Origin of the sequence: Streptomyces sp. NPDC058279 (assembly GCF_042881255.1) — a bacterium.
Classification (GTDB): Bacteria; Actinomycetota; Actinomycetes; order Streptomycetales; family Streptomycetaceae; genus Streptomyces.
Genome location: NZ_JBHVYA010000001.1, coordinates 165,847 through 223,517, shown reverse-complemented (window position 1 = coordinate 223,517; position 57,671 = coordinate 165,847). Strand labels below are relative to the sequence as shown.

41 protein-coding genes (2 of these 41 only partly in view) are annotated in these 57,671 nt (G+C 71.7%); 19 read left to right on the top strand and 22 right to left on the bottom strand.

What is annotated here, in order from left to right; translation table 11 throughout:
• A protein-coding gene (locus ACFVXJ_RS01045) for a SpoIIE family protein phosphatase (protein WP_389656566.1) crosses the window boundary here: on the bottom strand, nucleotides 1–1,778 show its 5' portion. Its footprint begins 670 nt before the window's first position; only the first 1,778 of its 2,448 coding nucleotides appear in the window; its start codon is at nucleotides 1,776–1,778; its stop codon lies off the left edge, out of view.
• 307 nt (nucleotides 1,779–2,085) lie between these two features.
• Complete coding sequence (locus ACFVXJ_RS01040; RefSeq protein WP_389656564.1) at nucleotides 2,086–2,409, bottom strand: hypothetical protein; 324 nt, start codon at nucleotides 2,407–2,409, stop codon at nucleotides 2,086–2,088.
• Nucleotides 2,410–3,324: 915 nt separating this feature from the next.
• Here ACFVXJ_RS01040 and ACFVXJ_RS01035 point away from each other — a divergent pair.
• Complete coding sequence (locus ACFVXJ_RS01035; protein ID WP_389656561.1) at nucleotides 3,325–4,557, top strand: DUF6777 domain-containing protein; 1,233 nt, start codon at nucleotides 3,325–3,327, stop codon at nucleotides 4,555–4,557.
• Nucleotides 4,558–4,747: 190 nt separating this feature from the next.
• Complete coding sequence (locus ACFVXJ_RS01030) at nucleotides 4,748–4,993, top strand: DUF6158 family protein (protein ID WP_389656558.1); 246 nt, start codon at nucleotides 4,748–4,750, stop codon at nucleotides 4,991–4,993.
• A 73-nt stretch (nucleotides 4,994–5,066) separates the two neighbouring features.
• Here ACFVXJ_RS01030 and ACFVXJ_RS01025 read toward each other — a convergent pair whose 3' ends face one another.
• Nucleotides 5,067–6,017, bottom strand: coding sequence for a DMT family transporter (locus ACFVXJ_RS01025; RefSeq protein ID WP_389656554.1), 951 nt, complete (start codon nucleotides 6,015–6,017; stop codon nucleotides 5,067–5,069).
• A gap of 89 nt (nucleotides 6,018–6,106) precedes the next feature.
• Nucleotides 6,107–6,865: an ArsR/SmtB family transcription factor gene (locus ACFVXJ_RS01020; protein ID WP_389656551.1), complete on the bottom strand. Its 759-nt coding sequence runs from the start codon at nucleotides 6,863–6,865 to the stop codon at nucleotides 6,107–6,109.
• A gap of 379 nt (nucleotides 6,866–7,244) precedes the next feature.
• On the opposite strand from ACFVXJ_RS01020, the gene ACFVXJ_RS01015 reads away from it, so the two are divergent.
• Nucleotides 7,245–7,439: an antitoxin gene (locus ACFVXJ_RS01015; RefSeq protein ID WP_389656548.1), complete on the top strand. Its 195-nt coding sequence runs from the start codon at nucleotides 7,245–7,247 to the stop codon at nucleotides 7,437–7,439.
• A 91-nt stretch (nucleotides 7,440–7,530) separates the two neighbouring features.
• On the opposite strand, the gene ACFVXJ_RS01010 is transcribed toward ACFVXJ_RS01015, so the two are convergent.
• Nucleotides 7,531–8,841 carry an ROK family protein gene (locus ACFVXJ_RS01010; RefSeq protein WP_389656545.1) on the bottom strand — a complete coding sequence of 437 codons (1,311 nt, stop codon included), beginning with the start codon at nucleotides 8,839–8,841 and terminating at the stop codon, nucleotides 7,531–7,533.
• A gap of 159 nt (nucleotides 8,842–9,000) precedes the next feature.
• Here ACFVXJ_RS01010 and ACFVXJ_RS01005 point away from each other — a divergent pair, with 159 nt between their 5' ends.
• Genes ACFVXJ_RS01005 through ACFVXJ_RS00990 form a run of 4 tightly spaced genes read left to right on the top strand, consistent with a single transcriptional unit; the run spans nucleotide 9,001 to nucleotide 13,591 of the window.
• Entirely contained in the window at nucleotides 9,001–10,320 is a 1,320-nt protein-coding gene (locus ACFVXJ_RS01005) for an ABC transporter substrate-binding protein (protein WP_389656542.1), read from the top strand.
• 10 nt (nucleotides 10,321–10,330) lie between these two features.
• Complete coding sequence (locus tag ACFVXJ_RS01000; protein WP_389656539.1) at nucleotides 10,331–11,362, top strand: carbohydrate ABC transporter permease; 1,032 nt, start codon at nucleotides 10,331–10,333, stop codon at nucleotides 11,360–11,362.
• A complete protein-coding gene (locus ACFVXJ_RS00995; protein WP_389656536.1) occupies nucleotides 11,352–12,215 on the top strand; it encodes a carbohydrate ABC transporter permease in 864 nt (287 codons plus the stop codon). Before ACFVXJ_RS01000 ends, ACFVXJ_RS00995 begins: the two co-directional genes overlap by 11 nt.
• Nucleotides 12,212–13,591, top strand: coding sequence for a GH1 family beta-glucosidase (locus ACFVXJ_RS00990; protein WP_389656533.1), 1,380 nt, complete (start codon nucleotides 12,212–12,214; stop codon nucleotides 13,589–13,591). Before ACFVXJ_RS00995 ends, ACFVXJ_RS00990 begins: the two co-directional genes overlap by 4 nt.
• Nucleotides 13,592–13,743: 152 nt before the next feature.
• Here ACFVXJ_RS00990 and ACFVXJ_RS00985 read toward each other — a convergent pair whose 3' ends face one another.
• Nucleotides 13,744–15,900: a discoidin domain-containing protein gene (locus tag ACFVXJ_RS00985; RefSeq protein WP_389656530.1), complete on the bottom strand. Its 2,157-nt coding sequence runs from the start codon at nucleotides 15,898–15,900 to the stop codon at nucleotides 13,744–13,746.
• 483 nt (nucleotides 15,901–16,383) lie between these two features.
• Here ACFVXJ_RS00985 and ACFVXJ_RS00980 point away from each other — a divergent pair, with 483 nt between their 5' ends.
• The gene (locus tag ACFVXJ_RS00980; protein ID WP_389656527.1) at nucleotides 16,384–17,046 is read left to right on the top strand and encodes an HAD family acid phosphatase; all 663 of its coding nucleotides are present in this window, start codon (nucleotides 16,384–16,386) and stop codon (nucleotides 17,044–17,046) included.
• A gap of 59 nt (nucleotides 17,047–17,105) precedes the next feature.
• Here ACFVXJ_RS00980 and ACFVXJ_RS00975 read toward each other — a convergent pair whose 3' ends face one another.
• From ACFVXJ_RS00975 to ACFVXJ_RS00945, 7 genes are all read right to left on the bottom strand, one after another.
• The gene (locus ACFVXJ_RS00975; RefSeq protein WP_389656524.1) at nucleotides 17,106–19,460 is read right to left on the bottom strand and encodes a glycoside hydrolase family 65 protein; all 2,355 of its coding nucleotides are present in this window, start codon (nucleotides 19,458–19,460) and stop codon (nucleotides 17,106–17,108) included.
• Nucleotides 19,457–20,212, bottom strand: coding sequence for a beta-phosphoglucomutase family hydrolase (locus ACFVXJ_RS00970; protein ID WP_389656521.1), 756 nt, complete (start codon nucleotides 20,210–20,212; stop codon nucleotides 19,457–19,459). The genes ACFVXJ_RS00975 and ACFVXJ_RS00970 overlap by 4 nt, the downstream gene beginning before the upstream one ends.
• Before the next feature lie 402 nt (nucleotides 20,213–20,614).
• Complete coding sequence (locus ACFVXJ_RS00965; RefSeq protein WP_389656518.1) at nucleotides 20,615–22,525, bottom strand: hypothetical protein; 1,911 nt, start codon at nucleotides 22,523–22,525, stop codon at nucleotides 20,615–20,617.
• Nucleotides 22,522–26,319, bottom strand: a complete 3,798-nt coding sequence (locus tag ACFVXJ_RS00960) for a DUF5682 family protein (protein ID WP_389656515.1) — start codon at nucleotides 26,317–26,319, stop codon at nucleotides 22,522–22,524. The genes ACFVXJ_RS00965 and ACFVXJ_RS00960 overlap by 4 nt, the downstream gene beginning before the upstream one ends.
• Nucleotides 26,316–27,506 (bottom strand): AAA family ATPase, encoded by a 1,191-nt coding sequence (locus ACFVXJ_RS00955; RefSeq protein WP_389656512.1) that lies wholly within the window; start codon nucleotides 27,504–27,506, stop codon nucleotides 26,316–26,318. The genes ACFVXJ_RS00960 and ACFVXJ_RS00955 overlap by 4 nt, the downstream gene beginning before the upstream one ends.
• Before the next feature lie 173 nt (nucleotides 27,507–27,679).
• Nucleotides 27,680–32,680, bottom strand: coding sequence for a DNA-binding protein (locus ACFVXJ_RS00950; protein ID WP_389656509.1), 5,001 nt, complete (start codon nucleotides 32,678–32,680; stop codon nucleotides 27,680–27,682).
• Nucleotides 32,677–33,546, bottom strand: a complete 870-nt coding sequence (locus ACFVXJ_RS00945; RefSeq protein ID WP_389656506.1) for a DUF4132 domain-containing protein — start codon at nucleotides 33,544–33,546, stop codon at nucleotides 32,677–32,679. Before ACFVXJ_RS00945 ends, ACFVXJ_RS00950 begins: the two co-directional genes overlap by 4 nt.
• Before the next feature lie 223 nt (nucleotides 33,547–33,769).
• On the opposite strand from ACFVXJ_RS00945, the gene ACFVXJ_RS00940 reads away from it, so the two are divergent.
• From ACFVXJ_RS00940 to ACFVXJ_RS00930, 3 genes are all read left to right on the top strand, one after another.
• On the top strand, nucleotides 33,770–34,306 hold the full coding sequence (locus tag ACFVXJ_RS00940) for an SRPBCC domain-containing protein (protein ID WP_389656503.1): 537 nt from the start codon (nucleotides 33,770–33,772) through the stop codon (nucleotides 34,304–34,306).
• A gap of 95 nt (nucleotides 34,307–34,401) precedes the next feature.
• The gene (locus tag ACFVXJ_RS00935; RefSeq protein WP_389656500.1) at nucleotides 34,402–35,442 is read left to right on the top strand and encodes a MerR family transcriptional regulator; all 1,041 of its coding nucleotides are present in this window, start codon (nucleotides 34,402–34,404) and stop codon (nucleotides 35,440–35,442) included.
• A 282-nt stretch (nucleotides 35,443–35,724) separates the two neighbouring features.
• The gene (locus ACFVXJ_RS00930) at nucleotides 35,725–36,330 is read left to right on the top strand and encodes a GPP34 family phosphoprotein (protein ID WP_389656498.1); all 606 of its coding nucleotides are present in this window, start codon (nucleotides 35,725–35,727) and stop codon (nucleotides 36,328–36,330) included.
• A gap of 70 nt (nucleotides 36,331–36,400) precedes the next feature.
• Here ACFVXJ_RS00930 and ACFVXJ_RS00925 read toward each other — a convergent pair whose 3' ends face one another.
• Genes ACFVXJ_RS00925 through ACFVXJ_RS00915 form a run of 3 tightly spaced genes read right to left on the bottom strand, consistent with a single transcriptional unit; the run spans nucleotide 36,401 to nucleotide 38,460 of the window.
• Nucleotides 36,401–36,838, bottom strand: coding sequence for a hypothetical protein (locus ACFVXJ_RS00925; protein ID WP_389656495.1), 438 nt, complete (start codon nucleotides 36,836–36,838; stop codon nucleotides 36,401–36,403).
• Nucleotides 36,838–38,133, bottom strand: a complete 1,296-nt coding sequence (locus ACFVXJ_RS00920) for an amidase domain-containing protein (protein ID WP_389656492.1) — start codon at nucleotides 38,131–38,133, stop codon at nucleotides 36,838–36,840. Before ACFVXJ_RS00920 ends, ACFVXJ_RS00925 begins: the two co-directional genes overlap by 1 nt.
• A 3-nt stretch (nucleotides 38,134–38,136) precedes the next feature.
• Nucleotides 38,137–38,460: a type VII secretion target gene (locus tag ACFVXJ_RS00915; RefSeq protein WP_389656489.1), complete on the bottom strand. Its 324-nt coding sequence runs from the start codon at nucleotides 38,458–38,460 to the stop codon at nucleotides 38,137–38,139.
• Between the two features lie 271 nt (nucleotides 38,461–38,731).
• On the opposite strand from ACFVXJ_RS00915, the gene ACFVXJ_RS00910 reads away from it, so the two are divergent.
• Nucleotides 38,732–40,183 carry an amino acid permease gene (locus tag ACFVXJ_RS00910; protein WP_389656486.1) on the top strand — a complete coding sequence of 484 codons (1,452 nt, stop codon included), beginning with the start codon at nucleotides 38,732–38,734 and terminating at the stop codon, nucleotides 40,181–40,183.
• An 84-nt stretch (nucleotides 40,184–40,267) separates the two neighbouring features.
• Here the strand turns inward: ACFVXJ_RS00910 and ACFVXJ_RS00905 are convergent, their stop codons facing one another.
• A complete protein-coding gene (locus ACFVXJ_RS00905; protein ID WP_389656483.1) occupies nucleotides 40,268–41,653 on the bottom strand; it encodes a S8 family serine peptidase in 1,386 nt (461 codons plus the stop codon).
• 283 nt (nucleotides 41,654–41,936) lie between these two features.
• Here ACFVXJ_RS00905 and ACFVXJ_RS00900 point away from each other — a divergent pair, with 283 nt between their 5' ends.
• Both ACFVXJ_RS00900 and ACFVXJ_RS00895 read left to right on the top strand, forming a co-directional pair.
• Entirely contained in the window at nucleotides 41,937–43,349 is a 1,413-nt protein-coding gene (locus ACFVXJ_RS00900; RefSeq protein WP_389656480.1) for an oxygenase MpaB family protein, read from the top strand.
• 63 nt (nucleotides 43,350–43,412) lie between these two features.
• Complete coding sequence (locus ACFVXJ_RS00895; RefSeq protein ID WP_389656477.1) at nucleotides 43,413–43,781, top strand: VOC family protein; 369 nt, start codon at nucleotides 43,413–43,415, stop codon at nucleotides 43,779–43,781.
• 144 nt (nucleotides 43,782–43,925) lie between these two features.
• Here ACFVXJ_RS00895 and araA read toward each other — a convergent pair whose 3' ends face one another.
• Together araA and araB are read right to left on the bottom strand one after the other, a co-directional pair.
• Complete coding sequence (araA, locus tag ACFVXJ_RS00890) at nucleotides 43,926–45,437, bottom strand: L-arabinose isomerase (protein WP_389656474.1); 1,512 nt, start codon at nucleotides 45,435–45,437, stop codon at nucleotides 43,926–43,928.
• Nucleotides 45,438–45,518: 81 nt separating this feature from the next.
• Nucleotides 45,519–47,213, bottom strand: a complete 1,695-nt coding sequence (gene araB / locus ACFVXJ_RS00885; protein ID WP_389656471.1) for a ribulokinase — start codon at nucleotides 47,211–47,213, stop codon at nucleotides 45,519–45,521.
• 297 nt (nucleotides 47,214–47,510) lie between these two features.
• On the opposite strand from araB, the gene ACFVXJ_RS00880 reads away from it, so the two are divergent.
• The 4 genes from ACFVXJ_RS00880 (at nucleotide 47,511) to yjfF (ending at nucleotide 52,298) form a co-directional block, all read left to right on the top strand.
• Nucleotides 47,511–48,509, top strand: a complete 999-nt coding sequence (locus ACFVXJ_RS00880) for an ABC transporter substrate-binding protein (protein ID WP_389656468.1) — start codon at nucleotides 47,511–47,513, stop codon at nucleotides 48,507–48,509.
• Nucleotides 48,510–48,604: 95 nt separating this feature from the next.
• The gene (locus ACFVXJ_RS00875) at nucleotides 48,605–50,182 is read left to right on the top strand and encodes a sugar ABC transporter ATP-binding protein (RefSeq protein ID WP_389656465.1); all 1,578 of its coding nucleotides are present in this window, start codon (nucleotides 48,605–48,607) and stop codon (nucleotides 50,180–50,182) included.
• The gene (locus tag ACFVXJ_RS00870) at nucleotides 50,179–51,279 is read left to right on the top strand and encodes an ABC transporter permease (RefSeq protein WP_389656462.1); all 1,101 of its coding nucleotides are present in this window, start codon (nucleotides 50,179–50,181) and stop codon (nucleotides 51,277–51,279) included. The genes ACFVXJ_RS00875 and ACFVXJ_RS00870 overlap by 4 nt, the downstream gene beginning before the upstream one ends.
• Nucleotides 51,276–52,298: a galactofuranose ABC transporter, permease protein YjfF gene (gene yjfF / locus ACFVXJ_RS00865; RefSeq protein ID WP_389656459.1), complete on the top strand. Its 1,023-nt coding sequence runs from the start codon at nucleotides 51,276–51,278 to the stop codon at nucleotides 52,296–52,298. The genes ACFVXJ_RS00870 and yjfF overlap by 4 nt, the downstream gene beginning before the upstream one ends.
• 159 nt (nucleotides 52,299–52,457) lie before the next feature.
• Here yjfF and ACFVXJ_RS00860 read toward each other — a convergent pair whose 3' ends face one another.
• Nucleotides 52,458–53,480, bottom strand: a complete 1,023-nt coding sequence (locus ACFVXJ_RS00860) for a LacI family DNA-binding transcriptional regulator (RefSeq protein ID WP_389658541.1) — start codon at nucleotides 53,478–53,480, stop codon at nucleotides 52,458–52,460.
• A gap of 344 nt (nucleotides 53,481–53,824) precedes the next feature.
• On the opposite strand from ACFVXJ_RS00860, the gene araD reads away from it, so the two are divergent.
• The gene (gene araD, locus ACFVXJ_RS00855; protein WP_389656456.1) at nucleotides 53,825–54,595 is read left to right on the top strand and encodes an L-ribulose-5-phosphate 4-epimerase AraD; all 771 of its coding nucleotides are present in this window, start codon (nucleotides 53,825–53,827) and stop codon (nucleotides 54,593–54,595) included.
• Nucleotides 54,596–54,977: 382 nt separating this feature from the next.
• Here araD and ACFVXJ_RS00850 read toward each other — a convergent pair whose 3' ends face one another.
• Nucleotides 54,978–56,072 (bottom strand): hypothetical protein, encoded by a 1,095-nt coding sequence (locus ACFVXJ_RS00850; protein ID WP_389656453.1) that lies wholly within the window; start codon nucleotides 56,070–56,072, stop codon nucleotides 54,978–54,980.
• A gap of 56 nt (nucleotides 56,073–56,128) precedes the next feature.
• On the bottom strand, nucleotides 56,129–57,671 hold the 3' portion of the coding sequence (locus ACFVXJ_RS00845; RefSeq protein WP_389656450.1) for an FAD-dependent oxidoreductase. Its footprint extends 212 nt past the window's final position; 1,543 of the gene's 1,755 nt are visible here — the last part of the coding sequence; its start codon lies off the right edge, out of view; it ends in the stop codon at nucleotides 56,129–56,131.

Below are 57,671 nucleotides of genomic sequence, written 5' to 3'. Positions count from 1 at the left end.
TAGACGGAGCCCTCGGGGGAGACCACGACGGGCGGCGGATGGCCGGCCCGGGCGACCGTGCACCGGCGGGTGACCGGGTCGTAGACCACGTACAGACAGGTGGTGCCGATGCCCCCGGCGGCTTCCGCGTTGGCGTCCTGGTCGGCCTCGTCGGCGGAGAGGTGGATGATGAGGTCGTCGAGATACGTGAGCAGCTCGTCGGGCGGCAGGTCGACGTCGGCCAGGGTCCGTACCGCGGTGCGCAAGCGGCCCATCGTGGCGGTGGCCCGGATGCCGTGGCCGACGACATCACCGACGACCAGGGCCACCCGCGCGCCGGACAGCGGGATCACGTCGAACCAGTCGCCGCCCACCCCGGCCCCCGTACCGGCCGGCAGATAGCGCGAGGCGATCTCCAGCGCGGCCTGCGTCGGCATCGTGTGCGGGAGCAGGCTGCGCTGCAGGGTCATCGTGGTGGTGTGCTCCCGGGTGTGCCGGCGCGCCTTGTGGATGCCGACCGCCGCTCTGGTCGTCAGTTCCTCGGCCAGCCAGAGGTCTTCCGGCAGGAACGGCTCCCGGTGTTGGTGACGGCTGAAGAAGGCCAAGCCGAACGTGACGCCGTCGGCGCGCAACGGCAGGACCATCATCGAGTGGGTGCCGTCTCCGCTGATCCAGGCGGCTCCGGCGTCCTGGGCCACCCACCGGGCGATGCCCGGGTCGGCCCTGCCGTACACGGCGCCTCGGCCGGCGGCCAGACATTCCACGGGGGGTGACAGCGGCGGATAGACGGTCGTCTCGCCGACCCCGACCTGGGCTTCCGTGCTTCCCGGAAGGATCGAACGTGCGGCGGTACGGCGCGCGGCGACGGGCCCCGCGCCCGGGCGGGAAGACGGGTCGTCCCCGCGCGGGGGCGGCTCCAGCAGGTCGACGACCGCGAAGTCGGCGAGCCGGGGAACGGCGATGTCCGCCAGTTCCTGGGCCGTGCGGGCACTGTCGAGAGTGGTACCGATGATCGGGTGGTCGGCGTGATCCGGCAGGAGCATTTCCCGCCGGTCGGCCTCGACGGCGGTCCGGTCGTGCGCGGCCAGGTACACGGCGACGACCCGGCCGGCCGGATCCCGCAACGGGGCCAGCGAGGTGGCCCAGCCACGCTTCTCCGTGCCCACGCCCGGGGATCGGATGAAGGCATCCACGTACTGCGGTTCACCCGTTTCCAGGGTCAGCCGCATAGTGCGCTCGGTCTCGTCGCTCACCGGATCCGGCGCGATTTCGGGCAGACGCAGGCCGCGCATCTCTGTCTCCATGAGGGAGAGCGTGCGCTCCATGCCGGTGTTCGCCCGTACCAGTCGCAACTCCGCGTCGAAGATGGCCAGGAGGCAGGGTGACTGGGTGAACGCCCACTCGTTCAACGCGTCGTCCAGGGGTGTGCGGAAGCCGGCCGTCACGGCGGACACCACGGACCATTTGGTGGTCCCGCCGGTGGACGTCCAGCGGTGCGCGAGCACTCCCTGCTCCACCCGCAGGCCGTTACGATGCCGCAGCGCCACGGTGCCGCTCCACCGTTCCTGCCCGGGCGGTAGCCGCACGGCCGTGTCGGCGCCGTCGGCGTCGGCGAGCAGGCGGGCGGCGGGCAGGCCCACGACCTCGGAGGCGGCGTAGCCGAGCAGACGACGGGCACCCTCGCTCCACTCGGTGACGGTGCCCTGTTCGTTGATGCCGGCCGTGGCCGAGTATGTCGGCTCGGGGGAGGCGTCCGGCTTCTCCGGGTGCTCACCAGGAGAGGTGGGAAGTCGCTCCATCGTCGCTCATCTCGCCCTCGCTAGTTTCCTGCCCGCTGTCCCACGGGAACCTGCTCGGGGCTCCACTGACAAGCATCATCCGGCCGGGCGACGAGCACCAACGCAGCGCGGCGACGAGGGTCGCCCGAGGCGGTGCGACGGGTGACGTGCGCTGCCGGCCGGTGACGCGCCTGCGGGTCGGGCTCCTTGTCGAGAGCCCGACCCGCAGGACTGCGAAAAGACCTCGGATATTTTCCGAGGTCTTTTCCCAGGGCGCCGCTGTCGCGAGACAACTGCTCAGGCGTGGCCGTTCGCCCCGGCCGTGCTGTCAGTGGTGCCAGTCGTCGTGGTCGTGGTGCCAGTTGTAGTCGTCGTGGTCCTGGTGCCAGTTGTAGTCGTCGTGGTTGTAGTGGTGGTGGTTGTAGTAGAAGTGGTGGTGCCGGTTGTGGTGGTGGTCATGGTGGTCGTAATGCCAGTCGTGGTCCTGGACGACACTCGCCACCGGGGCGGCGGGCATCGCGGACAACGTCGCCGCGGATGCGGGGAGGACGGCGGCACCGGACAGCAGGGCGCCCGAGACCAAAATCATCGCGAGGCGGAATCCCCGACGGTTGGGGCGGGTGCTGTCACTGATGTGAGCATTGCTTGTCATGAGTTTCTCCTACCGGTGAGTGTGCCGAAATGTGGGTGGAACCGGCGGACCGTCTGAGGGGTGGCTATTCGATGAGAAAGAATTCTCGTAGAGGATTCCTTCTTACCGTTCTGCCGCCCGTTTCGCCTTCTCGGTGGGTCCGTGCTTCAAGTAAGCCCGCCCGGCTCGGCAGGGTCATGTTCCGAGGACTCGGGACTTGACGCGGGCAAGAAGCGGGCGTAAAAGCCGCGTGAGGTCCCGCGCACGGGCGACCGGGCCCTTCCGTTCCGGCCGCGCGCGACCGGTCGTCGTGGGGTAAGGCCGGTCGGGAGCGGATACGGGAGCGGATATACGGGGACGGCACGCGACGGCTGTAGCGAAGTGGGTCGGCGGCCCGGCCCGGTCTCCTCGCCCCTCACCCACGTCGGGAACGGACGCTTGTCAAGTCCCGAAAAGTCGCGCCATGACGCGACCCGAGGCCAAGGGCTTACTCAAGACATGGGCCACCCCAGCGAGTGACCCGTCCGAACCGGCTCATGAGGGAGACGGGGCCGTCCGGCTCCGTCTTCACCTTTTTTCGCCGTAGCGGAATTTTCATGATTCACGTCCCTGGGACGTGGAGCCATAATGGTCAGAGGAGTAGGCAATGAGGACAACCATCGTTTCCCCGATGTCCCACGACGAGGGGAGAGAGTCGTGACTTCCCTACCTCCTTCGTCCGAGCGCCCGACCGGCCCTCCGTCCGGTCCGTTGTCTGCTCGGCCGACGGACGAGCAGCCATCGCCGCCCGGCCTCCCGCCGCCGGCGGGACCACCCCCGTCAGGGCCGCCCGCCCCGCTGACGGGCGGCGGCGAGCCGGGAGAGCCGGGCCGGCGCCCCGGGGCACCGGCTCACGGGTGGCGGTCGCGCAGAACCGTGCTGGGTGCCGGCGCGGCTGTGGGCATCGCGACGGCGGTGGTCCTCGGTTTCACCGTCATGGGCGGTAACAAGGCAAGCGGCGGCGAGGTCTTCCTCCAGGCCACCTCGGCGGCCGGTCTCGATCCGTACACTCCCTCGACGGCCACTGCGTCCGAGGCGACCGAAGTCACGCCCGCCATGGCCAATACGTCGAAGTCGGGCGCGAGCGGTACGCAAACCCTTGAGGTCAATGGCGCGCAGCCGGGGCTGTACGGAGGAACGCGGAACGTCGCGAGCTGCAACGTCGAGAAGCAGATTCAGTTCCTCGGCCAGCACACGGACAAGCGGAAGGCGTTCGCCGAACCCCTGCACATCCAGGAGTCCGGCGTCCCCTCTTATCTGCGGTCACTGACGCCCGCTCGGCTGAGCTGGGACACCCGGGTCACCAATCACGGATACAAGAACGGCGCCACCACCAGTTACCAGGCCGTCCTCCAGGCAGGCACGCCCGTCCTGGTGGACAACCACGGCGTACCGCGCGTCCGCTGCGCCTGCGGGAACCCCTTGGCTCCGCCGATCGCGGTCAAAGGCAACCAGACGTTCAGCGGCAAACAGTGGTCGTCCTTCCGGCCCTCCCATCTCGTTGCGGTCAAGCCCGCCGAGAAGCCGGTGAAGACCGTCACGATGTTCGATCAAAGCCGCAAGGGTTGGTACGAGCGGCCGAGCGGCGACCTGCAGGGCAAGCACGACCGCGAGATTCCTGCCCCCAGCGGCCAAAAGCCCGAATCGCCGTACCCGGTCCTTCCGATGCCCGCTCAGGAACCGGTGGTGAAGCCGCCCGACACGAACAAGGTGCCTGACAAGGAGCAGCAGCCGGGCCAGCAGCAGGAGAACAAGCAGGACCAGAACAAGGTGCCCGACACGAAGCCGGACCAGAACAAGGTCCCTGACACCAAGCCGGACCAGAACAAGGTGCCTGACACGAAGCCGGATCAGAACAAGGTGCCTGACAAGAACCAGCAGCCGGGCCAGCAGCAGGAGAACAAGCAGGACCAGAACAAGGTGCCCGACACGAAGCCGGACCAGAACAAGGTGCCTGACACGAAGCCGGACCAGAACAAGGTGCCTGACAAGAACCAGCAGCCGGGCCAGCAGCAGGAGAACAAGCAGGACCAGAACAAGGTGCCCGACACCAAGCCGGACCAGAACAAGGTCCCCGACAAGAACCAGCAGCCCGGCCAGGACCAGGGGAACACGCCCGACCAGGGATGACGGTTCGGCCCCCTCCTGGGGCCAGGAGTTCATACAGACGCCCGACCGGGGATTCCCGGTCGGGCGTCTGATCGGCTTCGGACAAGCAGTCGTCCGCGAGCGGCAGCATGATGGAGTGAGCGGCGTGCTGCCGCCCGGGGCGAGCCCGCGTCCGCCCGCGGACGCGTGAGGAAAAGGAGGCGCACCCGCGATGACTGATCACCAGAGCGGCCCGTCGGCCCAAGACCTTGAAGAGCGCGTGCTGCTCCGGGAGCTGGAGGCCATCCACCGCACGCGCCACGAGACTCTGCTGCACGGGTCCGACGATGCGTTGGTCACCCACACGAAGCGGATGAACGAGCTGGAACAGGAATACCTGCGCCGTCACCCGCAGCGCGCCCAGACCCCGGCCCGCACCCGCTCGGGTGCTCGTGCCCGTACCGCCGAAGGGGACTGAGGCCGCGGGCCCGGTGCGCAGCCGGTTCACCGTAGCCGGTTCGCCGAACTGCCGGCGGGACCGGCCGGGGAGGTCAGGACTCGGAGCCGGTACGGACGGCGGGGTCGGCCGTCACCGACGGGGCGGCCGGGCGTGGCCGGTAGCGGGAGACCGCGACGCCGGCCAGACAGAGCACTCCGCCGAGCAGGGTCAACCACCCGGGCACCTCGCCCAGCAAGGTCCAGCTCAGCAGCACCACGATCGCGGGGACCGCGTAGGTCGTCGCACCGAGCTTGCCGGCGGGTGTGCGGGCCAACGCGTAGGTCCAGGTGATGAACGCGAGTGCGGTCGGTACCACGCCCAGGTAGACCATGTTCAGCGTCGCGGAAATCGGCGCCCTCGGCAGTTCCGTGACCAGTTGCCCGGCGAATGGCAGGCAGGCCACCGCTCCCGTCATGCAGCTGTAGGCGGTGATCTGCAGGGGCGTTCCGAAGGACAACGCGGGCTTCTGCGCGACGACGCCGCTCGCGTAGGCGACGGCTGCCAGCAGGCACAGGACGACGCCGAGCGCCGAGGTCGACGCGCTGCCGCCCGAGGACATGGACAGACCCACGACGACCGCTCCGACGAAGGAGACGGCCATGCCGGACAACAGGCGCGGCGGCAGCGCCTCGCCCAGCAGACGGGCGGCGAGCAGGGCCATGAGGATCGGCCCGGTGTTCACGAGCAGGGCGGCCGTACCCGCGTCGACCAGCCGTTCCCCCCAGTTCAAGGCGACCGTGTAGCCGCAGAACCACACCGCACCGGAGATCAGGATTCCGCGCCAGGCCTTCCGGGGCGGTAGACCTTGGCGGCGGATCAACAACAGCGCGGCGAGCACCACGGAACCGGCCAGCAGACGCCCGAGGGCCAAGGCCCCGGGGGAGTAGGCGGCGCCCGCGCTGCGGATGGAGACGAACGCGGACGCCCAGGCGAACACCGTGAAGGTCACGGCGCAGGCCGTGAGGACGCCGGGCGATATCCGACTCGAGCGGAGGGAGGTCATGTGTTCACCCTATCGCAGAACAGTTTGGTGTCCACCGAAGTATCAGTCCTACCTGCCCGTCCCATCTGCGCCCACCGCGACAGGCGCCCTCAGCTCCAGTCGGCAGGAGTGATCCCCAACAGGTCGCGGAAGGCGCGGTCCCCGACCCCGGTCATCTCCAACGCCCGCCCGCCGCCCGCCGGTCGCACCACCCACCCGCGGTCCAGGGCTCGCGCGCACAGTCGCGCCCCGACGATGCCCCCCAGGTGGCGGCGGCGCTCCGTCCAGTCCAGGCAGGAGCTCGCCGCCGGCCTTCGGCCCCCGGGCGCGAGGCTGATGCCGGCCTCTGCGCACCAGCGCCGGCCGGCCTCCGTCAGCTCGAATACGCCGTCCGTGCGGAGCAGCTCACGCCGCTCCATCGCGTCCGTCACGGCCATTCCCAGGCGCCCCGCGAAATGGTCGTAGCAGGTACGGGCGCGAGCCAGCGGGTCGGGGGCCGTGACCACGGGCACCGCGTGCGCCGCGTCCCGGTCGGGAATCGCGTATGAGGCGAGCTCGTCGAGGAGGCGGGCGGTCGCGGCGTCGGCGATCCGCACGTAGCTGTGCCGGCCCTGTCGCTCGGTCACGCAGAGACCCGCCTCCGTCAGCCGGGCCAGATGGCCGCTCACGGTGGACGGCGCGACCGCGGTGATGCGGGCCAGTTCGCCCGCGGTCCAGGCCCGCCCCTCCAGCAGGGTCATGCAGATGGCGGCCCGTGTCTCGTCGGCCAAGGCGGCGGCGAAAGCCGCGAGGCGTGCGGCCGGGGCAAGGCCTTCTGTCCCGCCGCCCGGTGCGCCGTCGCCCGGTGTTTCGGCATGCAATTCGTCCATGCCTCCAGGATGCCTCATCGTTTCGGCGAACAGCGAACCGTTGACTTCCAGGGCGATGTCGCAGCGTGGCGGTGTCGGGGTGGGGCCCTGGAGGTCGCCCCGACCCGCCCGCAGGTCCAACCGGCTCGCTCTTCCCGAGCGAGTTCCCCCGAACGGCCGAGCGTTCGGCCGCGCCCACCGGGCAAGCGCGCGCCGCACGGCCGGCAGGTGACCGAGCTCGGGGATGAGCACGCCGTGCCCCCTTGAAGGAGGGGACGTCACCGTCCCGACCACGGTGGTCGGGACGGTGACGGTCACTCGCTCGTCTCACTCGGCGTATGAGGGGACCGGGCGGGTACCTGCGGCTGCGTACGACGCAAGGACTACCGCGGAGGTACTCATGAGCAAGCTGGGAGACATGGCGAACAAGGCCAAGGAGTTGGCGAAGGGCCACCCGGACCAGGCCGACAAGGGTGTCGAGAGCGTCGAACGACTCGTCGATGAGCGCACGGCTGACAAGTACGACGCTCAGACCGACAAGGCCGCCGATGCGGTGCGCCGTTCGTACGGCAGCCGCGGAACGACGGAGCACTGACGCACTTCCCGACTGGGACGGCCCCGGCGCGCACGGCGCCGGGGCCGTCCGAAACGGCGTGGGGCCGCCGGGGCCGCGGCAGGGGTCGAGTTCAGGTTCGGCCGGGTGTCGTGCCGCCGCGGACACGGAGGGCGGTGCGCCAGGCCGGGGGTTCGGCGTCGGGCCGGGGTGTCGCCCGTCGACCGCCCGTGGCGAAGAAGGCGGACAGCGGCAGTGTCGCCGCGCCGACCGTCACCGCGTCCGGACCCAGCGAGCCCATGCCGACGGTGACCCGGCCGGCGGGGTGGCGCAGGGAGTACCGGGTCGCGTGCTCGCGTACCGCTGGAAGGATGTGGGGGCCGAGCAGCAGGCCCGCCCAGCCGCCTATGAGGATGCGCTCGGGCCGGAAGAGGTTGATGAGGTCGGACAGGCCCGCGCCCAGGTACTCCGCGGTCTCCGCCAGGACCTCCCTCGCGACCGGGTCTTCCTTCTCGGCCGCCGCCAGCAGGGCCGAAAGCGCCTCCTCCTCGTCCACGGAGTCGACCGGGCCGCCGCCCCGCTCCGCCCACCGCTCCAGCAGGGACTCCGCCCCCGTGTAAGCCTCCAGACAGCCCAGCGCCCCGCACCGGCAGCGCCGGCCGCGCACCGAGACCGTCAGGTGCCCCCACTCCAGCGCGGTCCCCTCCGTCGTCCCGCCGTCCGGCGAACCGTCGGTGATCAGGCTCGCACCGACGCCCGAGCCGAACAGCACGACCAGTGCCTCCCGCGCCCCGCGCCCCGCCCCGAACCACATCTCCGCCTGGCCGAGGGTCCGTGCGCCGTTGTCGATGAGGTACGGGACCTCCGGCGGCAGCGCTCCGGTGCCGCGCAACAGCTCCTCCAGCGGTACCGCGTCCCACCCGATGGTCTGGCCGTGCACCACGGTCCCGCCCGGCGCGGTCCGGTCGACGATGCCCGGCACCCCGACGCCGACGCCCAGCAGTCGTTCCGTGCCGATGCCGGCCTCGGCGAGAACCGCGACGATCCCGTCCTTGACGTGGTCGACGATGGGGCCGACGTCGTAACAGCCGCGGGGGAGCAACGGCATCTCCACGCGCGCCAGTTCGGTCAGCGTCAGGTCGAACAGCTCGACGCGGACGCGGGTCTCGCCGACGTCGACGCCGATCATGTGCGCACTGCCGGGCGCCACGCGCAGCAGGGTACGGGGCCGGCCGCCGTCGGAGTCGACGACGCCGGCCTCCTCCAGGAGTCCGTCCGCGACCAGTTCCCCGACGACGTTGCTCACCGACCCGGAGCTCAGCCCCGTGGCTGGCCCCAGCTCCTGGCGGCTCATCGGCCCGCCGAAGTAGAGCTGTTGGAGGACGGCGCTCCGATTTCCCCGCCGCAGGTCCCGCACCGTTCGCCCGCTACGCCCCGTGGTCATCCGGCCCCTTCCGCAGTGACATCGTTCGCAACATACCCCTGCGCGATCCCTTGACGCGACCCTTTCACGAGGCTTAACTCACGTCCTGAATTAAGGCCATGGGGGATGTGCGCCGCGTCTGCCTTTCCCCCCAGCCCCGCCGAAAGGGACCGAGCCGCCATGCGCAGAACCCGAGCCGCTGCCGCCGCCGTCACAGTCTCCCTCCTCGCCACCGCCGCCACCGCTTGCGGCGGCGGATCGGCGGACGACGGGGGCGGTTCCGACACCGCCCCCAAGGAACTCACCTACTGGGCCTCCAACCAGGGCCCCGACGTCACGGCGGACCGGGCCACGCTCGCTCCCGAACTCAAGAAGTTCGAGGAGCGGACCGGAATCAAGGTCAAGCTCGAAGTCATCCCCTGGCCGGACCTGCTCAACCGCATCCTCGCCGCCACCGCCTCCGGTCAGGGGCCCGACGTCCTCAACATCGGGAACACCTGGTCCTCGTCCCTCCAGGCAACCGGAGCACTGCTTCCGTGGACCGCCGACAACTTCCGGGCGATCGGCGGCCGGGACCGCTTCGTCGAATCCGCCATCGGCTCGGCAGGTGCGACGGGCAAGGACCCGGCCGCCGTCCCGCTCTACTCGATGTCCTACGCGCTCTACTACAACAAAGAGATGTTCCGGGAGGCGGGCATCGACAAGCCCCCGGCCACCTGGGACGAACTCGTCGCCGTCGGCCGGAAGCTGTCCAAGGACGGCAAGTGGGCGCTCGGCGCCGAGGGTTCGAACCTCTCCAACAACATCCACCAGGTCTTCGTGCTCTCCAAGCAGCACGGCGCCGAGTTCTTCGACACGGCCGGCAAGCCCACGTTCGACACCCCCGCCAACGTCGAGGCCGTCAAGCAGTACGTCGACCTGATGGCCAAGGACGAGATCATCGCGCCGGGCAACGCCGAATACGACAAGAACCAGTCCCTCCAGGACTTCGCCAACGGCAAGACCGCCATGGTCCTGTGGCAGAACGCGGCGAGCAGCTTCAAGGCACACGGCATGAAGGAAGGAGACTGGGGCGTGGCCCCCGTGCCGGTCCCCGCCGGGGGCGCCCCCGGCGCCGGCAAGAACACCAACTCCATGGTCGCCGGCATCAACATGGCCGTCTTCAAGAACAGCGACAACATCGACGGCGCCCTCGAGTTCGTGAAGTTCATGACCGGCGACGAGGAGCAGACCCTCCTCAACAAGGCCTACGGTTCCGTCCCGCCGGTCAAGGCCGCCCAGAGCGACCCCGCCTTCGCCACCCAGGACCTCACCGTGCTCCGCGACACCCTCGCCACCAGCGCCGCACCGCTCCCGCAGGTCCCCGAGGAGTCACAGTTCGAGACAGCCGTCGGCACCGCCGTCAAGGAGCTCTTCGTCGACGCCGCGGCCGGCCGCCCGGTGACCGCCGAGTGGGTCAAGGCGAAGCTCGCCAAGGCGCAGCAGCAGATGTCGAACTGATCCTCGACCGATGACCGCCGCGCCCACCACCCACGCCCCCGACGCCAAGGCGCGCGGGGACCACCCCACACCGCCGCGCGGGCGCCGACCGGGACGCCGCGCGTCCCGGCCCGGACGGCTGCGCCGCGCCGCCCTGCCCTACCTCCTGCTCCTGCCCGCGCTCCTGCTCGAACTGCTCATCCACTTGGTGCCGATGGTGATGGGCGTCGTGGCCGGCTTCCGCGCGCTCACCCAGTTCCACATCCGGGACTGGACCGGCGCCCCGTGGACGGGCCTCGACAACTACCGCCTCGTCGTCGACATCAACCGGCCCGTCGGCGCGGCCCTGCTCGGGTCCTTCCTCACCACCTGCCTCTTCACCCTGCTCTCCGTCGCCCTGTGCTGGCTGATCGGGACCGCCGCCGCCGTGTTCACCCAGGAGACCTTCCGCGGCCGGGGACTCCTGAGGGCGCTCTTCCTCGTCCCCTACGCCCTGCCCGTCTACGCGGCCGTCATCACGTGGTCGTTCATGTTCCAACGGGACAACGGCCTGGTGAACCACGTCGTCCACGACCAACTGGGCATCGGCGGCGCCGAACACACTTTCTGGCTGCTGGGCGACAACAGCTTCTGGGCCCTGCTCACCGTCTCCGTCTGGAAGGGTTGGCCGTTCGCGTTCCTGGTCGTGATGGCGGCGCTGCAAAACGTTCCCAAGGAGCTCTACGAGGCCGCCGCGCTGGACGGCGCCGGCAGTTGGCAGCAGATCCGCCGCATCACCCTGCCGTCGGTCGGCCGCGTCAACCAGGTGCTCGTCCTGGTGCTGTTCCTGTGGACCTTCAACGACTTCAACACGCCGTTCGTGCTCTTCGGCAGATCGGCGCCCGAAGCGGCCGACCTCATCTCCGTCCACATCTACCAGTCCAGCTTCGTCACATGGAACTTCGGCACCGGATCGGCCATGTCCGTCCTCCTGCTGCTGTTCCTGCTGCTGTTCCTGCTGCTGGTCACCGCCGGATACCTGCTCGTCACCACCCGAGGACGGAGGAACGACGATGCCCGCTAGACCCCGCGGTCCCCTCGACCCGCCGCTCTCCTTCCGGGGGGTCCGGGCCGCGTTCCTGACCGCGCTCGCCGCCTTCGTCCTCCTGCCCGTCTACGTGATGGTCACCAGCTCGCTCAAACCGCTGAAGGACGTCGCCGGCCGGTTCCGCTGGATTCCCACCGGCCTCACCCTCCGCCCCTACATCGACATCTGGCACACCATCCCGCTCGGCAAGTACTTCCTCAACTCGCTGATCGTGGCGGGCACCGCCACCGCCTGCTCCGTGGTCATCGCCGTCTTCGCGGCCTACGCCGTCAGCCGCTACCGCTTCCGCGGCAAGCGGTTGTTCACGGTGACCGTGCTGTCCACCCAGATGTTCCCGGGCATCCTCTTCCTCCTGCCGCTGTTCCTGATCTTCGTCGACATCGGCAACAGCACCGGCGTCGCCCTCTACGGCTCCCGCGGCGGGCTCATCCTCACCTACCTCACCTTCTCCCTCCCCTTCTCCATCTGGATGCTCATCGGGTACTTCGACTCGGTGCCCCGCGACCTGGACGAAGCGGCCACGGTCGACGGCTGCGGCCCCCTCGGCGCACTGCTGCGCATCGTGATCCCGGCGGCCGTGCCCGGCATCGTCGCCGTCACCGTCTACGCCTTCATGACCGCCTGGGGCGAGGTCCTCTTCGCCTCCGTCATGACGAACGACACCACCCGCACCCTCGCCGTCGGACTGCAGGGCTACTCCACGCAGAACGACGTCTACTGGAACCAGATCATGGCCGCCTCGCTCGTCGTCAGCGTCCCCGTCGTCGCCGGATTCCTGCTGTTGCAGAAGTACCTGGTGGCCGGACTCACGGCAGGAGCCGTCAAATGACCCTCTCCGAAAGTCTCCCCCTGACCGCCGCGCACGCCATCGACCTCGCCGCACTCCCCGCCGACTTCGCCTGGGGCACCGCCACCTCCGCCTACCAGATCGAGGGCGCCGTGGCCGAGGACGGCCGCGCCCCCTCCATCTGGGACACCTTCAGCCGCGTCCCCGGCGCCATCGAGGGCGGTGACAACGGCGACACCGCCTGCGACCACTACCACCGTTGGCGCGAGGACATCGCCCTCATGCGGGAACTGGGCACCAACGCCTACCGGCTCTCCGTCGCCTGGCCGCGGATCCTCCCCGGCGGTGACGGCCCCGTCAACACCAAGGGTCTCGACCACTACGACCGGCTGATCGACGCCCTGCTCGCCGCCGGCGTCGAACCCAACGTCACCCTCTACCACTGGGACCTGCCCCAAGCCCTCCAGGACCGCGGCGGCTGGCCCGAACGCGCCACCGCCGAGCACTTCGCCGTGTTCGCCGGCCTCGTCGCCGACCGCCTCGGCGACCGCGTCACCGAGTGGGCCACCCTCAACGAGCCGCTGTGCGCCGCCTGGATCGGCCATCTGGAGGGCAGGATGGCACCCGGCGGGAGGCACCTCACCGCCGCCGTCCGCGCCTCCTACCACCTGCTGCTCGGCCACGGCCTCGCCGGCCAGGCCGTTCGCACCGCGGCCCCCCGCGCGCGGATCGGCATCGTCAACAACCTCTCCACCATCGAACCCGCCACCGCCGACGAAGCCGACCGGGCCGCCGCCCGCCGCATGGACGGCCACGTCAACCGCTGGTGGCTCGACCCGGTGCACGGCCGCGGCTTCCCCGCCGACATGCGCGAGGTATACGGCGTCGACCTCCCCGAACGACCCGGTGACCTCACCGTCATCGCCACACCCCTCGACTGGATCGGCCTCAACTACTACTTCCCCCAAGTCGTCACCGCCGACCCGACCGGCCCCGCGCCGTTCGCCCGCCAGGTCGACCGGCCCGGCGTCCCGCGCACCGGCATGGACTGGGAGGTCGACGCCGACGGCCTGGAAACGCTCATCATGCGCCTGCACCAGGAGTACGGGGCCCGGCGCATCCACATCACCGAGAACGGCTCCGCCTACCCCGACACCGTCGCCCCCGACGGCAGCGTCCACGACCCCGAGCGCACCGCCTACCTGACCTCCCACCTGGCCGCCTGCGCCCGCGCGGCCGGCCGCGGCGCACCGGTGGCCGGCTACTACGCCTGGTCGCTGCTGGACAACTTCGAATGGGCCTACGGCTACGACAAGCGCTTCGGCCTGGTCCATGTCGACTACGAGACCCAGATCCGCACGGTCAAGTCCAGCGGCCGCGCCTACGCCGGCATCATCGCCGCCCACCGCTCCCGCTGAGCCCGCCACTCGCCCGCCCACACCGCCGCCCCGCCGCGCGCCGCCCGGCGGGGTGGGTCGGGCGACGCGCGGTATCCGGAACGGCCCGGCAGCCGGTCGAGTGCCACCTCCGAGCCCGGCCCCGTCGGTGCCCGGTCACGCCGACGGACGGATCAGGGGAAGGAGACGACGGTCGAGGGGGTGGTCGAGGTGCCCGACGTCGGGGCTCCCGTGGTGTTGACGACGTGCTCGTACTGGCCTTTTCCACCGAGCGAGACGACGAGCAGGTCGTGGAACGTGACACCCGGCTTCACCGGTACCTCGAAGCCGTGGTCCTGCCGGATGGTCGGGTCCACGTTGTAGTAGCAGTAACTGCCCAGGCCCCAGCCCTCGTGCGTGTTGACCGAGTCGGCCACCTTGTAGGCGGCGAAGCCCTTGGTGGAGCCGTTCTGGACGGCCGCCTGATCGGGGGCGTCGTACGCCTTCTCGTTCTGGAAGAAGATCGTGCGGCCCCGCTCGCCGTTCCACTGCACGTCGTACTTGTTGAAGTGCTCGACGAACAGACCGGTGGTTAGGACGTCGTCGCCGTTCACCCGGAACCCGTAGTCGGAGCGGTTGGTCTCCCAGCCCACCCCGTCACCGTGGTCGGCGCGCCAGATCCAGGTGTGGTCGACGATCGTGTCGTGGTTGTTGATCACCATGCCGACCGTGGCCTTGCCGGCGCTGGCGCCACCGACCCGTACGAAGACGTCCTGCACGGTGGTCGGGTTCGCCGCGTGGTCCGTGGTGGTTCCGGTGGGACCGACCTCCAGGAGGCTGGGCGAGTTGACCGGACCCGCGTCGATCAGGAGGCCGGCGAGCTTGACGCCGTCGACGTCGGCGACCCTCATCGCGGTCACTCCGTTGTCCGGGACGATCGTGGCCAGGCCGAGGCCCAGTACGACCGTGTCCGGGCGGTCGACCCGGATGGTGCGGTCCACGTGGTAGACGCCGGGGGTGAAGAGCAGGTGCAGGCCCTGGGCCAGCGCCGCGTTGATCGTCGCCGCGCTCGCGCCCGGCTTGACCACGTAGAACCGGCTCAGCGGGATCGAGGACCCCTGCGGTGCGCCGTTGCCCCAGGAGGTGCCGCGGGCGCCGGTGCGCTTGGCCGGTACGAAGACCTTGTACTGGGCGCCGTCGAGGTAGAGGAAGGGCTTCTCCCGTGAGACGGGCGTGCTGTCGAGCGTGGTGTACGGTGCGTTCGGGAAGCTCTGCGCCGGTGCGCCCTGGACCCCCGAGAACACCTGGTTCCAGACTGCGTTGGACCAGCCGCCGATCGAACTGTCACGGGTGTACCACTGTTGTTGGGAGTAGTTGCCGACCTGCCCGTCGATCTCGGAGTCGGCGATGTAGCCGCCCGACGCCCAGCCGTAACCGTCGGGCGCCAGGTTCAGGCCGCCCTTGACGTGCATCCGGCGGAACGGCGCGGCCTGCGAGACCGCCCAGCGGTCCGTGCCGCTGACCGGGTTGAGGGCGAGGTTCTCGGCCGAACGCCAGAAGTTCTGGGTGGCGTTGCCGCCGAACCAGCCGGCGTCGACGGTCACGTCACCGTTGATGGTGGTGTCGTCGGGGTTCAGGCCGAGGCCGGAGATCGCGGTGTAGAAGCCGATCTGGGCGTTGAGGCCGTGGTAGGTGCCGGGCTTGAAGAGGAACTGGTAGCGGCCGGAGCCGAACTGGGCCGACTCCTGCCGGGCGAAGACCTGGTCCAGCTTGGCCTGGATGTCCGGCATCGAGGGGTCGAAGACGATCACGTTCGGTCCGAGGTCGCCGCCGCCGGGGATCACCGGGCCGCTGCCCGTGGTGCCGTAGACCTGGAACTCCCAGAGCGAGTAGCCGTAGGCGGTGGCCCGTTGGGTTCCGTGGACGCGGACGTAGCGCGCGGTGCCCGTGACGTCGAGGGTCTGGACCCCGCCGGTGCCCGCGGTCGTCGAGTAGGCGGTGGACCAGGTGGTGCCGTCGGTGGACAGCTCGACCCGGTAGGACTTCGCGTACGCCGCTTCCCAGCGCAGGACCACCTGGTTCAGCTGGGCGGGGGCGCCGAGGTCGACCTGTATCCACTGGGGGTCGGCGAACCCGCTCGACCAACGGGTGCCGTTGTCGCCGTCCACGGCCGCACCGGCCGGAGTCCCGGCGCCCTCCGCGCTGGAGGCGGTGGCGGGCTTGCCCTGGGAGAGCAGGACGGGGGCGGCTTGGGCCGGGGTACCGGGCAGCAACACGAGGAGGGCCGCGATCAGGACGGCGGTGAGCGCCGCGACGGTGAGCCGGGGCGGGTGATCGGAGAGGAGGGGCATGTGGGGGTGCTCCTGACGTGATGGACCGTGGGGATCGAAGCGTGAGTGAACTGCCCCGCAGGTGGGCCGTCAAGGGTTTCGGCGTTCAGGAACCGAAGGCCGAGCGGGGGCTCAACTGGGCGTCCGGCCCGTGAACTCGGAGTTTCTTCAACTCTTGTGAAAAGCATTGACGAAAAAAATTCGCAGGGCTCTACTGGGTCCCTGACCGCTCGGGCCGATGTGCCCGCCCGCTGGACCGGGGTCGTGGCCGAATTCGGGAAGTGGCGGATATCCGGGCCTGGTTGATGCCGTGTGTTCGTTACTCGTCGGGTGCCCGTCCTCGCCGGACCCGTCGCCGGTCGGGACCGGGTGTTCGCCCGCCGCCCTCGCGGCGGGCGTTCACCCGGCGGTTGCCAGAAATTACCTACCGGCCAGTAGAAAACGGGCGGGATCTGACCGACTCTTCTCGCGTACACGCCATCCGCGACCAGGAGTGAGTGACCTGTGACCCCCATACGCAGAGCCCGCACCGCCACGGCCATCACCGCGACCGCGGCCGTACTGGCCTTCGCCCCCGCCACCGACGCCAACGCGGTGACGGGGGCACCCGCGCAGGCCCCTGCCGCCGTCGCCACCTGGGCGCCCGGCGGAAACGCCGCGATCCTCGGCATCGACTACGCCACCTGGCAACGCGACGTCGGCGCCGTCATGGGCGCCGCCCGGCCCTACGTCGAGCAGCGCCTCGCTTCCTCCCCGGCCGGCGAGAAGCCCGCCATCGTCCTCGACATCGACAACTCCTCGCTGGAGACGGACTTCCACTGGTTCTGGACCACCCCCACCCCCGCGATCGCCCCCGTTCTCGACCTGACCCGGTACGCGAACGCGCGCGGCGTGGCCGTCTTCTTCGTCACCGCCCGCCCCGGCATCCTCTACTCCCTCACCGAACGCAACCTGACCTCGGTCGGCTACCCGGTGTCCGGACTCTACGTACGCGACCTGCCCAACCTGTTCAGTGAGGTCAGCGCGTACAAGACGGCCGAGCGCACCGAGATCGAGAACCGCGGCTACACGATCATCGCCAACATCGGGAACAACGAGAGCGACCTCGTCGGAGGACACGCGGAACGCACCTTCAAACTCCCCGACTACGGCGGCAAGCTCTCCTGACCCGCGCGGCAGGGCGCAAGAGCGCCCGGGTACCGGACGTAACACCACAGCCTCCGCCCTCAGCCGCGTCCCTGGTGGGCGTTCGGGCGGCGGTGCGGGGGCTGGTCGGGAGCCGGACCCGGCTTGAGCGGCGGGACGGGGCGGGACATCGGGGTGTCGGGCCGCAGGACGACCGGATCGCGATGGTGGTGGATCGTCAGGGCCGGGCCCTCCAGCAACGTGTAGGTGGCACTCTGCCGGTCGATCTCCGCCCGAATCCGACGACCGCGGAACTGCAGCGTGAAGGCGAGGCGGCTGAACTTCTCCGGCAGCCGCGGCGCGAACCGCAGGTCACCGCCCACTCGGCGGGTACCGCCGAACCCCGTGACGAGCGCCATCCACGTGCCGGCCAGAGAGGCGATGTGCAGCCCGTCGCGCGTGTTGTGCTCCAAGTCCTCCAAGTCCATCAACGCCGCCTCGGCCGCGTAGTCGTAGGCGAGGCGCATATGCCCCGTCTGCGCGGCGATCACGGCCTGGACGCAAGCCGACAGCGAGGAGTCCCGTACGGTCAGGGGTTCGTAATAGGCGAAGTTGCGGGCGACGTGCTCCTCGTCGAACCAGTCACCGCAGGTGTACATGGCGAGCACGAGGTCGGCCTGCTTGACCACCTGCTTGCGGTACAGGTCGAAGTAGGGGAAGTGCAGCAGCAGCGGATACTGGTCGGGTCGGGTGCCGGCGAAGTCCCACCGCTGGTTGCGGGTGAAGCCCGAGTGCTGTTCGTGGACACCGATCTCGTCGTTGTACGGGACGTTCATGGCGTGCGCGGCGTCGCGCCACGCGGCGCTCTCCTCCTCACCGGCGCCCAGCCGCTGCGCCTCCTTCGGATGCCGTTCCACGAGTTCGGCGGCGGCCAGCAGGTTCGCCCGGGCCATCAGGTTGGTGTAGGTGTTGTCGTCGGCGACGGCGCTGTACTCGTCGGGCCCGGTGACCCCGTCGATGTGGAAGGCGCCGTGGTGGTCGTGGTGGCCCAGCGAATGCCACAGGCGGGCGGTCTCCACCAGCAGCTCCACCCCGGTCTCCCGCTCGAAGTCCTCGTCTCCGCTCGCCGCCACGTACCGCGTCACGGCGTGTGCGATGTCGGCGTTCACGTGGAACGCGGCCGTGCCCGCGGGCCAGTACGCCGAGCCTTCCTGCCCCGCGATGGTCCGCCACGGGAAGGCCGCGCCGCTCAGCCCGAGTTGGGCGGCGCGCTCGCGCGCCGCGGGCAAGGTCGACTGCCGCCAGCGCAGGGCCTCGGCGACCGCTCGCGGCGCGGTGTAGGTGAGCACGGGCAGCACGAACATCTCCGTGTCCCAGAAAGCGTGCCCGTCGTAACCAGAGCCGGTCAGTCCCTTGGCCGGGATGCCCCGTTGTTCGGCGCGGGCGCCCGCCTGCAGGACGTGGAAGAGGGCGAACCGTACGGCCTGCTGGATCTCCTCGTCGCCTTCGACCTCGACGTCCGCGCGCGCCCAGAAGTCGTCCAGGTACTGCCGCTGTTCGGCCACCAGCGCCGACCAGCCGCCGCGTGCGGCGGCCGCGAGCGCCGCGTCGACCTGGTCGCTCATCGCGGGCAGTGAGCGGACGCCGGACCAGCCGTGGGCGGCCACCTTCTCCACCCGCAGCCGCTGCCCGGGCTCCAGCACCGAGGTGACGGTCAGGCGGGCCAGATCGGGATGGCTCTCACTCGCGCTCGTCGTCGACTCGGGACCGTCCACGACGTGATCGGCGGCCACCGCCACGCGCAGTGCGCTGTGTCGGGTGCGGTGGACGAGGCGCAGCCGGCTGCCGGAGGCGAAGTTCTCCTCCGGTTCCAGCGGCGCCTGCAACGCCATCGCCGCACGCGGGTCGCCGCCGGACTCCGGCAGTTGCTCGTTGGAGACCAGCTCGGACTGGATCACCACGCGCGCCCGGCGGTCGACGGCCTCGACCTCGTAGGCCACGGCGGCGATCGCCCGCTGCGTGAGGGAGACCAACCGGGTGGCGCGCACCCGGATGCGGGAGCCGGCCGGGGAGACCCATTCGCAGGTCCGGGTGAGCGTTCCGGCCCGCAGGTCGAGAACCCGTTCGTGCGAGACGAGGCGGCCGTAGCGCAGGTCGAACGGCTCGTCGTCGACGAGCAGCCGCACGATCTTGCCGTTGGTGACGTTGATGACCGTCTGACCGGACTCTGGGTAGCCGTAGCCGGCCTCGGCGTACGGCAGCGGATGCACCTCGTACACGCCGTTGAGGTAGGAGCCGGGCAGGCCGTGCGGCTCGCCCTCGTCCAGGTTGCCGCGCCAGCCGACATGTCCGTTGGACAGCGCGAACACGGATTCGCTCTGCGCCAGGACCTCGAAATCGAGCTCGGTCTCGCGCACGGCCCAGGGTTCGACGGTGTAAGAGCGATGGGTGATCACGCGGCGCCTCCCCGCTCCCGGAGCAGCTCCGCGAGGTCCTTGACGACCACGTCGGCGCCGTGCGCGTAGAGCGCGTCGCGCTGGCCGACGCGGTCGACGCCGACGACGAAGCCGAAGCCGCCGGAGCGGCCCGCGTCCATGCCGGCCAGCGCGTCCTCGTAGACGGCGGCGTGCCGGGCGTCGACACCGAGGTCGTGGGCGGCCGACAGGAAGGTGTCGGGGTGCGGCTTGCCCGGCAGTTCGCGTTCGGCGGCGACCACCCCGTCGACACGTGTGTCGAAGAGGTGCTCCGCGCCGATCGAGTGCAGCACGTCCAGGGTGTTCGCGCTGGAGGAGACGATCGCCGTCTTCAAACCCTTGCCCCGCGCCGCCTCGATGTAGCGCAACGTGCCGGCGTACGCTTCCACGCCCTGGTCGTGGATCTTCTTCAGCACCAGCCGGTTCTTGCGGTTGCCGACGCCGTGCACCGTCTGGGCGTCCGGCGGGTCGTCCGGCGCGCCCTCGGGCAGTCGGATGCCGCGGGAGTCGAGGAAGGTACGCACCCCGTCGGCCCGAGGCCGACCGTCGACGTACTCGTCGTAGTCGGCGACCGGGTCGAAGGGCCGGAAACCCGCTCCCTCGCGCTCACGCAGGAACGCGTCGAACGTCTCCTTCCAGGCGGCCGCGTGCACGACGGCCGTCTTGGTGACGACCCCGTCGAGGTCGAAGAGGCACGCCTGGATCTCTTCGGGCAAACCGAGCTCTGTTGTCATACCGCCAACCCTTCCCCGTGTCGCGGCGCTGAGACGGTGGTGATCGCCGGGGCGGGGTTCCGGTGCGCCGGCCCGACCGTCCCGCACCGGCTGCCCGAGGCTCACGTACGGCCATGGGCCGGGACAGGCAGGACAACACGCCCTCCCCGCCGACCCCGGTTCCTGACGGCGGGTGAACGGGCGACACCACCCGGACGGCGCTGCGTGCCACCCGACACGCGGGGACACCGCACCCGACTCCCGCCCCGCGAGACCCGGCCGACCCGAGCCTCCGTGACGGCTCGCAGGGGGTCGGGTGCGGCGGCCGGGTGCCGAAGAGCCGGCCTCGCCGCGAGCCGACGGCCACCCGAATCCGCCCGCCGGTGGTGAGGCCGGCGCCGGGCGAGGCGCTGCGAAGCCGGCCTAACGCCAAGAGGCGGCGACGAGGGATCGGCGGGCCGCGGTCAGGTGGGTGGCCGCGGCCAGCCAGGCCCACGCGTAGTGCTCCGGCGAGGGGTCGATCAGGCGACCGAAGCCGTCCCGGTCGCGGCGGTCCGCCTCGGTGGCGACGATGGCGGTCAGTTCCGCCGCCGTGGTGAATCCGGCGCGGCGGAGCGGGCCGTCCGCGGCGAGCGGCCCGGCACCGCGGGCCGCTTCGGCGACGGCCCGCCGCCCGCCCGCGACCCCGGTTTCCAGCAGCCGGCGCACCCGCCACAGCGGGGAATCCGCCAGCGGGTCGGGGTCGCCGGCCTCAGCGGACGCCGGGCCGGGGGCGGCCGGGCCGGTGGCGGCCGGGGCGGGAGGGAAGTTGTCGCCCTGGAGCCGGTCGTAGCCGAGGTCGGCGCGGCCGAGCCATTCGTCGGGCAGCCGCAGGGTGTACTCCGCGTCCGGCACGGGGCCGACCGCCAGCGGGCGCAGGGTCGCCGCCCGGTCCAGGTCGGGACGGCCCAGGACACGGACCTTCAGACCGGGCCGGGCGGCCAGCCGGCGCAGGTTCTCCGTGTACGGCAGCTCCGGGTGGGGGTGCGCGGCGCGCAACCGGAGCAGCGGCGCCTCCGGCCGCGTCTCGCGCACCAGGAGGTCTTCGCCGTACGGACCGACGACCTCCACGTCGCAGCCGAGCAGCGCGGCGCCGGCCACCGGGTCCCGGTCGGGGTCCGCCTCCGGGTCGGCGAGTTGCGCGGCCACCGCCTCCGCGGCCGGCCGGGCGAACAGGGCTGCGGCCGGTTCCTCGGTCCACGCGACCCCGCGCAGCGGCGACGCCCGCACCCCGCGACCGGCGCCGAGCCGGCCTTCGGGGGACACGGTGGCCCCGGCGATCCTCAGGCCCCCGCGGGCGAGGCCCGCGTGGTCGAGGACGGCGCCGCCGAGGGCGACCGGGGCGGAGCCCGCGCCGCGGGCGCGGGCGAGGCCGCCGGGACGTACGTCGGAGACCGAGTACGCGGCGCCGTCCGGGGCCACGAGGTGGGTGACCACTCCGCCGTACCCGGTCGCGGAGAGCACGGGCTCGCGACACAGGCCGTACACGCGCAGGGCGCCGCCGGGGCGGTAGGCGCGGCGGGCGACGCCGGTGAGTTGCGGACCGGCCGCGCCGGAGGCCGACATCCCCGCGACGTAGAGGAGCTCGCGGAAGGCGTCGGTGAGGTCGGCGAGCCGGTGGCTGCCGCTGCGTTCGCGCGCCGCGCGCAGCCCCCGTACCACCCGCAGCGCGGCGGCCTCGGCGCGCGGCAGGCCGGCCAAGCGGGCGGTGTGGCCGGCCCGCAGCAACTCCGTCTGCACCACCGCGCCCCCGGCGGTGACCCCCGCCGCGAGCGCCTCGGCAGCCGCCCGCCACAGCCCGTGCGCGGCCCGGACCTGGGCCCCGCTGAGCGCGGGCTCCGGTTCCGGGTCTCCGTGCCCCTGCATCGCGCCGTCGGGGCCGGCCTGCGCTTCGTGACGGGACCCCACCCCGGGGCCACCCACCGGATCGCCGCCCGACCCTGGCAACGGTTCCGGGCCCGGATCGGGGCCCGGGTCCGGCGTCGGCCCTGGGTGCTCCGGGTCGGCCAGGGGGGAGGCGCCGAGGGCTGCCGCGCGGTGGAGGCAGCGAGGGGCCAGCAGGCAACCGCACACCACCTGGTCGGCGGCGGCGATCACGCCGTGCGGGCCGGGTCGCAGGGTGACGAGGGCGTCCTCACCGAAGCGCACGCTGACGCTGCCGTCGGGCTCCGCGACGGCACCGTCGGCGCAGCCCGCGATGGCCGCGTCCAGCTTCTTGCGCAGCCGTGCCGTGAGACCCTCCACGGCTTCGGCGAGCACCTCGGGGGCTACGGGCGGCAGACGGTCGGGGCTCAACGGGCTTCTCCACGGAGGCGTTCGCCCACCCAGCGGGCGAGGGCAAGGGGGCTGAGGGCGGCCACCGGCATCCCGGCGGCGACGAGTCGGCGCGAGATCGGGACCGAGTAGCGCGGGCTGCCGGAATCGTCGAGGGCGGCGCAGCCCAGCAGGTGGACTCCGGAGGCGGCGAGGGCGCGTACCTCCCCGAGGAGCCCGCCGACCGGCCCGCCCTCCTCGAAGTCGCTGACCACGACGACGAGCGTGCGGCTGGGGACGGTGATCAGCGAGCGCGCGTGGGACAGGCCCGCCGCGATGTGCGTACCGCCGCCGACCCGCACCTCCAGCAGCAGCGAGAGCGGGTCCTCGACCCGGTCGGTCAGGTCCACCACCTGGGTGGAGAAGGCGAGGAAGTGGGTGGACAGCGTCGGCACGCCACCCAGTACGGCCGCCGTGAGGGCCGACCAGATGACGGATGCCTCCATCGACCCGGACACGTCGACGACGAGGATCAGCCGCCAGTCGGCCTCACGGCTCACGCGGGTGCTGAAGACGGGCCGTTCGGGGACCACGACCGTCCTGCCGTCGGCGAGGCGACGGGTGTGGGCGAGGTTGGCCCGTAGCGTCCTGGCCAGGTCCAGCGTGCCGCCGGGACGGCGGGTGGGGCGCGCGGTGGTGAGGCCGGAGAGCGCCGGACGCAGTCGAGTGGCCAACTCCTTCGCCAGTTCGTCCACGAGTCGGCGCACCAGGGGCCGCAGCCGGGCGAGCCGCGCCTCGGGCAGGCCCCCGGCGAGGGACAGCACCGAGCTGAGCAGCTCCACGGAGGGCCGTACGGACTGGGGGTCGAGCTGGGTCAGTACGTCGGAGCGGCCGGCGTCGGCCGCCTCGGCGAGCACCTCCTCACGTACGTCGGCGCCGAAGAGGGCCTCCAGTTCGTGCGCCCACTCGCGTGCCGTGGGGAACGCCGCCTCCCGGCCGCCTCCGGGTCCCGCGCCGGTGCCGGCGCCGGTGTCGAGGTCGGCGGAGCCTTCGCCCCGGCCGGTCCCGTACAGCTCGTCCAGGGCGTGGGCGTAGCGCCTTCCGCCCGGTGGCAGTCGGTCACTGTGGCGGCCGAGCAGCAGCCGCCAACGGTCGGCGGGGGCGAGGGTGCGGTGTTGGGGTGCGGGACCGGGTGCGGGACCGGGCGGGGCGGTGGCCGCCGGTTCAGCGCCCCGTGGGGTCGACGGCGTACGGCGCCGCGGCAGCGGAAGGGCCTTGAGGGCGGCGGCGCCCGCGGCGTCCGCGGCGGCCCAGAGGGCGAGCAAGCTCGGGGAGGCGTCGAGGGAGACGTCGACGCGGTCGCCGAGCCGTTCGGTGATGGTGTGGAGCAGTCGGTCGCGGGCGGCGGGGGCGAGGGCGTCGAAGCCGCCGCGCAGAGCCGGCAGCCGGTTCAGGAATTCCTCGTCGGTGAGGCTGTCGACCCGGTCGAGGACCGGGGTGAGGGCGGCATCGGAGGACGCCAGCAGCGGTCCCGCCGCGGCCAGTACGCCGCCGAGCCGGCGGGTGAGGGCGCGGCGGGAGTCCGCGGTGTGGGCACTGTCGATCCATCCGGCGGCGCGGGCACCGAGCCCGGCGGCCGGGTCGAGGTCGAGCAGGACCCGTACGGCCGAGGCGGCGCCCTGCATCAAGGGCGAGGCAGTGGTGGCCAGTTCCGCGAGGGTCGCGTCCATGAGCAGGCCGAGCCGGCGGGTCGCGGCGCGGTCGGCCAAGGCCACCAGGGCGCGGGCGTCGGCGGGGTCCGCACTGCCGGCGAGGCCGGGCAGGGACCGTACGGCGGCTTCGATCAACTCACCGGCGAGCGAGGCCGCCGCGGTACGGCTCGCATCCTCCGTGCCGGGCAGGTGGCCGCGTACCAGTTCCTCCAACAGCTCCAGTGCCGCCAGCAGTTCGGGCAGGCCGGCCGCCTGGGGGAGGACGGCCGCGGCCTCCTCAAGGCGGGCGCCGACCAGCTCGGGCAGGTCGCACCGCGCGGCGGCGGCCAGGCCGGTGAGGATCTGGTCCGGGGTCGGACCGCCGTCGGCGGCGGCCCGGCGCGCGGTGTCCCGGAGGGTCCCGGCGGCGGCCTGGGCGGCGGTGACGCCCCGGACCCCGGCGAGGTCGAGCCGGGCGGGGACCGAAGGCGTCCAGGCGAGCCGCCACTTGGTGCCGAGGGCGGTGCCGTCGCCGGTGGCGGCAACGGCGACGGGCTCACCGTACGAGGAACCGCAGACGAGCAGGCGCCGGAGCAGGACCTCGCGGCGGCCGTCGAGCGCGGAGCGCAGCGGGTCGAGGCGGACTTCGCGGGGCGCGGGGTCCTGGGGGCCGGGCAGCCGCAGCTCCGCGAGCTCGGCCTCGACGGAGGGGCCGAGGCCGGAGCGGGGCGCGCGGGGGGTGACCCGGCCGCGGCCGGTGCCGATGAGCACGGCCTCCAGTGCGCGGGCCAACGCCCGGCCCCGACCCAGCGGTTCGCCCTGGCCGAGCACGGTGGACACGGCTTCGAGGAGCTCCCCGCGGCCCGGTGCGGGCAGCCCGCGCAAAACGGCCAGGTCGCACGCGAGCCGCAGCGTCTCGGCGGCTTCCCCGGTCCCGGCGGTGTGACCGGCGCGCCGCAGCTCCCGGCAGATCCCGACCACGGCCGCGGACGCGGCGTCGCGGAGCCGCCGGGGGTCGCCGGCGGCTTCGAGGACGGCTTGCTGCCAGAGGGGGTCCCGGATGCCGGCCGGGTAACCGGAACGGGAGTCGAGCAGGTCGAAGGAGTAGGGCACGAACGAGGTCATCGCCCCCGGGGGGTTCCCTTCCGCCGTACGGGACCGGGGTCCCGCGGCCTCCTTCGCAGCGGGGGCGGCCGTGTCGGCACCAGGTGCGACGGCCGGGGCCGGAACGGCGCTCGGGCCCCGGAGCCCGAGCGCGTCGACGGCCGTCCCTGCGCCGCTGCCGCCGTCGCCGGCCCCGCCGTCGCCATCGGCTGCCCCGGCAACGGCGGTCGTCGCGGCGGTCATTCCCGCGCCGGGTGCCGCCTCCCCGGGACCGGTCGGGGCCGGCGCGGGTGCGCAGTCGGCCAAGGCCGGGGCGTGGAAGGCGCCGATCACCGCCGCGACCCGGCGTCCGCCCGACGCGGCGGCGGCGATGACCTCACGCATGCGGACCTCGCGCGCCAGGTCGGCGGCGGATACGGCGGCGTCCTCGCGCAGGGCCCAGCCGACGCCGAGAGCCGCGCGGCGGACCGCTTCCGGGGTGCACCCGGGAGCGAGGACCTCGACCGCCCGGTCCCACAGGTCGTCGCCGTCGCGCCCCGTACCGGACGCGGTAAGTGCGTCGGCGAAGGGCCGCCGTCCCCGGGCCGGACGCGCTGCGGACTCCGCCGGCTCCGCCGAACCCTGCGGATGGCCGGGCGGGCAGGGCGGGGCCGTCCAGGCCGGTGCGGACAGGGGGAGGTCGCAGCAGTGGACCTCGACGCCGCGCGTCCTCGCCCAGCGGATCGCCGCCAGCTCGGGGGAGAAGTCCGCGAACGGATAGAACGCCAGGCGGCCGTCGCCACCGGTTCCGGCCAGGGCGACGGGCGCCACCGTCTCCGGGTCGCCCAGGTGCTCCAGCCAGGGCCGGAAATCGGCCGGCAGCTCGACGCACACCACCTCCGCCTCCGAGGCGTCCAGCAGCGCGGGGACCACCGCGGCCAGGGCGGGGCTGTGGTGGCGCACGCCCAGCAGGTACGGTGCGCGCGACGCGGCGAGTGCGTCGACGGCGTCGCGTGGGTCGGCGGCCCCGGCGGCGGCCGGGACCGGGCGCACAGCGGTCATCGCAGGCTCCCGCGCAGGTCCCACAGCCGGCGCCACATCGCCGAGCCGTCCTCGGCGCGGCGGCGGACGGGCCCGTCCCAGTAGCCCAGCAGGCGGCCGTGGTCGGCGGGGTCGTCCTTGCGGACCACGCCCAGCAGGTGCCCCGGCAGCAGGTCCAGGACGTCACCGCCCGGCAGGTACGCCGCGGCGACCCCCAACGAGGCCGCCACCTGGACGGCTTCGGCGGTGGACATGACCGTACCGGGGCGTTCCACGTCCCAGCCCTCCGCCGAGCGCCCCGACCGCAGGTCCCGGAAGACCGTGACGAGGGCGTCGAGCACGGCGTCGTCGACTCCGAACGCGGCGCCGGCGCGTTGTACGGCGGCCACGGCCTGGCGGCGGATCAGCGTCGCCTCCGCGTCCGCGTCGGCGATCGGCGCGACCGTCTCGAAGTTGAAACGCCGCTTGAGGGCGGCGGACATCTCGGAGACACCGCGGTCGCGCAGGTTGGCGGTGGCGATGACCGTGAAGCCGGGGGCCGCGCCGATCACCGCGTCCTCGGTGGCGGTCAGTTCGGGCACGGTGATCCGGCGGTCGGACAGGATAGACACGAGGGCGTCCTGCACCTCCGGCAGGCAGCGGGTGATCTCCTCGACGCGCACGATCCGCCCGGTCCGCATCGCCGACAGCACCGGGGAGTCGACGAGCGCCTGCCGGCTGGGACCCTGCGCGAGCAGCAGGGCGTAGTTCCAGCCGTACCGGAAGGCGTCTTCCGTGGTACCGGCGGTGCCCTGCACGGTGAGGGAACTGGTACCGCTGACCGCGGCGGCCAGCAGTTCGGACAGCATCGACTTGGCGGTGCCCGGCTCGCCGGTGAGCAGGAGGCCGCGTTCCCCGGCGAGGGTGACGACGCAGCGTTCGACGAGGGCGCGTTCCCCGACGAACTTGGGGGCGATGACCAGCTTCGCGGGGAGCCCGGCGCGGCGCTTCGGCAGGGTGAGCTCCGTGCCGTCGCTGCCGCAGACGAAGGTGACCACGGCGCGCGGGGTGAGTGCCCAGCCGGGCGGGCGGGGGCCGGCGTCCTGGGCGGCGAGGAAGGCGAGTTCGGCGGCGTGCCGCTCCTCGGCGGGCAGCACCTGCCGGGTCGGCGCGGCCGCGGCCCGTGCCGTGGCGGTCGCCGGCTCGGCGTCCTGGTCGATGAGGGTCATGACGGGGTCCTCTCGGGCTTTCGGAAAGAAAAGGGAAAGGGGGCCGCTGGGCATCCGCGACGAACGGATGCCCCGCGGCGCGGCCGGAGCGGCGGGCCGACACGGCGCCCGGCGCCGGCACGCGCCGACGCCGGCGAGTGGCCTGGGTCAGCGCCGGCGGGCGCAGGGCCGGATCAGCGGCGACCCGCTCGGGACCGGGTGCGCTTGACCTTGAGTTCCTCGAAGCGCGGCACGTCACCCTCGCGGACCCGCTGCCAGGCCCGCCGGTAGAGCTCCGCGGCCGGTTCGCCGGGCACCAGGACGCCCACCACCGGGGAGCCGCCCGGGGCGAGAGCGTCGAACATCGGCAGCTTCCATGACTCCACCGGCACGATCGGGGAGGCGGTCTCGGTCCAGCCGCCGGGCAGGAACAGCGAGCGTCCCGCCCGGGCCCGGCTCGCCGACACCACCAGCTCGGTCGCGGCCAGCTCCGTCCGGGCGGCCTTCAGCCGGGCGGGCTTCCAGCCGGTCCAGCGCGCCACGTTGCGGTCCGTGGGGTCGGGCATGGCGAGCAGCATCAGATAGACGGTGGCGGCGTCCCGGCCGAGCCCGTGGGCCCGGGACACCTCGGCGACCAGGTCCGGCACGGAGCGGCCCGGATCCTGCGGCCACCAGGTGCCGTCCTCGGCCGCCTCGCCCGCCGCCGGGGCGCCGGGGTCGGCGAGCAGTGCGGCGAAGCGCGGGTCGTGGGCGACCCGCAGGGCGGTTTCCACCGCGGAGGGCCGCTGGTCGGGTCCGCGCAGGGCCGCCAGGTACGGATCGGAGCCGGTGGAGTCCAGCAGGGCCGGACACAGCGCGGGCTTCGGCCGGTCGTCGTGGGTGGCCATGACCACCGCGCCGTAGCGTTCGTAGCCCTCACCCGTCGCGGTCGGCGTGCCCGCGGCGGCGCGGAAGTCGGGCAGGCTGGTGTAGTGCCCGAGGCTGAGCATCAGGCCCGGTGCGGAGAGCCGCTGGCGTACGGCGGTCAACGCGGGCGGCAGCGCCGAACGTACGGGGTCGCCCGCCGGCAACCGATGGGCCAGCCACGCCGCGAGGGTGAGGGCGCCGGTCAGGACGGACGAGGTGAAGGGGTCGGCGACCGGTTCGCACGGCTCGACGTGATCACCCGTCACCCCCCAGGTCACGTCGACGCCGAGGGACGTCGACTCCGCCGGGTCGAGGATCGCGGCCAAGGCCCGGTGGGTGGGCCACTCCGTGCGCGCGGCGCGCGCGACCTCGGTGAGCAGCCACTCGGGCACGGGCTTGCGACGGCCCACACGCCGGTTCCACACGGCCGCGGCGGCGGACACGTCCGGTCCTTCCGTCCACAGAAGCGCGGGGTCGGCGGGCAGGAGCGCCGCCACGAGCTCGCGCCGTACGCCCGGGTCGAGGGCCTTGAGTTCGGTACGGGCGTTGTTCGCGTCGGCCACCTTGAGACCCAGAGCGGTGCGCAGTTTGGTCGACAGGAAGTCGTGCCGGTAGTGGTCGATGTTCGGCAGGCCCGCGAGCAGCAGCCGCGCCACCGCGCCGGAGGCGCCGGTGAGGCGGCTGAACTCCTCGGCTGCCGCCGGGAAGAACGGCGCCGGACCGCGGTCCGTCGCCTCGTTCAGGAAGGCCGTCAGCCGGCCTGCGTCGCGCTCCTGGTCGCCGAGCGGGAACTCGCCCCGCACGGTGTAGGGGCCCGGCACCGCGAAGCGGCCGACGGGGTCGTAGAGCAGCGCCCCGAACTCGTGGCCGTCAGGGACGGACGCGGAGTGCTCGGTGAAGCCGAGGACGGCCCCGCCGCCCAGCGGGAGCAGGGTGCGGTGCGAGGTGTTCCGCTCGCCGCCGCCGGGGGTGGCCAGATGGCGCTGGTCGAGGTGGAGGACCACGCGCCGCCAGCGATCGGCGGTGCCCCCGGCCGAAGCCGGCCCGAGCGCGTCCACCTGGCCGAGCACCGAGCACAGGGCGGCCCGCTGCTCATCGGTGGTTCCCACGGCGACGGCCCGGTAGGCGACGGCGGCAGGCTGGTCCAGCAACGGCGTGAAGGGCAGTCCGGACGGGGGCAGGGCGGGCATGTCGAAGTGGAGTCGACCGGGGACCGCTTCGGCGTCGCTGTCGGCGACCGCGTCGGCCAGCCCGCGCAGGAAGCGGTGGGCCGTGTCGTGTTCGGCGCCCCAGCGGTAGTACCCGGAGTCCAAGAGCCCGAGCAGCGCGTCGCACAGCAGGCCGTCGGTCGGGCCCGACGGCTGCTCGTCGGCCGCGGCGCCGGCGGCCGGGTCCAGACGGGCGGCCACGTCGTGCAGCGCCTCCTGCTGGGTGAGGGCGAAGCGGAGGACCTCGGTGATGCCTCCGATCAACTGCGGGGCGGTGACCTGCGGCAGCACGGCGCGTACCACGTCGGGCAGATCGGTGACCGTCCCGGCCGCCGCGGCCGCTTTCAGCAGGGTGGCTATCGTGCCACCGTCGGCGGCGCGCAGGGCGGCCGAGCCTTCGGGATCGCGGGGGCGCAGCGCGTACCAGAAGGGCAGCGGCGGGAGGTCCACGCTCGCGGTGGCGAAGGCCGCGGTGCGGTGGTGGCGGTCGTCGCGCGACTGGGTGGTGACCACGCCGTCGGGGTCGATGATCTGCAGTGTGCGCCAGCTCTGCGTCAGAGCGCGGGGGCGCTCGTCGCCGGGGAAGGCGACCACCGCGACGGGCGCGGCGGTGCCCTCGGGCACGCTGACGGTGCGCCCGGCCAGGTCGGTGACGTGCCACCCCTCGCCCGGCCTGCCCGCGATGTGCTGGCCGAGGAGACCGTCCACGGGCGCGCCGAGGACCGATCCCTCCACGGTGGGCGCCGGCCGGAGCCAGCAGGACCGGGTGGGCGCGGCGGCGCTCCCCGGCCCCGTGCCCAGTGCGTCGATCAGGACGCCGGGCCGGGAGAGCCGTCCCAGGGAGCCGTCCGAGGGGTCGTACTCGCGCCAGCCGCCGTCGTTGCCCTCCTCGCGGTGCTGCCACACCCAGTACGACGTCCCGTCGTGCAGCAGGGGCCGTTCGCCCGGAAGCCGGGTGTCACCGGCGTGCAGGACGCCGCCGCCGGTGGTGCGACCGCCTCCGGGCAGGGGCAGGCTGATCTCCTCGGAGCGCGGGTTCCACCGGTTCCCCGTGAAGTCCAGGGAGATCACGGTGTCGGGCGCGGTGTGCCAGTAGCCCTCGACGCCCTCGCTGCCCCAGGGGCGGGACCAGAAGACGAGCAGGGCGCCGTCGACGTAGTGGAATCCGTACCGGCACGACGGGTCGCCCGGCGTCCGCAGGTCGTGGGTGAGGACGGTGGAATCGGCGTCGATGACGCGGACCTGGGTGGAGTTGGCGACGATCAGGTGGGGCCAGGCCTCGACGACCGTCAATCCCTGGTTGCCCTGCGCGGGCCTCAGCTCGGTGACCGCGGTTTCCCAGGCGGGCCAGGCGAGTTCCTCGAAGAGGCCGGAGCGCAGGGTACGGGCGAGGGTTTCGCCGAGGTCGGCGGCGACCGCGGCGGTCACCTCCTCGCGGGCGAGTTCGAGGGCTTCGGCGGGCAGCCAGGTCAGTCGCTCGATGGCGTCGGGCAGCCCGGGCAGGCCGGCCGCGGTGGACGCGTCGGCCACCTCGCGCATCCATTCGGTGAGCATCGGGCGGCCACCGGGCGACGCGGCGAGCGCGCGCACGACCCGCACCCCGGAGCTGTCACCGCGCAGGCCGTACGCGGCACGCCGGAAGGCGGGCCGGAAGCGCGGGTCGGCGGCGATGGCGAGGAGGTCGCGGCGCTGGTCGGCTGCCGCCCAGTCGGTGATGTCGAGCTGGTCGTGGCGCTTGTGGGAGGTGGGGTCGGGATCGGCGACCGGGACGGCCAAAGAGAGGAGCAGGTCCAGTAGGTTCGCGTCCTCGACGCCGACGTTCAGCCCCGCCTCGCGGCCCGGTTCCGCGAGTTCGGCCCGCAGCCGGTCCGCCGCTCGGGTGACGAGGTCGAGCAGGGCGGGCGGGGTGGGGCGAGGGCCCCAGCCTCTGTGTCGGGCGGCGTGGAAGCGTTCCAACCAGCCGACCGCCCCGTCAGAGCACCGCTGTTCGGCGGGCAGCGTGTCCGAGACCAGCCCGGCGGTGGCACCGGATTCCGTCAGGATGTCCAGCCAGAGCGCCGTGAATGCGCCGTCGCCGTCGGGCAGCGTCAGACCGAGCAGGGCGCCCCGTACGGCAGGGACCCGGCGGCCCAGTGCGATCAGGGCCGTGCGGTGTGCCTTCCACCAGCCGACCCCGGCCCGCAGGGTGGCGGGCAGCGGGAGGAGTTCGGCGAGGTATTCCTGCTCGCCTTCGGTGCCGGGCAGCCCGGCGTTGCGGGCGAGTCGGCGCAGTTCGGCGGCGGCCTGCGCGGAGGGCGGCAGGCCGCCGGCCGTTCGGCGCACGCACAGGCGCCGGAAGCGCTCGTAGGCTTCGGCGGGGCCGACCCGGGTGGACAGGTCCTTGCCGTAGCCGGTGAGCACCTTGACGGGCAGCGCCCCGGCCAGGGCGAATTCGAGGAAGACGGCGTCGAGGCGGTCGTCGTCGACGCTGAGGCCGTGCCGGCTCTCGCTGGCGCGGGCGCGGCCGAAGAGCTGGGCGGCGTACGTGGTGTTCTCGACGGCGAGGAAGACGCGGGCCGCCTGCTCGTAGAAGACGGGCAGGAAGTGCGGGACGGCGGCGGCGAGCCGCTCGGCCAGTTCCTGGCAGGCGTCCAGGGCCGCCTTCGGCTTCGTCTTGGCCTGCTGGGCCGCCCGGTCTAGCTCGGGGACGACGGCGAGCGCGTGGTGGCCGTCCTCGGGGTGGTGGACGAGCAGCCATTCGGGGAAGCCCAGGGCCTGGCGCCGGCCGAGGCCGACGACGGGCGGCTCGCCCTCGTCGAGGACGAGGCCGAGGAACCCGGCGGCGAGGTCCTCGGCCGGCCCCAGTTCGGCGGGGGCCAGCCGGACGACGACGCGGTCCTCACCGAGGGCGGGGTGGCGGTAGCTGCGGGCGGTGAGGTCCACGGCGGCGGGTCCGGCGCCGGGGGTGCCCACGGGCAGTACGGCGCCCGCCTTGAGGAGCAGTTCGGCTTCGCCCGCCCCCTCGATCGCGACCGCGCCGGGGGTCGCGCCCGAGCTCGCGGCCGTCGTACCGGTGGTGTCGGTGGTCCCGGTGGTGCTCATCGTGCGTCCCCGCCCTCTTCGATCGTGCGCCCGGCGTACAACGCCGCGGCCATGCGCATGCCCTCGGACCAGGCCACTGGTCCCACCTCCGCCAGGCGCAGCGCCCGGCCGTCCTCGTCGTGCCAGCTCAGGGGGCCGGTGGTCGATTCGTCGTCGTAGTAGGGTTCGCCGATCCACACCGCGGCCTCCGCGCCGCGACCGGTGTCGCGGACCTTGCAGGTGGCGTAGGCCCCCGACACCCGATAGCCCAGGCCGGTGGCCCGGGCGGCCAGACCGAAGCGATTCGGGAACTTCCCGCCCGCGTAGTCGCGGACCTCGGTGGCGGCCACCGCGAGCCCCTCAGGCTTGTGCCAGGTGGACCGGTGGATCTGCTCGACCCGCTGCTCGATGCCGAGTTCGGCCGCGAAGTCCCGTACGTCCTCCAGGTCGGGCAGCAGCACCGGGTGCGGCAAGGTCACCGTGCGCGGGGAGAGCCGTACGGTCTCCCCGTCGAGGTTCACCACCTTCAACTCGCCGCGATCGGTGGCGTCGCGAAGAAATCCCACCTCGTCGGGATCGTCACCGACCACGGCGATGTCGCGCAGCGCCCGCTGCCACGCCTCGTCGGGCCACACCCGGGCCAGCAGCGCGGTCGGCACTGGCAACGACGACACCATCCACGTGTCCACCTGGGCCACGCACGCCTGTTCATGACGGTCCAGCCAGGCGGCGAGCTTGCGCAGCCGGTCCACCTCCGGGTGGTCGCGCAACGCCTTGGGCAGGGCCTTCAGCTGCCGTCCCGCCGACCGGCCGGTGGCCGACCGCGCCGCCACCTTCCCCTCCACCAGGGCAATCTCGTACCCTTCGCCCGCCGCCAGCCATGCCATCAGTACGTGCCCCTCCGCCTGCCCGATCCGGTTCCGCGCAGCGTCGACCGGGGGAAAGCCCCCTGAGCTGCGGTATGCCGGGAGACTAGCGAGGGCCACTGACAACGCCCGCCCAGGGGTGGCCGCCGACCGACCGGCGGGGTCCACGGCGCGTCGGGCAGCGCGGCACGGAGATACGGTGGCGGCTTGCCCTGACGTCGACGTCAACTCCTACCCTGCCGCCATGACACACCCAGCAGCTACGGAAGAGGCGTCGATGACGGTCGTTCACGGCTCGTTCGCGGTTACCGCCGACTTCACGGTGGCGCCGGCGCAGGTGTTCCGTGCCTTCGCGGAACCCCCGCTGCGCCGCCGCTGGTTCCGGCTCCCGGGGCCGTCCGCGACCGCCCACCACGAACTGGACTTCCGCGTTGCCGGGGGAGAGGTGGCCCGGAACGTGTTCACCACGTCAGGGGTGGAGGAGTCCCTGGAGTACCGGTCCGGATTCATCGACATCGTGGCGGGCGAACGCATCGTCCTCGGTTACGAGACGTACGTGAACGACCGCCGCCGCTGGATCTCACAGGTGACCGTCGAACTCGTCGAACGGACCGGGGACGATGTGCCGGGGTGCCGGTTGACCTGGACCGAGCAGTTCGTGTTCCTGGTGGTCACCGGCGACGGCAGCCAGGACATCGCCCACCTGCGGGGGAGCACCCGACTGCTGCTCAACGGCCTGTCGACGGTGGTCGAGCCACACCGCTACCCCCACCTCGCCTGACACCGTCCCGGTAGCCGAACACACTCGCCGCGCTCCACCGCCCCAGAGCGAAACCCGTTGACTCTCCAGTCACCGGAGACCGGAGAGTAGGGGCCATGAACGGCACGACGCCCCTGTACTCGATCGGCAGCCTGTCCACGCGTTCCGGCGTACCGGTGCGCACGATCCGGTTCTATTCCGACATCGGACTGCTTCCCCCGGCGGACCGCACCCCGGCCGGCTACCGCAGCTACGACGACGCGGCCCTGACACGGCTGCGGACCATCCGCGTCCTGCGCGAGCTGGACATCGATCTCGCCACCGTCGGCCGGGTCCTCGACGGCGACCTGTCCGTCGCCGAAGTCGCCGCCGTACACGCCGAAGCCACCGAACTCCGGATCCGCGTCCTGCGCCAACGGCAGAGCGTCCTGCGCTACCTGGCCCGACGCGAGCCCAGCCCCGAGGAGACCACTCTCGTGCACGACTTGACCCGCCTCACCTCCGACGAACGACGACGGCTCGTGACGGACTTCATCGCCGGCCTCACCGCCACCACACCCTCCGCCCGCACCGCGGTCGCCGCTCTGCGCACGGCTCTCCCCGACCTCCCCGAGCTCCCCGACGCCCCATCCGACGCACAGCTCGCCGCCTGGGTGGAGCTCGCCGAACTCATCGGCGACGCCGACTTCCGGGCGCGCGTGGCGTACGCGGCGCTGCCGCCCGCCGACCAGGACGCCCTGCCGGGCGTAGCCCCCGAAACGGCCGAGGACCTCGTCCCCTTCGTCCGCCAGGCGGTCGCTCCCGCCGTGGAGGCGGAGATCGATCCGTGCGGTGAGGAGGCGGCAGCGGTGGTCGCAGCCGTGGTGACGCGCTTCGCCGCCGTTCTGGGGCGTCCCGCCGGTCCCGAACTCCGGGAATGGATGGCCGGGCAGTTCGAGCACGGACACGATCCGCTCGTCGAGCGCTACTGGCGGCTGGTCTGGACCGTCAACGACTGGCAGGTGCTCCCCGCCCTCCTCCCGTTCCGGCCCTGGCTGATCGAAGCCCTTCGCGATCAACGAGCCCATGCGCGGCCCACCGGCGAGGGCGTCGGCCGCCAGGACGCCCAGGGTCCGGTCGACGGCGAACGCCGGCGCGGCCCGGTAGCCGTCCAGTAGCCGGCGCGGGGTGGGGCCGACCGGGACCGTGGTGTGGGCGAACCGGCCGGGCGACACGGCCCCGCCGCCCGGCGTACGCGCGGGAACCCGCCCAGGTCGTTGCCGGCCACGCCCCCACCCAGGGGACAGCGCGGGCGGGAACTCGACCTTGCGAGAGCGCCCAGGCCGCCCGGGCGGGGGCGATACTGGTGGCGACAGTCGTACAGCCGTCGGGCCGGCTCCCTGATCCGGGCCGGGCCGGTGGCCAGGGACTTTCGTCGATGTCTCCGAGGGGAGCTGTGCATGTCTACGGCAAGAGACCTGTTCCTCATCGTCATGGACGCGAAGCCGGAGCACGGCGTGGGACAGGGTGACCTGTCGCTCGCGCTGGCCGGGGCAGAGCTGATCGATCTCATCGGTGGGGGAGCGGTCACCGTGGACGGCGACCGCATCGTGCCGGGCTGGCCGCCGACGCCGGACGATCGGCTCCTCGGCGAGGCCGCGGCACGGCTGACTCGGGAACCGCCTTACGAGCTGATCGAGGACTGGTTGTGGCGCCGGGGCCGAGACCTCTCCGCCGCGTACCAGGCCGCGCTGGAAGAGGAGGGCGAGCTGACGCGGAAGCGAAGCGGCCGGTTGTCCTTCGGCTCGGAGCGCGTCGAACCGGTCGACACGCCCAGCCACCGCCGGGCAGCCGACCGGTGGCAGGACAAGGAACCCGCCCTGACCGGCCTCGCCTCGGCCGTCGGCATCGACGGAGGGGGGCCCGAGGGCGAGCCCGGTGGCAATGACGAGGCGGTGACGACCGTGTTGGCCGCCGTCCACGACGCGGTGATGGAGCTGGAGGCAGTACGCCAGAGGCGGACCATCGAGAACGCGGCCTTCGCCAACATCTGGCGCGCACCGTGAGTCGGACAAGCGGTGGCGTCGGCCGCCCTCCGTCGGCCGACGCGGCCCGCCCGGCGACTCGCCGTAGTGCTCAACCGCAGTCGCCCAGGATCGGCCCCGATCCGTCGGAGCTGTAGGAGGCCCACAGCATGAACAGCTCCAGCGGGATCGCCAGCACACAAGGCCACGCGCCGATGTAGGACACCAGCCCCCGCTTCGTTGCCGAGGGCGGGACGCCGTGGCGTCGCCGGATGTGTTTGGCGAGGAGTACGCAGACGACCACGGCTGATAGGCCGAGGATCGGACCCGCCCATGCGGCGACATGCTCCGCCTTCGGGAAGGGCATGTGCCGACACGCTTCCTGTTGCCTGTCGACCCAATCACCGTGGATGACCTGGACGTAATAGGAACTGGCCACACCCATGGCGGTCGCGAGCGGTACCCACACCGTCGCGATCACCGTGCCGGGAGTGACCGGGCGCTTGCGCGCGGCGCCGTGAGACGCGGCGGAGGAACGGGGCGTTTCCATCAGTACCAATTCGGGTGCGGGCGGACGATGTGGACGCGCTGCTCGCCGTGGTTCTTGGTGGCGACGTGTTCCCGACTGTCCAGGCTCACGTTCTGGAACGAGCTGGTGTGCTGGCTCAACTTGATGTCGCCGTCGGGCGTTATCGAGGTGACCACGGCGGCGTGATAGATCTCGCCCTGGGGCTCGTCCGGGTCGGGAGCCACCTGCTCGTAGAAGATGACGTCACCGGGACGTGCGTCCGATCTGGTGATCTCCTCGCCTCCATTCCGCAGCAGGAAGCCGTGCAGACCCTTGGCCTGAGCCCATGAACGCGAGTGGTACGCCCGTTGGTCGACCCAGTCCCATCCCAGGCCGCTCTCCCGGCCCCAGGTGTTGTCACCGCGGGGCCCTGCCCAGAAGTCGAACTTCTTCTGCATGCCGCCGGCCTCCAGGGCAGAGGACACGAAATTGGCGCAGTTGTTGTCGAACTTGACATCGTCCTTCTTGTCCCAGTGGTCCAGCGCGTACCGCACCATCTCCACCCGGTCGATCTTCCCGTCGGGCCCCCTGAGCTCGCGTCCCACCTCCGGCGGAAGGCCCTTGAGGTCGGCGACGGTCACGGGATCGGCCCGCATAAGGGCCGTTTGCTGCTCGCGCGTCAAGCCGTCCCACCAGGCGCGGACGAGGTGCGGGTCCTTGCCTACCGGGATGTCCGCCCTGAGCATCTCGAATTCGACCTGGGAGGCCTCGACCAGGATGTCGTTGTGCGCATGGGAGGGGTTGGCGACGTTGATGGTCTTGGCCAGCTTGTCCAGTTCAGCGGATGCCTTCGCGTCCGCCTGTGATGCCTCGCGCAGCGCTTCCGCTATCAGCCCGTCGACCTCGGAGATGCTGCCCAATTCCTTGGTGTAGGCATCACGCACGTTCTGCGGGACGTTGGGCCCCGTGGGTGCGGCCCCCGAGTACGCGCCCACGGCGCGGCCGTCCTGGATGCTCAGCCCGCGTTCCCCCGCCAGCTCGACCGCGTGGAACAGGGTGCGCTGGGCGTATCCCATGGAGTGGGCGAGTGCGTCGAGGACCATGGCGACGCCCTTCATGATGTCGCCGCCCGCCTCCAGGCGGTCGGCGAGGTCCGCCAGGCGTTTGCCGGCAGTCTTGCCGGTGGCGTCGGCCCAGTGGTCGTCGAGCGGCTTCTTGCCCTGTGCGCGGATGTCCTCGGAGGCGGTGAGGGAGCGGCGGGCAAGGTCCACCCAGTCGTCGGCGGCCTTCTGCCACTGGTCCACGCGGCAGTCGTACAGGTCGTGATAGGCGACCACGGGTCAGGCACCCCCGAATTCGCCGAGGCCGTGCCGGAGCCGGTCGAAGGCGTCCTTCGCCTGGGCGTCCGTGGTGTCATAGGCGTGGGCCGTGGTGTGGAGGTTGTCGGCCATGGTGTTCATCTGCTTCCCCAGATCGACCATGTGGTCCTCCCAGGCGGTCGCGCAGCGCTTCAACGCGGCGGCCGAGGCCCAGCCGTGGTGGCCGCCGGCTGCCGTGTCACTCGAATCGAGGGACCGGCGAAGGTTCTCGAGTGCTGCTCCGGCGGCCGTGCGCGCTCCTCCGGCGCCTTGCCGTACGTAATACGTGTTGATGTCTGTGTCCACACAATCCCCCATAAATAGCCGGGGACAGCCTAGCGTTGATCTCAAGTGAAGATATGACAGCGGGTATGGTCGCCGGCTCGGTGACGGCTGGTTGTCGTCGCTCTGATCCGGTGCAAAACGACGGCCCGGCGGCCCCTACTCGGCCCCTGGGACGCCACCGCAACGCGCCGGCCGGATCCGTCCCTGCGGTGAGGTCCGGAGCGCCTGCCTCCGCCGTCTCGGCCGTTGCGCCATCATGAGGTCCCGTCAGCACCTGCGGAAAGGACCGGACATGTCGAGGCTGCGGATGGGAGAAGGCGTACTGCGCCGCAAGCCGATCGAGCACATCGACGAGACCGAGGGCGCCCCCAGCGAGCAGCTCACGCGGACCCTCGGCCTGTGGCAGCTCACCGCGATCGGCGTCGGCGGCATCATCGGCGCCGGCATCTTCACGCTCGCCGGCACCGTTGCCCACGGCATCGCCGGACCGGCGGTACTGGTCTCCTTCCTCATCGCCGGCGTGGCCAGCGCCGCGGCCGCCTTCTCGTACGCGGAATTCGCGGGCCTGATCCCCAAGGCCGGCTCCGCCTACACCTACGGCTACGCGGTCCTCGGCGAGCTGGCGGGCTGGTTCATCGGCTGGGACCTGCTGCTGGAATACACGGCCATCGTCGCCGTCGTCGCCATCGGCATCTCCGGCTATTTCAACTTCCTCCTCACGGACACCGGCGCCGGCCTGCCCACCTGGATGCTGGGCGCGCCCGGGACGGGAGAGGGCCACCGCTTCGACCTGATCGCCGCCGTCCTCTGTCTGCTCACCGCCTTTCTGCTCAACCTCGGCATGAAGAACGCCGCACGCTTCGAGACGGTCGTCGTCGCGCTCAAGGTGCTGGTCGTCCTGCTGGTCATCATCGTCGGCTTCTTCCACATCGACACCGGCAACTACACCCCTTTCTTCCCGTTCGGGGTGGGAGGAGCCTTCACGGGGGCCGCCACCGTCTTCTTCGCCGTGTTCGGATACGACGCGATGAGCACGGCGGCGGAGGAGTCCAAGGACGCGCAACGCCACATGCCCAGGGCGATCATCTACTCGCTGGCCATCGCCATGGTGCTGTACGTCCTCGCCTGCCTGGTCCTGACGGGCATGCAGAGCTACACGGAGATCGACCCCGAGAGCGGATTCTCCAGCGCCTTCAAGTCGGTGGGGCTCGGGGCGTTCGCGGACGTGATCGCGGTCGGGGCGATCATCGGCATCCTCACGGTGATGTTCACCTTCATGCTCGGTGTCACGCGCGTGTGGTTCGCCATGAGCCGTGACGGACTGCTGCCCCACTGGTTCGCCAAGACGCATCCGACCCGGCACGTCCCGACCCGCGTCACCTGGATCGTCGGCGTGGGGTCGGCCGCCATCGCGGGGTTCGTGCCGATCGGCGCGGCCGCCGAGCTGACCAACATCGGCATCCTGCTCGCCTTCGTGGTCGTGTGCAGCGCCGTCATCGTGCTCCGCTACCGGCGCCCCGACCTGCCACGGCAGTTCCGCGCACCCTTCATGCCCTTCACCCCGGCCCTCGGTGTGATCGCCTCGATCTGGCTCATCACCTACCTCCAGGTGGAGACGTGGATCCGGTTCGTGGTCTGGTTCCTGATCGGACTGGTCGTCTACTTCGGCTATTCCTACCGGCACGCGGCACTTGCCAAAGCCGGCCGGGACGGTTCCCCGAACAGGCCGGACGGCACCCTCTGAACGAGGGGCCCGCACCGGACACGCGCACGGCGCCACCCGGGAGAACCGGGAGGCGCCGTGCACGACCGTCGAGCGGACCGGTGATCAGTAGTGTCGGCTCTGCCGCGCCAGGGCCGGTACGAAGCGCGCCGCGTCGATGGTGCCGAGACCCGTCGCCATGTCGTAGCCGTTGACCGCCGTGTAGCCGGTCACACCCGCATAGCTGTTGTTCGTGCCGTCGTTGACGTCCACCAGACCGCTCGACGGCTTGTAGCCCTGGTCCTTGTAAAGGGAGTAGAGGGCCTCGTTGAGGTTGCCGATCCGGCGACCGGCCGCCTGGTCGGCGAGGGCGACGATGCCGGAGAACAACGGCGCGGCCTCGCTGGTGCCGCCGGACACGTCCCAGCCGACGGCGGTCGGGTCGTAGCTGGAGTACACCCACGCCCCGCCGTTGACGGCGGCGGCCATCGAGATGTCCGGAGTGCCGCGCCGATCGCCGACGACGCCGCGGACGCCGTTTTGGAACGAGGGCCGCTCGAAGACGTGCGACTGGCCGCCGCCCCCGGCCCCGTTGTCGTTGTAGACGCTCTCCGGGCTGAGGCGGTTGCCCTTGTCGTCGAGGTGCAGCTGGGTGCCGCCGATCGAGGTGACCAGCGGGTCGGACGAGGGCCAGGAGTTGACGCGCTCCTTGTAGTAGCCGCTGCCGTCCGCCGTGTTGTCCGTGGCGCCACCGTCACCGGAGGAGGCGAGGACGGTCACATCGTGGGCCGCCGCCGCCTTGAAGGCGTACCGCAAGTTCTTCAGGCTGGAGAAGTCGCCCTTGTCGAAGCCCGGGAAGGTGTTCTCGGTCGCGCCGAAGCTCTGGGTGATGACATCGCCGATGCCCCGGTCGATCAGGGACTTCTCGGCCGACATCATCTCGGGGAAGCCGGTGACGCCCTCGGTCTCCGCGACCGCCGTCTCCACCAGCACGATCTTGGCGTCCGGCGCCATCGCGTGGGCCATCTCGACATCGAGCGTGGACTCGCCGGCCCAGCCGGTCATATCGGCGTTCTTCGGGTCCCAGGCCGGGACGTTGCCCCACTTGACCACCTGGACCTTGCTGCTGGGAATGCCGAACTGCTTGCTGTACACGTCGAGGTCGTGCTGGATCGTCGGCGAGCCGAACGAGTCCACGATCACGATGGTCCGCCCCTTGCCGGTGATGCCGGCCTGGTAGAGCGGGTCCAAGTGGTACGCCTGGCGGTACTGCAGCGGTCCGTAGCAGGCGATCTTCCACTTCGCCTGGCACTGCTCCGTGGACAGCGGGCTGCCGACGGCGCGGACCAACTGGTGTCCGGCCACGGCCGGAACGGGCTTGACCTGCGGGCCGGCGACCGGGGCGGCCGTGGCGGCCCCGCTCAGAGGTGTGGCGACCAGGGCGGCGGAGGCGAGGGCGGTGGCCCCTGCCGTGGCGACCGCGGCGCGGAGCGGCGGGCGAGGTATGCGCATGAGTGCTCCTTGTGTGGGGTGGAGCCGCACGTAACGGCTCCCGTGATCCCATCTGGAGGTCATGCACAGGACAAGGATCTTTGTCGCTTGATGTCGAACGCTTTGCCTGACTCTCAATCCTTTGACGCTTCCTGACCGAATCATGGGCGGTGTTCGGCGGTGGATCTGTGACGGGGGTGACGGGGCGTCGGTCCGGGTCGCCGGAGCCACCCGCCGCAACCTCCCCGCCCGCGTGGCGTTGTACTCCTGTCGGCCCCTATCCCCCGCACCCCAGGAGCACCGCGTGACGCCTACGTCTCTGCCCGCGACAGACAGCCTGCTGCGTCAGACCCTCGGGGAATGGCGCATCGGACTGGTGGCCTGGCGGCTGCTCGTCCTGCAGACGGCGCACCCGGCCGTGGCGGCCGGCACCGCCCGCTACTCCACCTACCGGGCTCACCCGTGGCGGCGGATCGAGCACACCATGGACAGCGGAAGTCGACTGTTCTTCGCCGGGCCCCAGGAACGGCAGCGCGAGATCGCCCGGCTGGAGCGCGCGCACCGCCGGATTCGCGGCACCGACGACGCCGGTCGCCCGTACAGCGCCGAGGACCCGGAGGTCCGCGCCTGGGTGATGCTGACGCTGTACGAGGCCATGACGGCCATGCGCGAGCTGTCCGGCGATCCCCTCGCGCCGCGCGAACTGGACATCCTGTACACGGAGTTCACCGAGGTCTGCCAGGCCCTCGGCATCCCCGGCGAGGTCCTCCCGGCGACCGCCGCCGACGTACCCGCGTACGTCGACCGCACCGTCCGCGAGGTCCTCGAACTCGGGGACCAGGTCCGCTACCTGCTCTTCGACATGCTGCGCGAGGCTCCGGCACCCCGCCGACTCGGACGGCTGCGGCCTGCCTGGCCGTTGCTGCGCGCCGTCGTCGCGAGCGTGCTGACCAGCCTGACCGTCGCGGACCTGCCGCCGGCCTGGCACGAGCGGTTCGGCACCCCCCGGACGCGCAGGGCCGCCGCACTGTCCTGGACGCTGCACCGCGGTATGCGCCAGGTCATGACCCGCCTGCCTGACCGCCTGCGCTACCGCGGCCACTCCGACGACGACGGCGGGCGGCAGCCCGCATCCCGGCGGCCCGCGGCGACTCCGCGCCTGCCCCGGCCGCGCACCGTGGACTCCCGCCCGGCCCGGCTGGAGGCGTTCTTCCGGCAGGTGCTCGACCAGACCGGTGACGGGAGGGTGGACTCCGCCGACCTGCAGGCGATGGTCCACAACGTGTGCTGGCAGCTCGAACTTCCCGTCGAGCGCGAGGACCGGCTCTACGCCGCGTTCGAGACCTGGTGGAAGCAACTGCGAGCGGGCATGGACGCGGACGGCGACGGCGCGGTGGAGTGCGCCGAGTTCGTCTCCGCGATGCTCAAGGGCGTCGACCGGGACCCGGACTACCTCGACCAGGGCCTCAAGCCGGCGGTACGAGCCCTGTTCCGGACGGCGGACACCGACGGCAGCGGACATCTGTGCGCCGACGAGTACCGCGTCCTGTTCGGCGGCCCGCGCGTCCACCCCGCCGAACTGAACGACGCCTTCCGGCAACTGGACCGGGATGGTGACGGCCGGATCAGCGAGGAGGAATTCGTGGCCGCGTTCACCGACTTCTTCACCGCTCGTGCGGACACCGCCGCGGGCGTGGCGCTGCTGGGCCGCCCCTGAGGCTCGGCTCCCGCGCGAGGAGCGGGCGTTCCCGGCGTGCCGCGGCCGTCGTAGGCTCCCGCCATGCGTGCACACCTGCATCAGATCGTCGTGGACTGCCGTGACCCGAAGGCCCTGGTCCGTTTCTGGGCTCGACTGCTCGGTGGCGCCCCGGTCGACCGTGCCCGTGGCTGGTCGCACGTCGAGCTGCCCGGGTCGGCGCGGCTCACCTTCCAACCGGTGCCCGAGGGCAAGGCGGTGAAGAACCGGCTCCACTTCGACCTCGCCGTCGCCGACATCGACGGCGCGGTCGCCGAAGCGGCGGCCCTGGGCGGGGCCCGGATCGGCGACACGGTCACCGACGACCAGGGCTCCTTCCAGACCATGCAAGACCCGGAAGGCAACGAGTTCTGCTTCGTCAGCGCCGCCGAGGACCCCGGCCCCGCTGCCTGACCGGTGCGGAGGACTCGCCAGGTGACTCGGGATGGCGTCCCGGCAGTCCACGGTGCCGGCTGCGCGCGGTCCGCGCGCCCGGCCCGGAGGCACGGTCGATACGTTCGCCACCGGCCGCGCGGACCGGCCTGGGCCTCGACTGGTTCACAGTCCCAGGGCGAGCCGGTAGTACGCCTGGTTCCAGCGCAGATCGCGCCGGAACTGCCTCGGGGTGGTGGTCTCGTCGATGAGGACGAGTTCCAGGCGGAGCATTTCCGCCAGGTCGTCGAGGTGGTCGGAGGTGAGGGCGGTACTGAGGACGGTGTGGTGCGGTCCTCCGGCCGTCAGCCAGGATTCGGCTGAGGTCCGCAGGTCGGGGTGGGGCCGCCAGACCGCGCGGGCGACGGGCAGGGCGGGCAGCGGGTGAGGGGGTGCCACCACGTCGACGTCGTTGGCGATCAGCCGGAAGCGGTCGCCGAGGTCGGCGAGGCCGACCACCACGGCCGGACCGGGGGCGGCGTCGAACACCAGGCGCACCGGGTCCTCCCGCCCGCCGATGTCGAGGGGGTGGATCTCGCAGCCGGGCCTGGCGGCCGCGATGGTGGGGCAGACTTCCAGCATGTGTGCGCCGAGGATGAGCTGGTTGCCGGCCGTCAGGTCGTAGGTGTAGTCCTCCATGAAGGAGGTGCCGCCCGGAAGGCCGGTGGCGGCCACCTTGAGGGCGCGCAGCAGGACGGCGGTCTTCCAGTCGCCCTCTCCTCCGAAGCCGTACCCCTGGGCCATGAGCCGCTGGACCGCGAGACCGGGTAGCTGGCGCAGTCCGCCCAGGTCCTCGAAGTTGGTGGTGAAGGCCCCGAAGCCGCCCGTTTCGAGGAAGGTGCGCAGGCCGGCTTCGATGCGGGCGGCGTAACGCAGCGAGCCGTGCCGTTCGCCTCCCGGCCGCAGTTCCGGCGTCAGGTGGTACAGGTCCTCGTACTCCTTGACGAGGGACGTCACGTCGGTCTCGTCCGCGCTGTCGACGACCTCCACCAGGTCATTGACGCCGTAGGTGTTGACGGAGACGCCGAAGCGGAGTTGGGCCTCGACCTTGTCGCCCTCGGTGACGGCCACGTCGCGCATGTTGTCGCCGAAGCGGGCGACCTTGAGGGCGGCCAGTTCGGATCGCGCGGTGGCCGCCCGCGCCCAGATCGCGACGCGTTCGGTCGTCACCGGATCGGTGACATGGCCGGCCACGGTCTTGCGGGGTACGCCGAGCCGGGCCTGGATGTGCCCGAACTCGCGGTCCCCGTGGGCGGCTTGGTTGAGATTCATGAAGTCCATGTCGATGGTGTCCCAGGGCAACGCCACGTTCGCCTGGGTGTGGAGGTGCAGCAACGGCTTGCGCAGCGCGTCCAGTCCGGCGATCCACATCTTGGCCGGCGAGAAGGTGTGCATCCAGGCGATGAGCCCGACGCACCGGTCGTCGGCGTTCGCGTCGAGGCATACCCGGCGGATGGCGTCGGCGTCCGTCAATACCGGCTTCCACGCCACGCGCGCGGGAATTCCGGAGGCGTCGGCCAGCGCGGTGGCGATCTGCCGCGACTGTTCGGCGACCTGCCTCAGCGTCTCTTCCCCGTACAGACCTTGGCTGCCGGTGAGGAACCAGATCTCCTGGGCGGTGGATGCTCGGCTGGGCACATGGACTCCTGGGGGTGACGTCCCGCGACGGGGTGAGGGCGGGAGGCGGGGCGGGGGAGCGGGAAGGATCGGCGGAGCGGATCAGCCCGTGGCACGGGTCCTGTCGCGGATGTTCCTCAGCCGGTGCAGCAGGCCGCCCGTGCCGAAGTGGTCGTGCAGGAGCCGGTACTCGGCGAAGAGGGCGTCGTAGGCGTCGGCTCGGGAGGCGTCGGGCGTGTAGCCGGTGGCCCGTCGGCGGCCCATGGCGGCGGTGGCCGTTCGCACGTCGGTGTACGCGCCGGCGGCCACGGCGGCGTGGATGGCCGATCCGAGGGCGGGCCCCTGGTCGGACGCGGCGAGGGAGACGGGGCGGCGCAGCACGTCGGAGTAGATCTGCATCAGCAGTTCGTTCTTGGCCAGCCCGCCGGCGACGATGAACTCGTGCACCGGTACGCCGCCCGCCTCCAGCGCCTCCACGATGACGCGGGTGCCGAACGCGGTGGCTTCGAGCAGGGCGCGGTAGACGTCCTCGGGGCGGGTCGCGAGGGTGAGACCCACGACGACTCCGGAGAGGTGGTGGTCGACGAGGACCGAACGGTTGCCGTTCAGCCAGTCGAGGGCGACGAGTCCGTGGCCACCGACCGGCTGTCGGGCGGCTTTCCGGGTCAGCAGGGTGTGCAGGTCCTCGCCGCGGTCGGCGGCCTCGGCGAGGTAGTCCGACGGGACGCCTTGGTCCAGCACCCAGGCGAAGATGTCGCCGACCGCGCTCTGGCCGGCTTCGTAGCCGTAGGTTCCCTCGACGATCCCGCCGGCCACGACACCGCAGATGCCGGGGACGTCGGCGAGGACGGGAGCGTTCACGACGTGGCAGGTGGAGGTGCCCATGATGGCGAGCAGTTGCCCGTCCTCGACGGCCTGGGCCGCCGCGGCGGTGACATGGGCGTCGACGTTGCCCGCGGCCACCGCGATGCCGGGGCGCAGCCCCGTCCATGCTGCGGCTTGGCTGCTGAGCGAGCCCACTCGCGAGCCGAGCGCGGAGAGCGGGAATTCGAGGCGGGTGCGCGCGAAGTCGGCGAACCGGGGATTCAGGGCGGCCAGGTACTCCTCGCTCGGGTAGCCGCCGTCCTGGTGGATGCCCTTGTATCCGGCCGTGCAGGCGTTGCGGGACTCGGTTCCGGTGAGCTGCCACACGATCCAGTCGGCGGCCTCGATCCACCGCGCGCAGGTGTCGTAGACGAGCGGATCCTCCTCCAGGACCTGGAGGGCCTTGGCGAACTGCCACTCGGCGGAGATCCGGCCGCCGTATCGGGCGATCCATTTCTCCCCGCGGGCGTGGGCGAGGTCGTTGATGCGGTCGGCATACGACTGGGCCGCGTGGTGCTTCCACAACTTGGGCCACGCGTGCGGCCGTTCGGCGAGCTCCGTCTCGGCGAGGGGAGTCCCGTCGGCCAGCGTGGGCAGGACGGTGCACGCGGTGAAGTCGGTGGCGATGCCGATCACCGCTGCGGGGTCGATCCCGGCCGCCGCCAGGGCCTGCGGGACGGCGTGACGCAGTACGTCGCGCCAGTCCTGGGGGTGTTGCAGGGCCCAGTCCGGAGGCAGTCGGGCATCGCCGTGCGGCAGGTGCCGGTCGATGACGCCGTGCCGGTAGGCGTGGACCGCCGCGGCCAGCTCCCGACCGTCGCGAACCCGCACCACCACGGCGCGGCCCGACAGCGTGCCGAAGTCGACGCCGACCGTGTACTGCTCCGATTCCTCGGCATACGGGGTGGGCGCGGGGGGATGGGGTGACGTCAACACAGTGCCTTTCGAAGGAGCCGCGGGGAGGCAGGCGGCCGGGGGACGGCTTGGCGGCCCCCCGTAGTGTGAGCGCTAACAATGTCGATAGGCAAGAGGGCCGGGGTGATCGAGAGAGGGTCGCGCGCAGCGGCATGGTAACGGGCAGATAACGCCCGCGCGGGGGTTGAGAACCTGTCTTGTTAGCGCTCACAATGCGACGGCTCCCTTTCCGAGGGGGCCACTCCCGCCGCCCCCCGCCTCGCCCCGCCCTGGCCGCGCGGCGCCTTTTCCGTGCGCCCTGAAAGGACACTCGACATGGCTCGCAGAGCAGCTCTCGTCCTCACCGCCGCCCTTCTCGCGTCCTCGACGTTGACCGCCTGCTCGACCGAGAACCCCGCCTCCGGCTCCTCCTCGGCAGCCAAGGGAGGCACCCACCGCCCGATCACGCTCGGCTTCGCCCAGGTCGGCGCCGAGAGCGGCTGGCGCACCGCCAACACCAAGTCCATCCAGGAGGCGGCGAAAAAGGCCGGGATCACCCTCAAGTTCTCCGACGCGCAACAGAAGCAGGAGAACCAGATCAAGGCGATCCGCACCTTCATCCAGCAGAAGGTCGACGTCATCGCGTTCTCGCCGGTCGTGGAGTCCGGTTGGGACACGGTGCTGAAGGAGGCCAAGGACGCGGGCATCCCGGTCATCCTCACCGACCGTGCCGTGGACACCAAGGACGCCTCCCTCTACAAGACCTTCCTGGGCTCGGACTTCGTCAAGGAGGGCAAGTCCGCAGGCGAGTGGCTGACCGGCGCCTACGCGAACGAGCGGGGTCCGGTCAACATCGTCGAGCTCCAAGGCACCACGGGCTCCGCACCCGCCAACGACCGCAAGGCGGGCTTCGCCGACGTCATCCGCTCCGACGCCAAGTTCAAGATCGTTGCCTCGCAGTCCGGCGACTTCACCCGCGCCAAGGGCAAGGAAGTCATGCAGGCGTTCCTGAAGTCCCACAACGACATCGACGTCCTCTACGCCCACAACGACGACATGGCACTCGGCGCCATCCAGGCCATCGAGGAGGCGGGCAAGAAGCCCGGCACGGACATCAAGGTGATCTCGGTGGACGGAATCAAGGACGCCTTCGTCGCGATGACCGAGGGCAAGATCAACGTCGTGGTGGAGTGCAACCCGCTGCTCGGTGACCAGCTGATGGATCTGACCAGGAAGGTCGCGGCGGGGGAGAGCGTGCCGCCTCGCGTCGAGACGGCGGAAGGTGTCTTCCCCCAGGACCAGGCCGCGGCCGCGCTGCCCTCGCGCAACTACTGACCCGGCAGGTTCCGGCGCCGCGGGAGGTCCGACCTCGGTGTCTGCTTCACCGTCCGGAGCCCGCTCCACCACCCCACCGACGAGAGGAGAGGCGGATGGCATCCCCGTCCACCCCGCGGTCCCCGTCCACCCCGCTGCCCACGGGCGCCGGCGGCCCGCAGCCGGTCCTGGAAGCCCTGGACATCAGCAAGCGGTTCCCGGGCGTGCTCGCCCTCGACGGCGTCGCGCTGCGCCTCTTCCCCGGTGAGGTGCACGCCCTGATGGGCGAGAACGGCGCCGGGAAATCCACCTTGATCAAGGTGCTCACCGGTGTGCACCCCGCCGACGGCGGCACCATCCTCGTCGACGGCCGGCCGCACACGTTCGCAGACCCCCTCCAGGCGCAGCGGGCCGGAGTCAGCACGGTCTACCAGGAGGTCAACCTCTGCCCGAACCTCTCGCTAGCCGAGAACATCCTCATCGGGCGCGAACCGCGCCGGTTCGGTCTCATCAACTGGTCGGCGACGCGCGAGCGGGCGGCAGAGCTGCTGACGCGACTGGACCTCGACCTGGACGTGACCAGTCTGCTCGGTTCGCACTCCCTGGCGGTGCGGCAACTCGTCGCCATCGTCCGGGCGGTCGACGTCTCGGCGAAGGTGCTCGTACTGGACGAACCCACCTCCAGCCTGGATCGCGAGGAGGTCGCCCGGCTCTTCACCCTGGTACGGCGCCTGCGGGATCGCGGTGTGGCCATCCTGTTCGTCACGCACTTCCTCGACCAGGTATTCGATCTCTGCGACCGCGTCACCATCCTGCGGGGCGGCCGGCTGGAAGGCGAGTACCCCATCGGCGCACTCACTCCGGTGACGCTCGTGCGGCGCATGATCGGCGGAGAACTGACCACCTTCGACCAGTTGTACGGCCATGCCCACGAGGAAGCGGCCGAACGGGCGACCGGCGAGCCGTTCCTCCGCGCCCGACAACTGACCCGCACGGGCTCGATCGAACCGTACGACCTGGACATCCACGCCGGCGAGGTCATCGGACTGGCCGGCCTCCTGGGCTCGGGCCGCACCGAGGTGGCGCGCCTCCTGTTCGGCGCGGACAGCGCGGACGCGGGGGAAGTCAGCATCGAGGGCGAGAAGGTGCTCCTGCGCACCCCCCGCCACGCCATCGCCCGAGGCATCGCGTTCTGCTCCGAGAACCGCACGTCCGAGGGGCTGGTGGGCGAGCTCACGGTCCGCGAGAACATCATCCTCGCCCTCCAGGCCGCCCGCGGCTGGTCCAGGCCGCTGGCCCGAGGGAAACAGGACGAACTGGCCCGGCACTGGATCGAGGCACTGGACATCCGCCCCGCCGACCCCGAAGCGCAGGTACGCCACCTCAGCGGAGGCAACCAGCAGAAAGTCCTCCTCGCGCGTTGGCTGCTGACCACACCCCGGCTCCTGATCCTCGACGAACCCACCCGGGGCATCGACATCGGGGCCAAGGCGGAGATCCAAAAACTCGTGGCCCGCCTGGCGAGCGAAGGCACCGCCGTGCTGTTCATCTCGGCGGAACTCGAAGAGGTCCTGCGCCTGAGCCACCGCATCGCCGTGCTCCGCGACCACCGCATGGTGGCCACCCTCACCAACGACGACACCGTCACGCCCGAACGCATCCTCACGACCATCGCCACCGGAGCGGACTCATGACCCCCCAGCCCGCCAAGTCCGAGGCGGTCGGCGGAATCGGCGGACGACTGGCCGGCCACCGCCTGCTGTGGCCGACGCTCGTCCTCCTCGCCCTGCTCCTCGGCAACCTCGCCTTCCACCACGACTTCTTCTCCGTCCGGGTACGCGACGGACACCTCTACGGCAGCCTCATGGACATCCTCAGGTTCGGCGCGCCCCTCACCCTGGTGGCGCTCGGCATGACCCTCGTCATCGCCACCCGCGGCATCGACCTCTCGGTGGGTTCCACCGTCGCCATCGCGGGCGCCGTCGCCTGCGGGCACATCTCGACCGCCGCACGTCCTGGCAGCGTCACCACCATGCTCACGGCCGTAGCCCTCGCGCTCGGCGTCGCCCTCGTGCTGGGCCTCGCCAACGGCCTCCTGGTGTCCGGGCTGGGGGTGCAGCCCATCGTTGCCACCTTGATCCTCATGGTCGCGGGCCGCGGAGTCGCCCAATTGGTCACCGGCGGCCAGATCACCACGGTGACCAGCGCCCCCTACAAGATGATCGGAGGCGGCTACTGGCTGACCTTCCCGTTCGCCGTCCTCCTGGCAACGGTCCTCGTCGCGCTCACCGCCCTCATCACCCGTCGCAGCGCACTCGGCATGCTGATCGAGTCCGTCGGCGGCAATCCGGCCGCCGGCCGCCTGGTCGGCATCCGCGCCGGCGGTCTGCTCGCCATGGTCTACGTCTTCAGCGCGCTGTGCGCCGCCATCGCCGGTCTGATGATCAGTTCAAACGTCGCCAGCGCCGACGGCAACAACGCCGGTCTGTGGATCGAACTCGACGCGATCCTCGCCGTCGTCGTGGGCGGCACGGCCCTGACCGGAGGACGTTTCTCGCTCGGCGGCACCGTCCTGGGCGCCCTGATCATCCAGACCCTGTCCACCACCGTCTACACCCTCGGCGTCCCACCCGAGACCACCCTCGTCTTCAAGGCTTGTGTCGTCATCGTCGTCTGCCTCGTCCAGTCCCCGGTCTTCCGGGCCAAGGTCCTGCGCCGCCGCGGGACAACCACCCCCCGATCCCACACCACGTCGGGCGCCGCCCCCCACCAGCAGGAGGTACGCGCATGAGTACCGGCATCGCGAGCGCCACCGCGCTGCTCACCCGCCCCTTCGCGGCCGTGTCCTCGCGCACCCGCACCCGGATCCCACTGATCGTCACGTCCGTCCTGCTGATCGTCATGTTCGGCATCGGATCGGTGCGCTACGACGGCTTCCTCTCCGCACAAGTCGCGCTGAACCTGCTGATCGACAACGGATTCCTCCTGGTCGTCGCGGTCGGGGCGACCTTCGTCATCCTCACCGGCGGCATCGATCTGTCCGTCGGCTCCATGGCGGCCCTGTCGACCGTGCTCACCGCCTGGCTGGTCGAGTCGCACGGCTGGCCGCCGGCCACGGTCATCCCCCTGGTCCTGCTGGTCGGCGCCGCGAGCGGGACGCTCATGGGCTGGATCATCCACACCTTCGAGATCCAGCCGTTCATCGTCACTCTGGCCGGCATGTTCCTCGCCCGCGGCCTCTGCTACACGATCAGCACCGCGTCCATCACGATCAGCGACCCCACCACCACGCGGATCGCGCAGACGCGGCTGTACGGTCCGGGAGGACTGTTCGTCTCGATCCCGGTCCTCATCGCCCTGGCCGTGCTGCTGATCGCCTTCGTCGTACTGCACCACACGCGCTTCGGCCGCAACGTGTACGCGCTGGGCGGCAACGAGTCCTCCGCACGCCTGATGGGTCTTCCGGTGGGCTCCACCAAGATCGCCGTATACGCCGTCAGCGGCCTGTGCTCCGCACTCGGCGGCGTTCTGCTGACCTTCTACATGCTCTCCGGCTACGCCCTCCACGCCATGGGCATGGAACTCGACGCGATCGCCGCCGCCGTGATCGGCGGCACGTTGCTGACCGGCGGTTCCGGCTTCGTCCTGGGCACCGCCCTCGGCGTGCTCGTCCTCGGCATGATCCAGACGGTCGTGAACTTCCAGGGAACACTCAGCTCGTGGTGGACCCGGATCGTCATCGGCGCGCTGCTGCTCGTGTTCATCGTGCTGCAACGTCTCATGAGTGGCCGCCGCCCTGCCGCCGACTGACCTGACGGCCCCGCGACGCGGCAGCCCCGTGCCACCGCCTCCGACGGTCCTTCCGCGCCCGGGCGAGCCGTACCGGTCCACCACGATCCACAGGTTCACCACGGTCACCGCCCGAGCGGGGCGGCGCCGACCCGATCCGCGGTCGCCGGGCGGTCGGGGTCACTCCCCGGGGGAAGGACTCCTGCGGGCCGTACTGGCGCGCACGATGAGCTCGGGCGCCACCACCAGGTGCGTCGACTCGTCGGTCCGGCCCTCGATGTGGTCCAGGAGCAGCCCGATGCTGTCACGGCCGAGCGACGCGAAGTCCTGACGGATCGTCGTCAGCGGGGGTGGGAAGAACTCCGCCTCGGGGATGTCGTCGAAGCCGGCGACCGCCACGTCCTCCGGCGTGCGCAGACCCGCTTCCCGAAAGGCCCGCAGGACACCGAGGGCCATCTGGTCGTTGGCGACGAACACCGAGGTGAGGCCGGCTCCCCGCCCCCGTGACGCCCGGACCCGCCCCGCGAGTTGCTGGCCGGCCTGGTATCCCGACAGTGGACTCCAATCGCCGCGCAGCAGGGGCGGCACCTCGGCGCCGGCCTCCCGCAGCGTGTCTTCCCACCCCTGCGTGCGGGCTTCGCTCTCGAGCCAGTCGGGAGGGCCCGCGACATGCCACACGGTGGCGTGGCCGGAAGCGAGCAGGTGCTCCGTGATCAGCCGAGCGCCGAGGTTCTGGTCCAGCGACACCCCCGGCAGGTCCAGGGTGTGGCCGCCTTCCACGGTGACCACCGGGCACGGTGCTTCCAGTGCCGCCAGGGCCCTGACCGCGGCGCGTTGGGGGGTGACGGCGACGATCCCCTCCACGCCCCAGCCGGCGAGGTGCCGCATGGCTTCGGCGAGGGCTGTCTGCGTGGCGGTCCGCAGCGTGACGGCGGACGTGAGATAGCCGCGGTCCCGAGCCGCCTCCTGAACTCCCGCCAAGGTGCTGGCGGGTCCGTGCAGAGTGGTGTTCACCGCGATGACGCCCAGCGTGTGGGTCCGGCGGGTCGCCAGAGCCCGGGCCGCCGAGTTACGGCGGTACCCCAACTGCTCGATGACCTGTGTCACCGCGGCCCGCGTCTTGGCGCTGACGTTCGGGTGGTCGCTGAGCACCCGGGAGACGGTCTGGTGGGAGACGCCGGCTACGCGCGCGACATCCGTCATCGTGGGCGCCCGCGAGACGTCCGGGAGCTGGGGCAACTGTCTTCCTTTCCTCGCCGAGCGGCCTTCCCTCAAGGTACCGAACCGGCCCCGGCCCGCACACGTGCCGGACCGATCGGAAGATGGTCGAGAGGGCGGGCGGTGTTGGCGCTCACATTATGCGTTCCACTGACGCATATTGTGGGCAACAATCTCACCTTGCATCTTGAGATTCTTACTTGTTAGCGTTCACAATTTGAGCGGGCAGCTGCGGTCGCGCAGCCGCGATGCCTGGCGCGGCACCGGGGGCCTGGCCGACGCCGGTCCCGAGAAACCGCCGCGCATGTCGGAGAGACGGTGAGAGCGAAGTGAGCAAGACCCTCCTCAAGGACCTCCGGCGCGAGGTCCTCGCGGCCAACCTGCGCATACCGGAGGCCGGCCTGGCCACCCTCACCTGGGGAAACGTCAGCGGAGTAGACCGAGACGCCGGCGTTTTCGTCATCAAGCCGTCCGGGGTCTCCTACGCCGACCTCACCGAGGAGGACCTGGTGGCGGTGGCGCTGGAGGACGGGCGGGTGGTCGACGGGCACCTCAGGCCGTCCACCGACACCGAAACCCATCGATGCCTCTACCTGGCGTTCCCCACCATCGGCGGCGTCACCCACACGCATTCGGCGCACGCCGTCGCGTTCGCCCAGGCGCGCCGCGCGATCCCCGTGCTCGGCACGACGCACGCCGACACCTTCAACGGGCCCGTCCCCGTGACGGCGGACCTCACCGCCGAGCAGTGCGCGCGGGACTACGAGTACAACACCGGGCAGGTGATCGTCGCCCGGCTCGACGGTGACCCCCGTCGGGCAGAGGAGGTCCCCGGAGCGCTCGTCTCCCGACACGGCCCCTTCACCTGGGGTGCCACCGCGAACGCCGCGCTGGAGAACGCCATCGTCTGCGAGGCCGTGGCGGAGATGGCGCTGCACACGCTGGCACTGGGGTCCCGCCTCGGGGACACCTCCGAGCCACCGAGGCATCTGCTGGAGCGCCACTTCACCCGTAAGCACGGGCCGGGCGCCTATTACGGCAACGGCAACGTTCCCACGCCCGGGGCAGCTGAGGCCGTGCATCGCCTCGGCGACGCATGATCCGGCCACACCGTCCGACAGTCACGGCTCGTCCTGCGGCCGGTCCCGACCGATGCGGATTCTTCCGGGAAATCGCTCGACTGAACCCGGTGCCCCGCGCCACACTCCCCCCATGGCAGCCGGCATGTGGGCACGTCCGTGCGGAGATCGCGGACACACGTGTGGGGTCCACGCACCCTCTCTGCGGCGCTGCCTCGGCGCCCCCGACCGCGAGCGGGCCTGCGACTGCGCCCTGTACTGGCGCGAGGACGAGCCCGTAGACGACCGCCCCGGCCCGCAGCCCTGCGAGGAGGCGGGGCGTCCCGGACCGCACTGTGCCGGTGCGTGACCCAGCCGTCCCCCTGGCAGACCGGCGAGCGGCTGGTGTGAAGGACCCCCTCGGCTAGTCACGGTGCTCGTCCTGGAGCATGTGGCGACGTTCCTGTTCGCGCTTGGAGTAGGCGGCTGCCCGGATCGCCTCGTCGGTCTCCAAGCCTGATCCCAGCGCTCCGCCCACCGTGGCAGTCGACGCCACGAACCATGACAACGTCAGGTACTCCGTCGCGTGCAACGGGGCCCGTGTCATGGAAGCGAACACTTGGTCGTTGAGGATGAACAGCGCCCAAACCAAGTTGATGACCGTCAAACCCACGTAGCACACGAGCACCCCGATACCCACGGTCATGACCGTCGAGGCGTTGTAGAGCCTCGCCCTCTGCCTTCCCTCCGGCGAGCCGTCCGCCGAGCGATGCCACAGTTCCGCGTCCACGATCAGCCAACCGATCATGATGCCGACGGATCCGACCATGGCGATCACGAGGCGTGGCGTGCTCAGGGCCTCAGCCAGGCTCCAGACGGTGGAGTTCACGGTGGCGACGGCTCCCGTGGCGAGGGCGGCCGCCAGGGCTTTCGACAAGCCCGGTACCAATCGCCACGGGCGGTTCGCCCGGACCATGCCGAAGAGCACCCGCAGGTAGCCGCGCGGCCCGCTGAGGACGTACCGGAGGTCGGTGGGCTCCTCCGCGGCGACCGGGCCGGGATGAATGGGCGTGAGACGACCGGCGAAAGGCGCCAGTAGCCGCGGGCTTCGCGGAGCTCCTTCCGTCCCGGTGGCTTGCGGACCCCCCGCCAAGCCGAGCACGGCTTCTTCCACGAGCCGCCGGGCCCTCGTCTGCAGCCGCAAGCCCCCCAGTGAAGGAAGGGACAGCAGCGCCAAGCCGTGTTCGTGACTCAGATTCACCACGAGCTTGTGTCCGTGCGAGTGCAGCGGAAGGTCGGTGAGGGCCACGACGATGTCCCAGTTCTCCGCGCTCCCGCGGTCGATGATCCGGCGCATCAAGGTGGGCGGGTCCTCGCTCCCCGCGGTGAACGGCTCGCTGATCACCTCGACGTCGAACCGTCGCCCCTGGCCCGACTTGTCGGCGAGGCGCGCGGGAAGTGTCCGGGCCATGCGCTGCGCGATCTCCGTCGGCGCGTCCGGATCCGCCAGCAGAGCCACGACCGTAACGCCCTGGGACGACACCCGCATCACCGGACCTTTCTCGTCGGGTCCCCCTAGCGCCAGGAGACGGACCGGGCCGTCACCGGCCGTGGCCCTTCGGGGCCCGCGGGGCGGACCAGGTTGCCTGCCTTTTCCCGGTGCTCGTGCACGAGGCGGATCGCCATGGCACCCTCACCGGCCGCCGAGGCCACCCGTTTGACCGAGCCGCTCCTGACGTCGCCGGCGGCGAAGACCCCGGGAAGGGTGGTCTCCAGCAGCAATGGACCACGGCCGAGCGCGTCCCACCGATTCGCGTCGGCCGTCGCCCGGGCGTCGGCGCCGGTGAGGACGAAGCCCTTTTCGTCCAAGGCCAGCACGCCCCTGAGCCAATCCGTTCGAGGCCGGGCCCCGATGAACACGAACAGCGCCGCCGCCCGGAGTTCGCGGCGCTCACCGTTCGCGTTGTCCTCCACGACCAGCGACCCCAGCTCGTCCTCCCCGCGGACGCCCCGGACCTCGGTATGGAGGAGCACTTCGATCTTCGGGTGCCGTTCCACCTGGTCCACCAGGTAGCGCGACATGTCCGCGTTGAGGTCACCGCCGCGGACCAGAAGGTGGACCCTGGAGGCGTGGTTCGCGAGGAACAGCGTCGCCTGCCCGGCGGAGTTCCCGCCGCCGACCACGGCGACCGGATTCGCCTGACAGAGACTGGCCTCGTGGATGGTCGCCGCGTAGTAGACGCTGATGCCCTCCAGGCGGTCGATGCCGGGCACCTCCAGCCTGCGGTACCACACGCCCGAGGCGAGCACCACGGCGCCCGCCCGCGCGCGGGACCCGTCCGTGAAGGTGACGACGTACTCGTCGTCCTGCGGAGTGAGCCCGTCGACCTGGGCCGGCACCATGAGGCGGGCCCCGAACTTGTGGGCCTGAACCACCGCCCGGTCGACGAGTTCGCCCCCGGAGATGCCCGACGGGAATCCAAGGTAGTTCTCGATGCGGGACGAGGTGGCGGCCTGGCCTCCGGTGGCCACGGCGTCGACAGTGACCGTGGTGAGGCCGTCGGAGGCACCGTACACGGCGGCGGCGAGTCCGGCGGGGCCCGCACCGACCACCATCACATCGCACCGCCCGGCGCCCGGTGAGGGGGCGGGCAGCCCGATGAGCCGGGCGAGTTCGGTGTTGCTCGGATTGCGCAAAACCCGCTCCCCCTTCCAAAGGACCACCGGAGTCTCTTCGGGAGAGATGGAGAACCGACGTAGCAGCGCCTCGGCCTCCTTGTCCTTCTCCAGATCCAACCAGCGGTGCGGCAGCCGGTTGCGGGCGGCGAACTCACGCAGCCGCAGCGTGTCCGGTGAATAGCACGACCCCAGGATCCGGAAGCCGGCGCCGAGGCCGATGAGCAGGTACCTGCGGCCCAGGTAAGCGCGGAGGATCAGGTCGCCGAGGACGGGGTCGCGGCCGACCAGGGCGCGTTGCCGCTCCACCGGTACGGCCAGGATCTCGCCCGCCTCACGGACCACGGCGGTGTCGAACGCCGCCTCGCCCTCCAACAGCCCGAGTTCACCCAGGAACCTGCCGGGCCCGTGCACCGCCACCGTGCGCTCCTCCGGCCCGCCG

Coding starts and splice junctions, on each gene's coding strand:
- ACFVXJ_RS00910 (WP_389656486.1), top strand. CDS start 38,732: ATGTCGAGGCTGCGGATGGGAGAAGGCGTACTGCGCCGCAAGCCGATC.
- ACFVXJ_RS00935 (WP_389656500.1), top strand. CDS start 34,402: ATGAACGGCACGACGCCCCTGTACTCGATCGGCAGCCTGTCCACGCGT.
- ACFVXJ_RS00940 (WP_389656503.1), top strand. CDS start 33,770: ATGACACACCCAGCAGCTACGGAAGAGGCGTCGATGACGGTCGTTCAC.
- ACFVXJ_RS00960 (WP_389656515.1), bottom strand. CDS start 26,319: ATGACCGCTGTGCGCCCGGTCCCGGCCGCCGCCGGGGCCGCCGACCCA.
- ACFVXJ_RS01000 (WP_389656539.1), top strand. CDS start 10,331: ATGACCGCCGCGCCCACCACCCACGCCCCCGACGCCAAGGCGCGCGGG.
- yjfF (WP_389656459.1), top strand. CDS start 51,276: ATGAGTACCGGCATCGCGAGCGCCACCGCGCTGCTCACCCGCCCCTTC.
- ACFVXJ_RS01020 (WP_389656551.1), bottom strand. CDS start 6,865: ATGGACGAATTGCATGCCGAAACACCGGGCGACGGCGCACCGGGCGGC.
- ACFVXJ_RS00870 (WP_389656462.1), top strand. CDS start 50,179: ATGACCCCCCAGCCCGCCAAGTCCGAGGCGGTCGGCGGAATCGGCGGA.
- ACFVXJ_RS00880 (WP_389656468.1), top strand. CDS start 47,511: ATGGCTCGCAGAGCAGCTCTCGTCCTCACCGCCGCCCTTCTCGCGTCC.
- ACFVXJ_RS01005 (WP_389656542.1), top strand. CDS start 9,001: ATGCGCAGAACCCGAGCCGCTGCCGCCGCCGTCACAGTCTCCCTCCTC.
- ACFVXJ_RS00990 (WP_389656533.1), top strand. CDS start 12,212: ATGACCCTCTCCGAAAGTCTCCCCCTGACCGCCGCGCACGCCATCGAC.
- ACFVXJ_RS01010 (WP_389656545.1), bottom strand. CDS start 8,841: ATGACCACGGGGCGTAGCGGGCGAACGGTGCGGGACCTGCGGCGGGGA.
- ACFVXJ_RS00875 (WP_389656465.1), top strand. CDS start 48,605: ATGGCATCCCCGTCCACCCCGCGGTCCCCGTCCACCCCGCTGCCCACG.
- ACFVXJ_RS00950 (WP_389656509.1), bottom strand. CDS start 32,680: ATGAGCACCACCGGGACCACCGACACCACCGGTACGACGGCCGCGAGC.
- ACFVXJ_RS00995 (WP_389656536.1), top strand. CDS start 11,352: ATGCCCGCTAGACCCCGCGGTCCCCTCGACCCGCCGCTCTCCTTCCGG.
- ACFVXJ_RS01040 (WP_389656564.1), bottom strand. CDS start 2,409: ATGACAAGCAATGCTCACATCAGTGACAGCACCCGCCCCAACCGTCGG.
- ACFVXJ_RS00945 (WP_389656506.1), bottom strand. CDS start 33,546: ATGGCATGGCTGGCGGCGGGCGAAGGGTACGAGATTGCCCTGGTGGAG.
- ACFVXJ_RS01025 (WP_389656554.1), bottom strand. CDS start 6,017: ATGACCTCCCTCCGCTCGAGTCGGATATCGCCCGGCGTCCTCACGGCC.
- ACFVXJ_RS00955 (WP_389656512.1), bottom strand. CDS start 27,506: ATGACCCTCATCGACCAGGACGCCGAGCCGGCGACCGCCACGGCACGG.
- ACFVXJ_RS00860 (WP_389658541.1), bottom strand. CDS start 53,480: ATGACGGATGTCGCGCGCGTAGCCGGCGTCTCCCACCAGACCGTCTCC.
- ACFVXJ_RS00925 (WP_389656495.1), bottom strand. CDS start 36,838: ATGGAAACGCCCCGTTCCTCCGCCGCGTCTCACGGCGCCGCGCGCAAG.
- ACFVXJ_RS00930 (WP_389656498.1), top strand. CDS start 35,725: ATGTCTACGGCAAGAGACCTGTTCCTCATCGTCATGGACGCGAAGCCG.
- ACFVXJ_RS01015 (WP_389656548.1), top strand. CDS start 7,245: ATGAGCAAGCTGGGAGACATGGCGAACAAGGCCAAGGAGTTGGCGAAG.
- ACFVXJ_RS01030 (WP_389656558.1), top strand. CDS start 4,748: ATGACTGATCACCAGAGCGGCCCGTCGGCCCAAGACCTTGAAGAGCGC.
- ACFVXJ_RS00985 (WP_389656530.1), bottom strand. CDS start 15,900: ATGCCCCTCCTCTCCGATCACCCGCCCCGGCTCACCGTCGCGGCGCTC.
- ACFVXJ_RS00970 (WP_389656521.1), bottom strand. CDS start 20,212: ATGACAACAGAGCTCGGTTTGCCCGAAGAGATCCAGGCGTGCCTCTTC.
- ACFVXJ_RS00905 (WP_389656483.1), bottom strand. CDS start 41,653: ATGCGCATACCTCGCCCGCCGCTCCGCGCCGCGGTCGCCACGGCAGGG.
- ACFVXJ_RS00895 (WP_389656477.1), top strand. CDS start 43,413: ATGCGTGCACACCTGCATCAGATCGTCGTGGACTGCCGTGACCCGAAG.